The 57,271-nt window shown below is 63.1% G+C and carries 49 protein-coding genes (1 of these 49 running past the window's edge); 17 read left to right on the top strand and 32 right to left on the bottom strand.

Annotated features, from left to right (window positions below; all coding sequences use genetic code 11):
• The 3 genes in view from J7I86_RS06685 to J7I86_RS06675 are tightly spaced (at most 59 nt apart) and all read left to right on the top strand, a layout consistent with a single transcriptional unit that may run on beyond the window.
• Positions 1-881: the 3' portion of a 1,4-dihydroxy-2-naphthoyl-CoA synthase gene (locus J7I86_RS06685; protein WP_214817869.1), read on the top strand. Its footprint begins 82 nt before the window's first position; the window shows 881 of its 963 coding nt (coding positions 83-963); its start codon lies off the left edge, out of view; it ends in the stop codon at positions 879-881.
• Positions 882-888: 7 nt separating this feature from the next.
• Positions 889-2,028, top strand: coding sequence for an AMP-binding protein (locus tag J7I86_RS06680; protein ID WP_214817865.1), 1,140 nt, complete (start codon positions 889-891; stop codon positions 2,026-2,028).
• Between the two features lie 59 nt (positions 2,029-2,087).
• Positions 2,088-2,969: a 1,4-dihydroxy-2-naphthoate polyprenyltransferase gene (locus J7I86_RS06675; protein WP_214817856.1), complete on the top strand. Its 882-nt coding sequence runs from the start codon at positions 2,088-2,090 to the stop codon at positions 2,967-2,969.
• 72 nt (positions 2,970-3,041) lie between these two features.
• Here the strand turns inward: J7I86_RS06675 and J7I86_RS06670 are convergent, their stop codons facing one another.
• Positions 3,042-3,353 carry a DUF4229 domain-containing protein gene (locus J7I86_RS06670; protein ID WP_214817843.1) on the bottom strand — a complete coding sequence of 104 codons (312 nt, stop codon included), beginning with the start codon at positions 3,351-3,353 and terminating at the stop codon, positions 3,042-3,044.
• Between the two features lie 87 nt (positions 3,354-3,440).
• Here J7I86_RS06670 and J7I86_RS06665 point away from each other — a divergent pair, with 87 nt between their 5' ends.
• Together J7I86_RS06665 and J7I86_RS06660 are read left to right on the top strand one after the other, a co-directional pair.
• Positions 3,441-3,881 carry a PLD nuclease N-terminal domain-containing protein gene (locus tag J7I86_RS06665; protein WP_214817839.1) on the top strand — a complete coding sequence of 147 codons (441 nt, stop codon included), beginning with the start codon at positions 3,441-3,443 and terminating at the stop codon, positions 3,879-3,881.
• 6 nt (positions 3,882-3,887) lie between these two features.
• Positions 3,888-4,505 carry a hypothetical protein gene (locus J7I86_RS06660; RefSeq protein WP_214817836.1) on the top strand — a complete coding sequence of 206 codons (618 nt, stop codon included), beginning with the start codon at positions 3,888-3,890 and terminating at the stop codon, positions 4,503-4,505.
• Here the strand turns inward: J7I86_RS06660 and J7I86_RS06655 are convergent.
• From J7I86_RS06655 to J7I86_RS06610, 10 genes are all read right to left on the bottom strand, one after another.
• Positions 4,486-5,961: a dynamin family protein gene (locus tag J7I86_RS06655; protein WP_214817833.1), complete on the bottom strand. Its 1,476-nt coding sequence runs from the start codon at positions 5,959-5,961 to the stop codon at positions 4,486-4,488. The genes J7I86_RS06660 and J7I86_RS06655 overlap by 20 nt on opposite strands.
• Entirely contained in the window at positions 5,958-7,871 is a 1,914-nt protein-coding gene (locus J7I86_RS06650) for a dynamin family protein (protein WP_286179443.1), read from the bottom strand. Before J7I86_RS06650 ends, J7I86_RS06655 begins: the two co-directional genes overlap by 4 nt.
• A 166-nt stretch (positions 7,872-8,037) precedes the next feature.
• Positions 8,038-9,450: an IniB N-terminal domain-containing protein gene (locus J7I86_RS06645; protein ID WP_214817806.1), complete on the bottom strand. Its 1,413-nt coding sequence runs from the start codon at positions 9,448-9,450 to the stop codon at positions 8,038-8,040.
• A 175-nt stretch (positions 9,451-9,625) separates the two neighbouring features.
• Entirely contained in the window at positions 9,626-11,776 is a 2,151-nt protein-coding gene (locus tag J7I86_RS06640; protein WP_214817803.1) for a LuxR C-terminal-related transcriptional regulator, read from the bottom strand.
• A 3-nt stretch (positions 11,777-11,779) separates the two neighbouring features.
• A complete protein-coding gene (locus J7I86_RS06635; RefSeq protein WP_214817800.1) occupies positions 11,780-13,861 on the bottom strand; it encodes an Hsp70 family protein in 2,082 nt (693 codons plus the stop codon).
• 207 nt (positions 13,862-14,068) lie between these two features.
• The gene (gene ccsB / locus J7I86_RS06630; protein WP_214819581.1) at positions 14,069-15,136 is read right to left on the bottom strand and encodes a c-type cytochrome biogenesis protein CcsB; all 1,068 of its coding nucleotides are present in this window, start codon (positions 15,134-15,136) and stop codon (positions 14,069-14,071) included.
• Positions 15,136-16,848 carry a cytochrome c biogenesis protein ResB gene (locus tag J7I86_RS06625; protein WP_214817797.1) on the bottom strand — a complete coding sequence of 571 codons (1,713 nt, stop codon included), beginning with the start codon at positions 16,846-16,848 and terminating at the stop codon, positions 15,136-15,138. Before J7I86_RS06625 ends, ccsB begins: the two co-directional genes overlap by 1 nt.
• Entirely contained in the window at positions 16,848-17,603 is a 756-nt protein-coding gene (locus tag J7I86_RS06620) for a cytochrome c biogenesis CcdA family protein (RefSeq protein WP_141281222.1), read from the bottom strand. Before J7I86_RS06620 ends, J7I86_RS06625 begins: the two co-directional genes overlap by 1 nt.
• 5 nt (positions 17,604-17,608) lie before the next feature.
• Positions 17,609-18,214 carry a TlpA disulfide reductase family protein gene (locus J7I86_RS06615; RefSeq protein WP_214817794.1) on the bottom strand — a complete coding sequence of 202 codons (606 nt, stop codon included), beginning with the start codon at positions 18,212-18,214 and terminating at the stop codon, positions 17,609-17,611.
• A gap of 4 nt (positions 18,215-18,218) precedes the next feature.
• Complete coding sequence (locus tag J7I86_RS06610) at positions 18,219-18,884, bottom strand: histidine phosphatase family protein (protein ID WP_214817791.1); 666 nt, start codon at positions 18,882-18,884, stop codon at positions 18,219-18,221.
• Between the two features lie 207 nt (positions 18,885-19,091).
• Here J7I86_RS06610 and J7I86_RS06605 point away from each other — a divergent pair, with 207 nt between their 5' ends.
• The 3 genes from J7I86_RS06605 (at position 19,092) to J7I86_RS06595 (ending at position 21,656) form a co-directional block, all read left to right on the top strand.
• The gene (locus tag J7I86_RS06605; protein ID WP_105690418.1) at positions 19,092-19,643 is read left to right on the top strand and encodes a YceI family protein; all 552 of its coding nucleotides are present in this window, start codon (positions 19,092-19,094) and stop codon (positions 19,641-19,643) included.
• A gap of 257 nt (positions 19,644-19,900) precedes the next feature.
• Positions 19,901-20,623: a hypothetical protein gene (locus J7I86_RS06600; protein WP_214817788.1), complete on the top strand. Its 723-nt coding sequence runs from the start codon at positions 19,901-19,903 to the stop codon at positions 20,621-20,623.
• A 262-nt stretch (positions 20,624-20,885) separates the two neighbouring features.
• Entirely contained in the window at positions 20,886-21,656 is a 771-nt protein-coding gene (locus tag J7I86_RS06595; protein WP_214817779.1) for a hypothetical protein, read from the top strand.
• Positions 21,657-21,695: 39 nt separating this feature from the next.
• Here the strand turns inward: J7I86_RS06595 and J7I86_RS06590 are convergent, their stop codons facing one another.
• Together J7I86_RS06590 and J7I86_RS06585 are read right to left on the bottom strand one after the other, a co-directional pair.
• On the bottom strand, positions 21,696-22,403 hold the full coding sequence (locus J7I86_RS06590; RefSeq protein ID WP_159736347.1) for a redox-sensing transcriptional repressor Rex: 708 nt from the start codon (positions 22,401-22,403) through the stop codon (positions 21,696-21,698).
• A 77-nt stretch (positions 22,404-22,480) separates the two neighbouring features.
• Complete coding sequence (locus J7I86_RS06585) at positions 22,481-22,735, bottom strand: glutaredoxin family protein (RefSeq protein WP_214817777.1); 255 nt, start codon at positions 22,733-22,735, stop codon at positions 22,481-22,483.
• A gap of 134 nt (positions 22,736-22,869) precedes the next feature.
• On the opposite strand from J7I86_RS06585, the gene J7I86_RS06580 reads away from it, so the two are divergent.
• Positions 22,870-23,733, top strand: a complete 864-nt coding sequence (locus J7I86_RS06580) for an HAD family phosphatase (protein ID WP_214817775.1) — start codon at positions 22,870-22,872, stop codon at positions 23,731-23,733.
• Positions 23,734-24,238: 505 nt separating this feature from the next.
• Positions 24,239-24,817 carry a DUF559 domain-containing protein gene (locus J7I86_RS23070; RefSeq protein WP_309476678.1) on the top strand — a complete coding sequence of 193 codons (579 nt, stop codon included), beginning with the start codon at positions 24,239-24,241 and terminating at the stop codon, positions 24,815-24,817.
• A 197-nt stretch (positions 24,818-25,014) separates the two neighbouring features.
• Here the strand turns inward: J7I86_RS23070 and J7I86_RS06570 are convergent, their stop codons facing one another.
• From J7I86_RS06570 to J7I86_RS06555, 4 genes are all read right to left on the bottom strand, one after another.
• Entirely contained in the window at positions 25,015-25,113 is a 99-nt protein-coding gene (locus J7I86_RS06570; protein ID WP_003792170.1) for a 30S ribosomal protein bS22, read from the bottom strand.
• 164 nt (positions 25,114-25,277) lie between these two features.
• Positions 25,278-25,490 (bottom strand): helix-turn-helix domain-containing protein, encoded by a 213-nt coding sequence (locus J7I86_RS06565; RefSeq protein ID WP_214817770.1) that lies wholly within the window; start codon positions 25,488-25,490, stop codon positions 25,278-25,280.
• A 171-nt stretch (positions 25,491-25,661) separates the two neighbouring features.
• On the bottom strand, positions 25,662-26,804 hold the full coding sequence (locus J7I86_RS06560) for a 3-deoxy-7-phosphoheptulonate synthase (RefSeq protein WP_286179442.1): 1,143 nt from the start codon (positions 26,802-26,804) through the stop codon (positions 25,662-25,664).
• 220 nt (positions 26,805-27,024) lie between these two features.
• Positions 27,025-28,044, bottom strand: coding sequence for an acetylxylan esterase (locus J7I86_RS06555; RefSeq protein ID WP_214817767.1), 1,020 nt, complete (start codon positions 28,042-28,044; stop codon positions 27,025-27,027).
• 267 nt (positions 28,045-28,311) lie between these two features.
• Here J7I86_RS06555 and J7I86_RS06550 point away from each other — a divergent pair, with 267 nt between their 5' ends.
• Positions 28,312-30,411 carry a DUF6807 family protein gene (locus J7I86_RS06550; RefSeq protein WP_214817765.1) on the top strand — a complete coding sequence of 700 codons (2,100 nt, stop codon included), beginning with the start codon at positions 28,312-28,314 and terminating at the stop codon, positions 30,409-30,411.
• Between the two features lie 76 nt (positions 30,412-30,487).
• On the opposite strand, the gene J7I86_RS06545 is transcribed toward J7I86_RS06550, so the two are convergent.
• The 5 genes from J7I86_RS06545 to J7I86_RS06525 are packed head-to-tail and all read right to left on the bottom strand — an operon-like array spanning position 30,488 to position 35,677.
• A complete protein-coding gene (locus J7I86_RS06545) occupies positions 30,488-31,768 on the bottom strand; it encodes an MFS transporter (protein ID WP_214817755.1) in 1,281 nt (426 codons plus the stop codon).
• A gap of 37 nt (positions 31,769-31,805) precedes the next feature.
• Positions 31,806-32,447 carry a Poxvirus protein I5 gene (locus J7I86_RS06540; protein WP_214819578.1) on the bottom strand — a complete coding sequence of 214 codons (642 nt, stop codon included), beginning with the start codon at positions 32,445-32,447 and terminating at the stop codon, positions 31,806-31,808.
• A gap of 20 nt (positions 32,448-32,467) precedes the next feature.
• Positions 32,468-33,394: a carbohydrate ABC transporter permease gene (locus tag J7I86_RS06535; protein WP_214817753.1), complete on the bottom strand. Its 927-nt coding sequence runs from the start codon at positions 33,392-33,394 to the stop codon at positions 32,468-32,470.
• Positions 33,391-34,344 (bottom strand): carbohydrate ABC transporter permease, encoded by a 954-nt coding sequence (locus J7I86_RS06530; RefSeq protein ID WP_214817751.1) that lies wholly within the window; start codon positions 34,342-34,344, stop codon positions 33,391-33,393. The genes J7I86_RS06535 and J7I86_RS06530 overlap by 4 nt, the downstream gene beginning before the upstream one ends.
• 46 nt (positions 34,345-34,390) lie before the next feature.
• On the bottom strand, positions 34,391-35,677 hold the full coding sequence (locus J7I86_RS06525; protein ID WP_214817748.1) for an ABC transporter substrate-binding protein: 1,287 nt from the start codon (positions 35,675-35,677) through the stop codon (positions 34,391-34,393).
• 197 nt (positions 35,678-35,874) lie between these two features.
• Here J7I86_RS06525 and J7I86_RS06520 point away from each other — a divergent pair, with 197 nt between their 5' ends.
• On the top strand, positions 35,875-37,899 hold the full coding sequence (locus J7I86_RS06520) for a beta-galactosidase (RefSeq protein WP_214817745.1): 2,025 nt from the start codon (positions 35,875-35,877) through the stop codon (positions 37,897-37,899).
• 72 nt (positions 37,900-37,971) lie between these two features.
• Here J7I86_RS06520 and J7I86_RS06515 read toward each other — a convergent pair whose 3' ends face one another.
• From J7I86_RS06515 to J7I86_RS06505, 3 genes are all read right to left on the bottom strand, one after another.
• A complete protein-coding gene (locus J7I86_RS06515; RefSeq protein WP_214817742.1) occupies positions 37,972-39,342 on the bottom strand; it encodes an ABC transporter substrate-binding protein in 1,371 nt (456 codons plus the stop codon).
• A 113-nt stretch (positions 39,343-39,455) separates the two neighbouring features.
• Positions 39,456-40,388, bottom strand: coding sequence for a carbohydrate ABC transporter permease (locus J7I86_RS06510; protein WP_214817740.1), 933 nt, complete (start codon positions 40,386-40,388; stop codon positions 39,456-39,458).
• Positions 40,381-41,325, bottom strand: a complete 945-nt coding sequence (locus J7I86_RS06505) for a carbohydrate ABC transporter permease (RefSeq protein WP_214817738.1) — start codon at positions 41,323-41,325, stop codon at positions 40,381-40,383. Before J7I86_RS06505 ends, J7I86_RS06510 begins: the two co-directional genes overlap by 8 nt.
• A gap of 371 nt (positions 41,326-41,696) precedes the next feature.
• Here J7I86_RS06505 and J7I86_RS06500 point away from each other — a divergent pair, with 371 nt between their 5' ends.
• The 3 genes from J7I86_RS06500 to J7I86_RS06490 are packed head-to-tail and all read left to right on the top strand — an operon-like array spanning position 41,697 to position 46,203.
• The gene (locus J7I86_RS06500; protein WP_286179440.1) at positions 41,697-43,016 is read left to right on the top strand and encodes an acetylesterase; all 1,320 of its coding nucleotides are present in this window, start codon (positions 41,697-41,699) and stop codon (positions 43,014-43,016) included.
• Positions 43,013-45,097: a DUF6807 family protein gene (locus J7I86_RS06495; protein WP_214817736.1), complete on the top strand. Its 2,085-nt coding sequence runs from the start codon at positions 43,013-43,015 to the stop codon at positions 45,095-45,097. Before J7I86_RS06500 ends, J7I86_RS06495 begins: the two co-directional genes overlap by 4 nt.
• On the top strand, positions 45,094-46,203 hold the full coding sequence (locus J7I86_RS06490; protein ID WP_214817725.1) for a Xaa-Pro peptidase family protein: 1,110 nt from the start codon (positions 45,094-45,096) through the stop codon (positions 46,201-46,203). The genes J7I86_RS06495 and J7I86_RS06490 overlap by 4 nt, the downstream gene beginning before the upstream one ends.
• A 95-nt stretch (positions 46,204-46,298) precedes the next feature.
• Here the strand turns inward: J7I86_RS06490 and J7I86_RS06485 are convergent, their stop codons facing one another.
• The 5 genes from J7I86_RS06485 to J7I86_RS06465 are packed head-to-tail and all read right to left on the bottom strand — an operon-like array spanning position 46,299 to position 52,252.
• Positions 46,299-47,750 (bottom strand): aldehyde dehydrogenase (NADP(+)), encoded by a 1,452-nt coding sequence (locus tag J7I86_RS06485; protein WP_214817723.1) that lies wholly within the window; start codon positions 47,748-47,750, stop codon positions 46,299-46,301.
• Positions 47,731-48,909 carry a mandelate racemase/muconate lactonizing enzyme family protein gene (locus J7I86_RS06480; protein ID WP_214817721.1) on the bottom strand — a complete coding sequence of 393 codons (1,179 nt, stop codon included), beginning with the start codon at positions 48,907-48,909 and terminating at the stop codon, positions 47,731-47,733. The genes J7I86_RS06485 and J7I86_RS06480 overlap by 20 nt, the downstream gene beginning before the upstream one ends.
• A complete protein-coding gene (locus J7I86_RS06475; RefSeq protein ID WP_214817718.1) occupies positions 48,909-49,814 on the bottom strand; it encodes a 5-dehydro-4-deoxyglucarate dehydratase in 906 nt (301 codons plus the stop codon). Before J7I86_RS06475 ends, J7I86_RS06480 begins: the two co-directional genes overlap by 1 nt.
• Positions 49,811-50,809 carry an NAD(P)-dependent oxidoreductase gene (locus tag J7I86_RS06470; protein ID WP_214817715.1) on the bottom strand — a complete coding sequence of 333 codons (999 nt, stop codon included), beginning with the start codon at positions 50,807-50,809 and terminating at the stop codon, positions 49,811-49,813. The genes J7I86_RS06475 and J7I86_RS06470 overlap by 4 nt, the downstream gene beginning before the upstream one ends.
• A 30-nt stretch (positions 50,810-50,839) precedes the next feature.
• On the bottom strand, positions 50,840-52,252 hold the full coding sequence (locus J7I86_RS06465; RefSeq protein ID WP_214817711.1) for a Gfo/Idh/MocA family protein: 1,413 nt from the start codon (positions 52,250-52,252) through the stop codon (positions 50,840-50,842).
• Between the two features lie 181 nt (positions 52,253-52,433).
• Between J7I86_RS06465 and J7I86_RS06460 the strand changes: the two genes are divergently transcribed.
• Positions 52,434-53,462: a LacI family DNA-binding transcriptional regulator gene (locus tag J7I86_RS06460; RefSeq protein ID WP_214817708.1), complete on the top strand. Its 1,029-nt coding sequence runs from the start codon at positions 52,434-52,436 to the stop codon at positions 53,460-53,462.
• A 68-nt stretch (positions 53,463-53,530) separates the two neighbouring features.
• Here J7I86_RS06460 and J7I86_RS06455 read toward each other — a convergent pair whose 3' ends face one another.
• Positions 53,531-54,229 carry a FadR/GntR family transcriptional regulator gene (locus tag J7I86_RS06455; protein ID WP_214817707.1) on the bottom strand — a complete coding sequence of 233 codons (699 nt, stop codon included), beginning with the start codon at positions 54,227-54,229 and terminating at the stop codon, positions 53,531-53,533.
• A 90-nt stretch (positions 54,230-54,319) separates the two neighbouring features.
• Here J7I86_RS06455 and J7I86_RS06450 point away from each other — a divergent pair, with 90 nt between their 5' ends.
• Positions 54,320-55,651, top strand: coding sequence for an alpha-hydroxy acid oxidase (locus J7I86_RS06450; RefSeq protein WP_286179439.1), 1,332 nt, complete (start codon positions 54,320-54,322; stop codon positions 55,649-55,651).
• A gap of 75 nt (positions 55,652-55,726) precedes the next feature.
• Here the strand turns inward: J7I86_RS06450 and gdhA are convergent, their stop codons facing one another.
• The gene (gene gdhA, locus J7I86_RS06445; protein WP_214817704.1) at positions 55,727-57,064 is read right to left on the bottom strand and encodes an NADP-specific glutamate dehydrogenase; all 1,338 of its coding nucleotides are present in this window, start codon (positions 57,062-57,064) and stop codon (positions 55,727-55,729) included.
• Between the last annotated feature and the right edge of the window lie 207 nt (positions 57,065-57,271).

The following is a 57,271-nucleotide window of genomic DNA, read 5'->3' as shown; positions in this document are numbered from 1 at the left end:
AGGACATGACCTACCACCGGCAGGTTGAGCGTTCAACGGACGGCTCAATCAAGGACCTCCCCACGGTCCGCATCGCCTTCAACCGCCCCGAGGTGCGTAACGCGTTCCGCCCGGGCACCGTGGACGAGCTCTACCGCGCCATGGACCACGCACGCATGACACCCGATGTGGCCACCGTCCTGCTCACGGGTAACGGGCCTTCGGAAAAAGACGGCGGACACTCGTTCTGCTCGGGCGGAGACCAGCGGATCCGCGGGCGTGACGGCTACCGCTACCAGGTGGAAGGTGCTGCGGGTGATTCCGCTGAATTTATCGACCCCGCCCGCGCCGGCCGGCTCCACATCCTGGAAGTCCAGCGGCTCATGCGGACCATGCCCAAGGTGGTCATCGCCGTCGTCAACGGTTGGGCGGCCGGCGGCGGCCACTCGCTGCACGTAGTCAGCGACCTCACCATCGCCTCCCGCGAGCACGGCAAGTTCAAGCAGACGGACGCAACGGTAGGAAGTTTCGACGCCGGGTATGGCTCTGCGCTGTTGGCCCGCCAAATCGGTCAGAAAGCCGCGCGGGAAATCTTCTTCCTGGCGCGCGAATATTCCGCCGAGGACATGGTCCGTTTGGGTGCGGTGAACGAAGCCGTTGACCACGCCCGGCTGGAAGAAGTTGCCCTGGAGTACGCCGCGGACATCGCGCGCCAGTCACCGCAGGCCATCCGGATGCTCAAGTTCGCTTTCAACCTGGCCGACGACGGCCTCGCCGGGCAGCAAGTCTTCGCAGGCGAAGCAACCCGCCTCGCGTACATGACGGACGAGGCCGTGGAGGGCAAAGAAGCGTTCCTCCAGAAACGCGACCCCGACTGGTCCAACTTCCCGTACTACTTCTAGGACCACTGTGAACATTGATCCCGTATTGAAAGCCCTGATGGCTGCCCTCCATGGCGAGGGCCCCGCCGTCGAAATCGTCCTCGATGACGACGGCGAGCCGCAGGCGGTTCCGGTGGAGACCGGCGTGGAAGAGGCAGCCGTGGTGGTGCGCACCTCCGGTTCCACGGGCACCCCCAAGGCAACCATCCTCACCGTTGACGCTCTCGCAGCCTCCTCGGTGTCCACAGCCATGGCCTTGCGTGGTGAAGGCCAGTGGCTGCTGGCACTCCCGCTGCAGTTTGTGGCCGGCGTGCAGGTGCTGGTCCGCTCGCTCTATGCGGGCACGCGTCCTTGGGCGATGGACCAGTCGAACGGCTTCACTCCCGAGGCCTTCACCGCTGCCGCCGAGGAACTGACGGACAAGATCCGGTTCACCTCCTTGGTGCCCACGCAGCTCCAGCGGCTGTTGGACTCCCCCGCTCCGGAAACCCTCGCCGTGCTGCGACGCTTCGACGCGATCCTGCTGGGCGGCGCGCCCGCTTCCACTGAGCTCCTTGCCACCGCCCACGCCGAAGGACTCAAGGTTGTGACCACCTACGGCTCAGCCGAGACCTGCGGCGGGTGCGTTTACGACGGCGAGCCGTTGGACGGCGTCGAGGTCCGGATTGGTGAGGGCGAGCTTGAAGGCCGCATCCTTCTGGGCGGCGACACGGTCGCGGCGGGTTATTTGGACGCTGCCCGGGCTTCAAAGGCAGCGTTCTTCGAAGAAGACGGGGTCCGCTGGTACGTCACGGGAGATCTTGGGGAATTGTCCGACGACGGCAAACTCACCGTTCTGGGCCGCGCGGACGACGTAATCATCACCGGTGGAGTCAAGGCCTCCGCCGCGTACATCCAAGGCAAGCTGGAAGAGCTCGACGGCGTCACCGCGGCTTTCGTAACAGGCGTCCCGTCGCGCGAATGGGGCCAGGCCGTGGCGGCATATGTTGCCGTGACTGATCCTTCGCCGGAGGGTGTCAAGGGTTTCACCGCCCGCCGCGAGGAAGCACTGGGTGTCCTGGCGCCCAAGACAGTGCTGGCTGACAAGGAATTGCCGATGCTCCCGAACGGAAAACCTGACCGCATGGCAATGATTGACCTTCTTTCCAATCTGCATCAGGGACAATAGACAAGTTCTCCTCCCGAGCCTGACTAAAGATCAACCGCGAAATACACGAGGTACTGCACGTGGCGACAGCTGCACAATGGATTCAAGGAGCCCGGCTCCGCACACTGCCCGCGGCAATCGCGCCGGTCCTCATCGGTTCGGCAGCGGCCTACGAGCTCCACGCTTTCCGTCTGCCGAACGCGATCCTGGCAGCACTTGTGGCGCTCCTGCTTCAAGTCGGCGTGAACTACGCCAACGACTACTCCGACGGCATCCGCGGCACGGACGAGGACCGCGTAGGCCCCCTTCGCTTGGTTGGTTCCGGCGCCGCGAAACCCGAGCAAGTGAAATGGGCGGCGTTTGCGCTGTTCGGGGCGGCGATGATTTGCGGCCTGATCCTGGTGATCATTACCCAGACGTGGTGGCTGATCCTGGTGGGCATCGGCTGCGTCCTGGCGGCTTGGGGATACACCGGCGGCAAGAACCCCTACGGGTACCTGGGCTTGGGCGACGTCTTTGTCTTCGTGTTTTTCGGGCTCGTGGCGACGCTCGGAACCACCTACACCCAGGCCGGGCAGGTCAGCCTCGCCGCGGTGATCGGTGCAATCGGAACCGGGCTCATCGCCTGCGCATTGCTGATGGCCAACAACGTCCGGGATATCCCCACGGATACGGCCGCCGGGAAACGGACCCTTGCAGTGCGGCTTGGTGACCGTCATGCACGCGAAAGCTACGTGCTGATGCTGGCCGTTGCCATACTGCTGGTGATCGTCCTGGCACCCACCAAGCCGTGGATGCTGATTGTCCTGCTCCTGATTCCGGCCTGCCTCATGCCTGCCTGGCTCATGGTGAATGGCAAGAAGCGCAAGAGCCTCATCCCGGTACTCAAGCAGACCGGCCTGATCAACCTCGGCTACAGCCTGCTGTTCTCGCTGGGACTGATCCTGAGCCGGGGCTTCTGAGCTTTTCATACGAGTTTTTGTACAGCTAACGCCCCCAAGAAGCTCTCTTGGGGGCGTTAGCTGTATAAGGACTTAGACAGTGCCCGGCCGTTTGTCGTTGTTCACGGCGATGTCCGGGTTTTTCTCTACCAAGCCGTCTTCAGCCTCGGCGTCTTCAACCTCGCCTGCGGTGCGGATCGGCTTGGCCCGCCCGGAGAAACGTTCACGCATGGCCGCAGTGGCGGCGTCGCGCTGTTTCTGGAAGAAGAGGTAGCTGATGGCGAAGGAGATCAGCCCGGCGAAGACCACGGCCAACACCCATCCAACCCCCAGATAGGCGAAAAGCACGAACAACGGCACGAACAGAACCAGACGGATGAGGGAATACTTCAGGAAAGCCACCATCCAAGTTTAGCCGCCCTGATGGTTGCACTCTGATCACAGCCGAAAGAGGGCGCCCAGTGATTGGCTTCCGGCGACTAGACTTGGTGCATGCTCCGGGTTGTAGGCGTCGTTATTGTTCTAGTCATCTTCGTCTATGCCCTGGTGGACGTCATACGGACGGACCGCCACCAAACGCGCGGCATTTCAAAGACCGCATGGATCATTGTGATGATCGTCCTGCCGCTGCTGGGTGCCGTCCTCTGGTTCATCTTCGGCCGGCCTTACAACAAACCCACGGCCAAACCCGTCCGCCACCAGCCCACGGCCCCCGACGACGACCCCGAATTCCTCCGCAATCTGGAAACCCGCCGCCGTGATCAGGCTGAAGACGAGCGCCTGAAGAAGCTCAAGGCGGACCTGGAAGCCAAGGAACGCGGTCTTAACGAAAAGCCCGCCGACAGCAGCGGCGACGCCAAAAGCAACGGATTCAAACCCGGCGATGCCAAGCGCACCGAGCCGGATCCCCATGACACGGACGAGTTGAAGTAGGGAAACATGGCCCAGCAAGCTGATGGTTCACGGCAGACACCTTCCTCCTCGCCATCAGTCAGCGGGCCCGCGTCACCCCCCGCACCACCACCACGCCCCGGAGTCTCCCTCTCCACGCCGCCGCCCATCGCAGCGGTAGTCAAGCCTCCGGCACCCGCGCGAGTCTCCCGTTCCCTGTGGGTGGCCAGCTTCGTCGCCGGGATCGCCGTTGTGGCAACAGGCTTTCTGGGCCGCGACTCACACTTCGAACGCCTGAAGGGCGTCATTGGAGGCATGGTTCCCGACGGCGACGCCAACGCAGTGGAGGGGGCCACCGCCGTCGTGTTCCTGGGAAGCCTCACCATGCTTGCCCTGGTGGTGGCCATGGAAGCGATCCTGCTGGCCGTCTTGTTCAAACGCCGCGTCTGGGCTCGCTGGGCGCTTGCCCCTCTGGTCATCCTGCACGCGGTGGTCACCGTTATCACCGCCGACTTCGTGGTGGCGCCCGGAGCCGACGGCACCCTGACAACGGCGCTGTTGGCGGCCCAATTCATCCTTGCCGCGGCGGCCCTGATCCTGCTGTTCCTCCCAACCACCACCAATTGGTTGCTCAGCGAACGGGCAGCTAGCGGACGGCGGGAATAGCCGCCAGCATCCCTTCGCAACTGCGGAGGACTATGCGGCATGCGTCCAGTGCAGCCGGCTCAGTGAGCGGGTTCTCCGCGATCACACGCCAACGATTCAGGTGGCTCCGTGCCGTTTCACTGATCTGTTCCAGGGTTGCCGCCGGATCCAAGCCCAGCCGCAGTGGAGGGGTACTCCCTCGGCCGCCTACCAAACGCTCTGCCTCAGCAGACAGCTCCGGGGTCAGGCCCAGGCCTTCCGTCCGAAGCGTCGCGAGGAGTTTCAACTCCCGGAACTCGTGCGCACCGGCCTTAAGCCGTTCCAGATTCGCTTCGAGCAGCAGCGCTACGTCCCTCGGCGAACCGCGCAGCAAGGCTTCCAAGCCCACGACGGCGGCACGAGCCTTGAGTGCGTCCGCTCGCGTTTGGAACAAAGAGGCGATGTTGTCGAGCAACTGGCCAAGGCCGCTACGCCGTGCCAACTCATGGGCCAGTTCCGTGGGGTTGCTGATGCCACCCCGGATCAGGGCAACACCAAGGCGGATGCCAAACAGGCCGAACTTTTGCACCAGGGACGCTTTGGCGTCCTGTCCAAGCCCTGCGGGCCCGGTGGCGCGTACGAAGAGGTCCGCTGACAGCATCAGTCTCTCCCGCTGATTCCTGTCCATCCGGGCCAGCACTTTCATGGCTTCGAAGTCTGTTTGGCGCATGGTCCGCGAGCTTTGCGCCAGCAGGCCGGCCACGGGGACAACTCCCAGGGCAAGTGGCCTGAGGTTCTGGTCCCTGCTGTACCTGTCGGCGATCACGGCTGCGGAAATGAGGGAATCGATTCTTCCTGCACCGATCTCGTCGGCACGGGACAAGACCGCCAAGGCGTTCACGGTCCCGGATTGGCCCGCGGCAGTGTCTTTGAAGGATTCGAGGAACCTGACATCGGAGGCGTGGAGATGCCGCATGAGATAGATGACGGCATCGGCCGCCATGGGGGCGTCTTCGGGGAGGAGGAACTCCGTGGACCGTTCTGATACGTCCTGGGACAACGAGGCAATCCCCGGGGTGTCGATCAGGGTCAAATCCCGCAGGCTCGCAGCCGGCCAATCCACAACGAGGCGTTCCACGTCCTCTGCCCGGACATCGCCCAGGTTGAAGACCAGACGGCCATCCTTACGGGTAACCGGTAACGCTTGCGGCTCACCCAGGATGGGATGGAGCGTGATCCTGGGGGTGTGACCGTAGCGGTACCAGGTGACGATCCGAGTGCATTCCCCGGCGTCGGTGGGTGCTATCTCTTCCCCGATGATTGCGTTGAGAAGAGTGGATTTGCCGGCCTTGACCATACCGGCCACTGCTATCCGAAGAGGCCCCTCCAGCCTGCCCTCGAGCTCATTTACCACCTCGAGCGCCGCTGCGTCGTGCTGGAAGATCTCCTTCGCTTGCCGGAGCAGATCCGAGGCTCCCGCGATGCCCGGGTCCATCATCCTGCCGGGACCGCCGACGTTTCTGTTGTGGCCTGAGGGGCGGGGGTGGCCTGAGGGGTGGCTTGGGGCGCGGTGCTGGCCCGTGCGCCCGCGGGCGGATCCTGAGGCAGCTGCTGCGCGGCCTTGGCCAGGGCATCCACTGCCTTGAGCTGGTTCCGTATCTCTTTGATTCTCATGTCCCGTTCCACGGCGTACGTGGCTGCCGCTTTCTGGGCGGCCGCCACGGATTCCGTCAAGGAACGGTGGTGTTCCTCGGCGATCTCCGTGAAGTGATCCCGTGTGGCGCGCTGGACCAGGCGCAGCCTGTCCTTGAGCTGCTTGCCCACTTGGAACACAACATCGTCCACGTGCTTCCGGACCAGGATCTTGGCTTCTGATTGCCGTTGCTTGAGCCGCGCCTCTTTGTCTTCCCTATAGGCTTTCCGGCCCAGCATCAGGCCGGCCCCCACTGATAGCGGGTTAATGAGGGCCATCCCAAAGAGGCCTGTCAGGAGGCCGAACATCAGCACACCCCCGTAGGAGCCGCGCATCCCGATCAGCATCTTCTGTAGCGGTCCAAGCCTGCCGTCCTTCATTTCCTGAATGTCGGCTACGGGGTCCAGTACGCCGCCGGTGTTTGCCACTTTCAAGGCGGGAAGGGCCACCTCATCTTCTGAGAAGTGCTCCGCCACCTGGGTGGCCAACCATTGAGCACGTTCGCTGGTCCACACAAAGGTATCCGAAACCGCAGCTGCCGTGCTCTGTTCCAGCCACTGCGTGAACTGTTCCCACGCGGGTCCCGGATCACCTTGGTCGATGGCTGTTTCAGCCTCACGTTGGATTCTGCGCAGCCGGTCCCTCAGGTCATACTCCATGTCGGCGATCAGGTCCCCGATGCCGTCATTAAGGGTTATCTGCCACCGTGCGGAGCGTTTGCGCAGCGAGTCTGCGTCCTCCTTCGCCGCATTCAGGCCGGCGATCATCTGCGGGGTTCCTGCAGGATTCTCCAGGGCTTCAAGTTCCGACTGCAGGGCGAGCCTAAGGTTTTCGGTGACGGACAAAAGGTCATTGCTGACGGATCTGCGTTGCATTCTGGCTGCCCCGCCCACAATGTTGTTCCGCAGATGGCCGATAAGCGCTGGAAACCCTGATTCGGTATTCAGCTCGGGGTCCTGCAGCCGGGCCGCATGGAGCCGCAATTCCGAGGACACCGGAAACAGTGGGATATCAGGGCCGACGCCAGCCAAGTGCCTCTGATCCAGCTCTGCGATCTGGTGCCAACTGGGATAAAGGTCAGTTTTGGACAGCACGCACATGACGTTCGGACTGATACGCATCGCCTGACGCAGGAACCGCATCTCCGGCTCGGTGTACTCCTGGGAAGCGTCGGAGACGAACACCATGGCGTGCGCCGATGGCAGGGCAGTCAGCGTAGTCAGCGTGTGTGTTGAGCCCAGGCCACCAACGCCAGGGGAATCCACGATCGTCAGTCCCCCTGCCAGCAGTTTCCGGGGCAGTGAAACTTCGGCCGCCACGATGTTCTTTGTGTTGCCAGGATTGCCTTTTTCGGAGACGTACTCTGCGAGTTGATCCAGTTGCACCGGTTGCCGTTCCAACCCGCTTTCGCCTCCGCCGGTCTCCCCTTCGAGCGCCGGCGCGCTGCTGTGCTGGCCGGGAACCAGGACAACGGCCGACGCCGGATCCCCCTGCCGTACAACCGTAGGGACCGAGGTGGCGATGTCGTCATCCACCGGGCAGACAGGTGCGTTCACCAAGGCGTTGATGAGCTGGCTCTTCCCCTGTTTGAATTCACCCACAACTATCACGCGAACACTTGGATCACCCAAGCGGTTGAGGGTGTTTTCCAGTCGGCGCCGGAGGTCGTTCCGGTCCCCCACAAGCGCCATGCCCTGCTCCACCAATGTGCTCATGTGTCCTGTTTCCGCCACCGTCTGTCCTTTGCTCTAATTGCCTCAGCCGACTGATCCCGTGAGGCCACGAAGTGCCCGACAGACGTTGTGGCGTCTGCCGGGCACTGCTGGGGGTGTTCGTCAACGTCGTGTCTTTGATCGTTACGACGTTCGGATCTCTTTGGTGTTAGTCGATTTCCACATCGTTCTTGGCAACCACGATCGAGTCGTCGATGTCGTTGTATTCCACATCCACGTCGAGCTCGTTGTCGGCGATGACAGTGTTGTCCTCCACGTTGGTGTACTCGAGGTCCAACTCGTTGTCCTGGATGACCGTCGAATCGTAGTTGACCTGCACGTCCTCCACATCGAGGTTGGTGGAGTTGTCTACCTCCAGCTCGTTGTCCTGGACCACGATGGAATCGTTGATGAGCTGAACGTCTTCGACATCCACATCCGTGGAGTTGTCATTGAAGGAGTCGGCGACGTTGACGGAGTTATCCGAATTGTCCGAGTTGTCGTTGAACGAATCCCTGAACTCAGCATCGACGTCAACATCAACATCCGTGGAGTTGTCCTGGGAACTGTCGTTGAACGAATCGCTGATGCTGGTGTTGTTGGTGGTGGTGTGCGTCGAGCTGTCCTCATTGAAGGAGTCCTCGATGTCCACATCAACGTCCACATCCGTGTTGTAGGAATCCTTGGTCACGGAGTGATCGTCGTTGAAGGAATCCTTGACCTCGATGTCCGTGTTGCCAATTTCAATGTCGCCGTCGCCGGATTCGGTGATGTTCACCGAGTGGTTTTGGTTGTTGTTGGTGGTTGTAGTCGTGGTCGTATTGCCCACATTGCTGACATCGTCGCCCGCAGCAACCGCGCCGTCACCGGAGGCAACTACAGCATCTTGGTTGAAGAGTTGCGTGACATCGCCGTCCGCCCAGATGTTCTGGTTGACCGACTGATCGGTGATCGTATCGCGGTCGTCGATGTTGGTGGTGTACGAGTAGTTGTTCACCACGTGGACAAGCTGCTGAACGGCGTGTGCATGGTCGTCCCAATCGCCGCCATCGTGGCCGCCGCCGCCGCCGCCGTTGCCGCCGCCATCGTGATCATCATCGTGACCGCCCCAACCGCCGCCGCCGCCGTTGCCGCCACCGTCGTGATCATCATCGTGACCTCCCCAACCGCCGCCGCCGGCACCGCCCTGGCCACCGCCGTCGTGATCATCATCGTGACCGCCCCAACCGCCACCGCCGGCACCGCCCTGGCCACCGCCGTCGTGATCATTGTCGTCATCATCGTGGTTCGGCCGTCCGCCATCGCCATGGGGGCGGCCGCCGCCTTGGCCGCCACCGTCCCAGCCACCGGTGGATGCGTGGTTGCCGCCGGTGTTGTATTCGCGATCGAACGACGAACGGGCGTTGATGGGTGCATAGTCGAGGACTACGGGGCGAACGGCGTCGACGTCGGCCGAGGAGACGTCGCGGAGACCCGCCGCGGCGAGCGCTGCTTCGGGATCCCGTACGAACTCTTCAGCGGCATCGGGATCGTTGAACAGGCTCATCAGGAACTGCACGAGCTGTTGTGCGAGTGTAGGCATTGGAGTGCTCCCTCAAATTCTGTGATGGATTTTAGTTCGCCCGGCGCCTTTGCCGGGCTTGCATTCAACGTATTGCCGGCGGTGGTGACCGGGCATCGGGGGTGGTCCCCCTACCGCTTCATTCACCGTTAGGGGATGGTGGGGTTGCGGGTTAGGGGGTGGAGGGGGTGGCCACTTACGGAGGCGGGTACCCCTCCCCTAACGCGAGCCGCAGGCGGACCAGAAGTTCTGAGCGGTTTTCCGCCCCAAGGCGTCGTCGCATGCGTGCCACGTGGTGCTCCGCTGTGCGGGGTGAGATGTAGATGGCCTCACCGATTTCCCGGTAGGTTTTGCCCTCCAGGATGAGCCGGCCCACTTCGCGTTCCCGGGCACTGAGCCCTGAGGAGTCAGGGGCGCCTAGTCCAACGCCGTCGTCCATGACGGGTTGAGCGGTAATTCGGGCATCCTCCTGCCGCTGCGACGCACCAGTAGAAGGCGCCGCGCCTTGGGGGTGAATATCCCTGGCACACGCCAGCAGTTTCACCATGTCGCGTCGCTCATCCGCGTGCGCTGCGGCATGGCCCGCCAAGCGGGCGCCTTCCCAAGGCATCCCGACGGCGGCCAACCCGCGGGCCGCTGTTTCGACGTCGAACGCTTCAAAACGGCCTGCCAGAACCGAGACCCAAGCCCTACCTCCGGTGGCGAGCACAGATGCCAGATGGCTGTTTTCAGAAGCGCGCACTAAGGCAGCGGCGTGCGGTGCAAGCCCGGCAGGGTCTTCGCTCAGCAAGGCCGCCTGCACGGCAGCCCAATGCAATGGCACCGACCACAAGGGCGGGTTGCCCAGCCTCCCCAGCAAATCCCAGGCGTTTTCCAGATAATGGCTAACCCTCCTTGATTCCCGCAGACGGGCAGCGGTGATCATGAGTTCGCCCCATGGCAGAAGGCTGTAAAGATCCACGGACACGTGCATCATCGCTTCGCGGGCCCTTTCCCAAGCCAGCACGAGCTCGTGTACGTCACTGCCTCGCCGGGCAAGGCCCACTTCCAATGCGGCCAGCACGAACTCGTCCCGGGGTGCCAAGGACCAGTGGTTGGCTTTGACGGCCTCGTTGATGGCCAGGCGGGCGTCGTCGGCGTTGTCCTGCTGCATGGAGGACCAGGCCCGCAACAGGAACAGCCGCGGCCGGGCTGCGTCGCCTCCTTGGCCGGCTGCCAGCGCTGCTTTGAGTACAGTGTCCGATACCTCCGGCTCCCCGCTGTGGAGGGCGCATAAGGCAGCCAGGGCGCCGGGTGTTTCCGGTAGGGGGATGGATGTGCCTGCAGCGTTCATCATGTCCGAGGCCCTGATGAGTTCAGGCAGCGCCAGTTCCGGCGCGGGTCCCAAGGTTCGGTGGAGCCCTTCCTGGGTTAGTGACAAAGCCACCGCCAGGAGGGTCGGCGAACGGACAGGCGCAGCAACTGCCAGAAGCTCCTCGGCGGCCGCTGAGTTTCCCGTACCGATCATGGCTACTGCAGCAAGAGGGGCTGAACTGCCGATCCTGTCCGGGCCGAGCCAGCTGTAAGTATCGGCGCTCCTGGACAGCATTCCACGCTGCGCCCAGACGGCCGCGGCTACGTCCGCTCCCAAGCGAAGGTCCGGCGCCTCGGGATCGGCGAGGAGTCGATCCGCTGTTCTTCCTGCGGCGTCCAAGTCACCGGTTGCTGCTGAAGCCTGGGCGCGTCTCGCGGCCTTGGAAGCCTCGTCTCCCCCGGCCAAAAGTGCTTCGGCATACAGCTCTGCGGCCAACTGTGGGTCAGCGTCCAAGGCACTATCTGCGGAACGTTCCAGCTCAGACACAACTCGGTGATCCTTGAACCCGGTCCGCGCGAGGTCACGGGCTAGTTCCCCTAACGGCTGGCCGCCCTGGATGGTCTTGTCCACCAGTTCCCTTTGCAGGGAACGAATTCGGGCAGTGGGGGTTTCCTTCAGCAGGGCGTACCGCGCAGTCCCCACCACGGTCCCGTCATCAGACAGCAGCCCGGCATCCTTGGCCTCGGCAACGAGTGAGTCCAGCCCTTGGTGGTTGCGGCGGCCTGCGTAGTCCACCAAGTCGTCCGGTAAGGGCGATGGGATGGAGAACCCTACTGACAAGGCCAGAAGCAGCTCACGAACGGCCGCAGGTCCGCCGGACAGCCTATGCCCGTTGGGCAGCATAGTCCCATCGGACAGCGCAGTTCCGTATGTCGGCTCGGGTGCCAAATCTGCATCCAAGGTATCGGTTGTTTCATTGAGGGGGTGATCGTCTGCCGCGGGCCCATGGTGTCCGGGCTTATGGTGCCCGGGCTTATGGTCGTGTCCCGTCATTGGTTAAACCGCCGAGAGCAGCGCTGGATCCAAAGCAGGGCTGGTTTCCGTTGGTATTGGCGCTGGTTCAGGGGCGGCCGGTGGCGTGGTGTCCTGCGGCAGTGTTGGTTCCGGCGACGGCGGTGTGTCTTGGACGACCGTCGGCTCGGGCTCCGGCGATGGCGGCGGGGTGACCGGGTCCGCTGGCGGGGTGACCGGGTCCGCTGGCGGGGTGACCGGATCGGCAGGCGGGGTGACCGGGTCCGCGGGCGGGGTGACCGGGTCCGCGGGTGTAGTTGCCGGAGGAGTCGAGGGCGTGGTGGTTGGCGGAGGAGTCGTCGGTCCGCTCGCGGCACCTCCAGTCGGCTCAGGTTCAGGGGTTGTTGGCGGAGGAGTAGCTGGAGGCGTCGTCTGGGTGCCCGGAGCGGCAGGAGTTCCCGTTCCGGGCGTAGATGGTGTGGTGGTGCCGCCTGTTCCGCCGGCAGCCGTACCTGAGGTGGGGCCTCCGGCCGCGCCGGCGCCTGTACCCGCAGTGGTCCCCGAGCCGGTGCCCGCGCTCCCTGTCCCCGCGTTCGTTGTACCCTGTTTGGTCGGCGCCCGTCCGTTGGACCCAGCCCTGGCGGCTTTAGCGCTCGCCTCTAGCCCCGCCGCCGGTCCACCAACCACCGGAACGGCACCGGCGGCGCCGCCAGCAGCGCCACCACCCTGTGCCCCGGAGGCTTGCGCACCGCCGTCGCGCATGACGTCCGCTGCCTGGTTGCCGAAGATGGTGGACAGCAGTCCGGTGCCTTCGGGGCTCTGAGCCGCTGTGGCGGTCGCGATGGTCAGCACGGTTGCTGCTGCCGCGGCCGCTGTTGCCATCCGGACGCGGGGCCGTTGTGCATGCTTACCTGGCTTGGCGGAGACGCCTTTGGGGTGGACAAAAGCAGGAGCCCGGCTCGGGACGTGTGGCCGCCCCAGGGCAGCGGCAGCGGCTGATTCCACAGATCCGGAAGCTGCGGCTGCCGCGGCATCCACTGCGTCCGCCCCCTGAGAGCGCAGCCCAGCTACAGCGGCACCAAGGCAGATGGAGGACTTGGGATCGGCGTCGACGGCGATCGGACGGTCCAGTTCCACGGAAATCAGCTCTGCCACAAGAGGAATGCGCGATGATCCGCCAATCAGCAGCACTGCGCTGAGGTCCCGGGCTTCGAGGTTGACGCTTCGCAGGCTGCGTTCGAGGGCGTCCACGGTGTCCCTGACAGGGGCCTCGATCATCGCCTCGAATTCGGATCGGACCAACCGAACCGACAGCTGGGTGCCGGGCAGGGACACAGCCACGCTGGCTTCGCTGTCCAGGGACAGGGCCTCCTTGGCTTCCCGGCATTCACGCCTCAACCGGGACAGCGCTGCCAGGGTTTCGGGAGAGCTCGGGTCCATGGGCGGGACGTCACCAAGGTGTCCCATCACGTGGCGCAGGACGGCGGCGTCGAAATCGGCGCCGCCAAGGGTTTCAATGCCGTCGGGACGGCCTAGTAGCTCAAAGTTGCCGGCGCCCGCTTTGCGGAGGACAGCGGTGTCGAAAGTACCACCGCCGAGGTCATACACCGCTATGATGCTGCCATCCTCCACGCGCGTTTGGGAGGCATAATGCAGGGCTGCCGCTTCCGGCTCACTGATCAGGGTAATGTCCTGCAGGCCCTCCATGTTGAGCGCTGCGAGGACCAGCGAGGTGCGGTGCTGACCCCAGGCCGCGGGGTGCGTCATGATGATCGACGACGGCGAGCTGCCCTCACGCTCTTCGGCCTTGTCCACCACCCACCGGGCCATGGTGGCATACACATCCTCGGGTGCCAGCCAACTCGCACCCACAGAGAGGGGAACGGAGTCACCTATCCGACGTTTGAATTCCCGCACCATGCGCTGGGGATCGTCCAGCCCGCGACGTTCGGCCGCTTCACCTACCAAAACCCGGCTGTCATCGGCATAAAACAACACGGAGGGCACAGCGCTGCCATGCAATCCCAGCGAAAGAATCTCAGGGGCCGGGGCAGGGCCTTGGTGGGCTTTGACAAGGGCTGCGGCGGTAAAACTTGTTCCGACGTCAATGGCGAGAACATAGCTCATGGATACCTCAAAAGGTCACGGCGCGTCGCTAGCGGGCTGCATCACAAGCGGGTTCTGAACAAGTTAGCACCTGCCCCGGACGGGCAACAGGCTTAGTCGCAACACCAACTTGTCATAATTGCTACACCGATTTGTCATTTCCCAAGACCACCCTCCGCATGAGGAGTAAAGCCCCTGCTCAGGGGGTCAAGACGGCGGTGCCGCGGCTTAGAGCCCCGAGTAAGAATGCAGACCGTTGAAAACCGTATTGACGAGTGTGAAGTTGATAATGACGCAGGCATAGCCAACGATCGACAACCATGCTGCACGCGTTCCGGTCCAACCACGTGTGGCACGAGCGTGCAGGTAGCCCGCGTAGACCACCCAGATAACGAAGGTCCAGACTTCCTTGGGGTCCCAGCCCCAAAAGCGACCCCAAGCCTTTTCTGCCCAGATCGCCCCGAACATGAGGGTGAACGTCCAGCCAATGAAGGCGATCGCGTTGATCCGGTATGAGAGATTCTCAAGGCTCAGCGCGTTCGGAACCAGGCGCATGAAGCCCAGGTTGTCCTTGCGCCCGGCAGCAAGGTTCTTCTGGCGGTAGGACTGCAACAGCTGCAGCACGGACATGGCAAACGTCAGCGTAAACAGTGCAGAGGAGAGCACTGCGATGGAGACGTGAATAATCAGCCAGTAGCTCTGCAGCGCCGGAACCAAGTGGCCCACCGGAGTCCAGAAAGCAGCAGAAGCGGCCACGAGCATGATGATAGCCAGCCCGATCACGAACGTGCCAAGGAAGCGCAGGTCGCGGCGGATGAGGACCACCAGGAAGACAGCAACGGCTACGAAGGCACCAGTGGTGAGGAACTCGTACATGTTGCCCCACGGAACGCGGCCTGCACCGAACGCGCGGGTGACAACGCCCGCCGCATGATTGAGGACACCCAGAACCGTCAGCGCCACGGCCACACGGGCAGGGGCACGGCGTTCGCCCCCGTACTTCATGTCGCCGGCGGCGGTCCCGCCCTCAACGGTGAGGCCCGACGTCGGACGCTCTGCGCGGCCGGCCGGCCCACCGGCGTCGGCGCCTCCCAAACCAGCCGCGACGCGGCCTGCAGCAACCGTCACCTTGTGGTCGGCGGTGCTGGCCGCGGCCTTCTGGTCCACGGCGCGAAGCACTTTGCTGCTCTTGGCCAGATCCCAGGCAAAGGCGATGAACGCCACGGTGTACGTGCCGGCGGCCAACAGCATGAACAGCTCGCTGTACTGGCCCAGGGTTTCGTTGATGACGGGCATTACTGGTCCTTCGAGGTTGAGGAAGATCCTGCTGTTGTTGTAGCGGTGTCCGGCGTCTCCGGGATGTTCCATTCCCGGGCAAAGATTTCGCGGAGGGCTGCTGCTTCGCCGGCGAGGCGGTGGTCTTCACCGCGAGCCAGCAGGCCGTACTCCACCATGGTGCGGCCGTCGGAGTGGGTTCCGGTGCGGATCCAAACGCGGCGGCGGTTGATGTACAGCGACATGACCAGACCGGCGACTGCGAGGAATCCGAAGATCAGCGCGTACAGCTGGCCGGGGTTGTGGTGGATGTCCACGCCTATGTACTTCTTGACGCCGTCGAACGTGATGCTGCCCTTACCGTCGGGCAGATCCACGGTGGCCCCGGGTGTTAAGGTGATGCCGCCTGCCGCGAGGTCGCGGGCGTTGAGCGGCTTCAGGTCCTTGACGTCCAGTTCGAACACGTTCTGGGGCACGCCCTTGTCCAAGCCGAGGTCTCCGTAGAAGGAATTCAGGCTCAGCTGAGGGTTGAAGAGTTCCGGGGAAGCGCTGAAGGAAGTGCCGTTCTCGGAAGCGAACGCTGTGGGCAGGAAGAAGCCAACAAAGCCGAGCTGTTCCGGCTTGGCGTCCGGGACCTTGATGACCACGGAGGAGTAATAGTTGTCGCCCTGGACCTTGGCCGTAACGGGTCCTTGGAAGGAAACGTTGCCTTCGCCATCCTTGACGGTGACCATGGGCGCGTAGCCGTTTCCGGTGAGGTAAAGGCTGGTTCCGCCGAGGGAAACGGGGTCGTTGACCTTCAAGGTTTCCTTCTTGCCAGGAGCATCCGGGGATTCCTTGGTGGTCACCTCAGCGGTGTAATCGATGGGCTGTCCGGCCTTGCCTGGAGACTCCCCGCGATCGAACGTGGCCTGGAACTTATCCAACTGCATGGAGTAAGGCTGGAGCGAACTGCTCTGGAAGTTGGTGCCCGGCGTGAACTGGTCATAGCCCACCAGGGTGTTGACGAACGTGTCACCCTCCACCAGGATCCGCTGACCGCTGTACCCGTACAAGCCACCAATGGCCACGGACACCAGAACCCCAATCAGGGAGGTGTGGAACACCAGGTTGCCCACTTCTTTCAGGAAGCCGCGCTCGGCACCCAAGGACGGCAGGGCGCCGTCGACGTCCCTGACCTCCACGCGGTAGCCGCGTTTCTTGAGCAGCCCGGCGGCATCGTTGATGGCCTTCGACGCCGGGATCCCGGCGTCGGCGGGCAGTGCCATGGTTCCGTACTCCGGCAGGCGCGAAAGGCGCTTGGGGGTGCGCGGCGGCTGTGACTTCATGGCCTTGTAGTGGGCGATGGCGCGCGGAGTGACACAGCCGATCAAGGAGATGAAGAGCAGGATATAGATGGCCGAGAACCAGGCCGACGAGTAAACGTCAAACATCTGGAGGGCATCCAGGAATGGGCCGGTTGTGGGGTTGTTCTTGATCCAGTCGGTAACCGTGACCGGGTTGGCCGGCCGCTGCGGGAACAGGGAACCGGGCACCGCGCCAACGGCAAGCAGGAGCAACAGGAACAGAGCCGTGCGCATGCTGGTCAGCTGGGTCCAGGACCACCGGAGCATGCCCTTGAAACCAAGCGCGGGCAGGGCTGCCTCGGACTTGGCCTGCTGGAGTTTTCCTTCCGCTGTGTCAGTGCTTTCAGCGGCTGGTGACTTCTTCTTGGCTTTCACGGACTCGCTCATCAAATTGGCAACTTCACATCGTTTTGGAACCAGTACTGCAACTCGGTAACCCAGGTTCCCCACACGCCGGTGGCCATCAGGATGCCGAGCAAAATCAGGATGCCCCCGCCGATCCGCTGGATGGCCAGCCGATGCTTGCGGAAGAAGGACATGACTCCCATGCCCCGGCGCACAGCCAGCGCAATCAGGAGAAACGGAATGCCAAGGCCAAGGCTGTAAACGAACGCCAGGAGAGCTCCCTTGGCCGCCGACGAACCGCCGGACAAGCTCAGCAACTGTACCGCGGAGTACGTCGGACCAATACAGGGCGCCCAACCCAATCCGAACGTCAGTCCCAGGAGCGGCGCGCCCCACAAGCCTGCCGGCGGTTTGGCGTGGATCTTCGCGTCACGCTGCAGCCAGCCAAAACCGCCCATGAACACCACTCCCATGATGATCACCAGGACGCCCAGAAGTTGTGTGATCCAAGCGTTTTGTGGACCCGTCAGCAGCGTTCCAAGCTGCCCGAAGGCACCGCCAAGGAGAACAAAAATCACCGAGAAACCCAGGACAAACAGCCCTATTCCGGCCAGCATGCGGCCACGCCGCTGCTTTTGGAGGTCGACGCCGGTCAGTCCCGTGACGTAACCGAGGTAACCAGGGACCAGCGGCAGCACGCACGGTGAAAGGAATGAGACCAGCCCGGCCAGCAATGCCACCGGCACAGCCAGCAGCAGTGATCCGTTGAGGATCGTCTCGGCGAAAGGACTGTTCATGGGTGCTACTCGGCCACTGCGGAGGTGATGAGGGCCTTCAGGGTGCTCTTCTCGATCTCGCCAAGCACGCGGGAGGCAACCTTGCCTTCCTTGTCCAGGACCAAGGTGGTGGGAACTGCACCCGGAGGGACAATGCCGGACACGGACAGCAGCACTGCGCCGTCCTTGTCATCGAAGCTCGGGTAGGTGATGTTGAAGGTCTTGTCAAAGGCCTCAGCGGTGGCTTTTTCGTCGCGCAGGTTGACGCCGAAGAACTGGACTCCCTGGTCCTTGAAGTCCTGGTGCAGGGCTTCAAGCTGGGGCGCTTCGATGCGGCACGGAGCGCAGGCGGCAAACCAGAAGTTGAGCACCGTGACCTTGCCCTGCAGGTCCTCCGGCTTGACTGTACCGCCGTTGAACAGAGTGCCCTTGAGCGCCACGGGAGCGGCACGGTCTGCCTTGGCGAACTCCGTCACCGATCCGTCACCGGCCACGTAGTTCTTGTTATCGCCCGCCTTGGCTTGCTTGGCGAGGGAGTCTTCCTGGGCGCACGCGGACAGGCCCATGGTCAGTCCTGCCAAGAGGATTCCACCGGCGGTCAGTACGCCGCGACGTGAAACATTGTTGTCCATGCTTCTATGCCCCCGGGGTGCTCGCCGCGCCGGGGAGCAGCACGGCAGCAGGCTCGGTGTATTCGACGCGTACGATCTTGCCGTCGTCGTCGAGGGTAAGGGATGTCAGGGAGGTGAGGGTGCACTCGCGCTTGCGGGGATCGTGCGCCAGTCGGCGGCCCTCGGCGGTCAACCGCGTTGACCAGATGGGGAGCTGGTGGCTGACCAGGATGGCCTCGGCACCGTCGCCACCGAGTTCGATTGCTTTCACGCGCGCATCCTCCACCGCCGCCAGCACACGGGCAGCCTGCTCCGCGTAAGGCTCGCCCCAGGAAGGCCGCAGAGGATTGCGGAAGTAGATCCAGTGTTTGGGCTTCAGGAACTCGCTCTTAATGGGGTGAAGTCCCTCAAAGTGGTTCTCGGCCTCGATGATGCGTGGCTCTGTAGTGATCTCCAGATTCAGCGCCTCGGACGTGGGCATGGCCGTCTCCTGGGCGCGGGTCAGCGGCGAGGCTACCAAATGCACGATTTTGGCACCTTGGCTGACGCGGGCCGTGAAGTGGTCCGCCAGCATCCGGGCCATCTCCCGGCCCCGTTCGGAGAGGTGGAATTCCGGCAGCCGGCCATAGAGGACAGCGTCGGGATTATGGACCTCGCCATGGCGAAGCAGGTGGACAGTTGCTTGGGGCATGTTTACCAGTTTCTCAAAGAAGCGGGGCGATCCGAAATCTTCTACCGCTAGTAGAACTCAAAGTTTTCCTGAAATGTTCCGTGGAGTTGGAATAAAAGATGCATATGCATGTTTATACTGGGTACGAAGCTCGGTTGACGCTTCAAGCAATGAACTCGACCAGGCAAGCAAGCAGTACCCACCACTCGATATAGGAGCAACACCATGATGACTCTCCCCGCTTCCGTCACCACCGGCACCTGGACCCTCGACGCTTCGCACAGCGAAATCGGCTTCACCGTCCGCCACGCAGGCATCAGCAAGGTCCGCGGCCAGTTCAAGGACGCCTCGGCCACTTTGGAAGTTGGCGAAACCCTGACCGATTCCAAGGTCACCGCCACCATCCAGACCGCCAGCTTTGACTCCGGCGACGTCAACCGCGATGGCCACGTCAAAGGCGAAGACTTCTTCGACGTAGAGAAGTTCCCCGAAATCACCTTCGTGTCCCGTCACGTCAAGGCCAACGGAAACAGCTTCGACCTCGTGGGCGATCTCACAATCAAGGGCGTGACCAAGGAAGTTTCCATCGAGACCGAGTTCAATGGCGTGGCCGTGGATCCCTTCGGCAACACCCGCGCCGGCGTTTCCGGTGAAACCACCATCAGCCGCAAGGACTTCGGCCTCACCTGGAACGCCGTCCTCGAAGCCGGTGGCGTCCTGGTCAGCGACAAGGTAGTCATCAACCTCGAGCTCGCGTTCATCGCACCGGCCGCTGCGTAGTCCTTCTAACTACCGGCCCGGGTCCGCCGGTCCCGCCCTTGTTCTCCATCCCCACCGCACAACGCGAAGGGTGACGAACAAGAGGCTGTTCCGGGGCCAAGCACGCCAAACGGCGCCCTGCACAGTTCACGCTGTGGGGGCGCCGTTTCGCATATGGAGAAGTCACCCCGCAATTGTTCGGTGAAAAGCCTGTATTTAGCTGCGCGTTAGCTCCGAATTTCCTATGCATCCTTCAACCTGCGGTCTAAAGTGATGCCATGAGTACCCCAGACGAAACACCACAGCCACAGCAGCCCGGCGCCCAGCCTCCGCAGCCCGGCAATGTTCCTCCTGCGGGTCCCCAAGCTCCGCAGCCCGGCAACGTTCCTCCCTCGGGCTACCAACCGCCCCAGGGTTACCAGCCTCCGCAGGGCTACCAGCCGCCGTCGCAACCGGGCCAATACTCACAGCCCGGACCCTCCCAGCCAACACCCGGCCAGCCTGGATTCCACTTCGAAATGCCCACCGACGGCCCACGAAGTTTTAACGACGTCATGCCCCAAGGCGGATTCTCGGGAATGTTCAAAACCCAAGGCCTGCCCACTGAATTGAAGGTCTCCTACTTCATCTGGGTGATCTCCGGACTCCTCGGGTTGCTGTTTGGGCTCATCGCCTTCTTCGCCGTGATCGCCGCTTTCGCGTTCGCACCAGGATTCGCTGCCATCGCACTGATCCTCCTCCTGCTCACCCTGGCCGTCGCCGCCGCGCAAGTGGTCCTGGCCATGAAGATGAAGGAAGGCAAAGAGTGGGCTCGCCTCGCCCTGACCATCCTTGCCGGCATTTCCCTCCTGCTGGCCATCTTCGGAGCAGCGAGTGGTGGCGGCTCCGGAATGGGCTTGGGTGGCAACTGGTTCGGCTTCCTGGTCAGCGCTGTAGCCGTGGTGATGATGTGGCTGCCTAATTCGCAGCTCTGGTTCAAGGCAGTCAAGGGTCACGCCTGACACCTAGCCGACTACCGTCGTCGTGCATTACCGGCGAAAAATGCGTGCTGAAGGCCGCGGTTGAAACCTCCGGGTTCCCGCGGCCTTCATCATGAAGGCGTAAGCCCACATGATGATTTTTCCTGCCAGTGTGAAATACCTGCGTGTGATCGTCTTCAGCGTCGGACCCGGGAGGTACGGTGGAAGCAGAACCACGCTGGGGGCAGGGTCGATTTGCTGATCCCGGCGGCCGCACCAGCAGTCGAACAAGCAAAGGAATGCCATGAGCAACCCTCCGTACCCGCCGTCAAACCCGGGCGATACCAACCAGCCCGAGACCAACGGCTCCCAGCCTTCTGCACCGCAACCCCCGGCACCCCAGTATGGTCAGCCCGCCGCGCCGCAGTACGGTCAGCAGTCCCCCGCCGCACCGCAGTACGGCCAGCAGTCACCTGCAGGACAGCCCGCTGCGCCGCAGTACGGCCAGCAGTCCCCCGCCGCACCGCAGTACGGCCAGCAGTCTTCCCCGTACGGCCAGCCCCCCACAGCTCCGCAATACGGCCAGGACACCAGCTGGCCGGGCCAGCAGCCCGGACCCACCACCATCCCGCAGATGGTCAATATTGGTTTCTGGCTGATTGTTGGTGCCGCGGCTGTCTGGCTCATCTCCATCATCATTTCCATCGCAGCCATCGGCGATCCCGCAACGCGGGCTATGTTTGAGGACCAGATGGCAGCCGGCGGTGCAGGTGATGTGAGGTTCGAGGACGTTCAGGGCGTCTTTGTAGGCATCATGGTGGCCGTCGGAATCATCGGGGCCGGGCTCTATGCCTTAGTTGCCCTCAATGTCCGCAAGGGCCGCAACTGGGCACGAATCCTTGGAACAGTACTGGCCGCAATCTCCATCTTCATGCTGGTGCCGTTGAGTCTCGCGACGCTTGCCGCCCTGCTGGGAATTGCCGGTATAGTCCTGCTGTACCTGCCGGCGTCGGCACCGTATTTCCGTAAGGCGCAGCCGTTCGGCAACTCTTACCAGAACCCCTACGGCCGCTAAACAGGCTTACACACAACGCGGGCGCGGACCCGGCGAAGGCTAAACAGCCTGGCCCGGTGTCTGCGCCCGTTGTGCGTGGTAGGCAAGAATCTGGAGCTCGGTTGCCATGTCCACCTTGCGAAGGTTGACGTGCGGTGGGACCTGCAGCAGTACAGGGGCGAAGCTGAGGATGCTTCGGATTCCGGCGGCAATGACGCGGTCGCACACAGCCTGGGCCACCGTGGCGGGCAGCGCCAGCACCACCATGTTGGTGTGGGTTCGTTCCAGGACCCGTTCAAGTTCGGCGGAGTCGCTGACCCGCAACCAGCCCACCTCGTTGCCAATCACCATGGGGTCGGCGTCGAAAATGGCTACTACGTCGAAGCCCCGTGACTCGAAGCCGCCGTACCGGGCAAGGGCTTTGCCGAGGTTACCGGCACCCACAATTGCGACCTTCCAGTCGTGGGTCAGACCGAGGGCCGCCGCGATGTGCCGGCTCAGGTACTGGACTTCATAGCCGACGCCGCGGGTTCCGTAAGAGCCGACGTAAGAGACGTCTTTGCGGAGCGTGGATGAGCTGACGCCCGAGGCTTCCGCCAAGGCTTCAGAGGAAACCCGTTCAACGCCTTCGGCCAGCAGGGAGTTGAGCGCGCGCAAATAGAGAGTCATCCGGGCCACAGCCGCGGGCGGGATCTGCTTGGCGGCAGGCTCGTTGTCTCCGGTTGTTGCTTCCGGGGACGGTTCCAGCGCAGTCACGGTATTCTCCATTGCGTCGCTTTGTTGTTCCACTCTATGACCCCCGGCCGGACTCAACAAAAGCCGTTACTTGCGGGTAATTCCACCCCTTAGCCCTCCAGGACTTTCTTCAAGGTCCGGGCAAGCCGCTCCTCGTCGATCTTCCAAAAATCGCGCTGGACACCGTCCACCAGCACCACTGGAATCTCCTCAGCGAAGCGCTCCTGCAGTTGGGGGTCGCCGTCAATCCTCTGCTCGGTCCATTGCACGCCGAGACTTTTTGTGACGCGCTCGACGGCGGCGCGCGCCTCCGTGCAGAGGTGGCAGTCAGCTTTAGTGAGGAGAACGACGTCGGGAATTGCCATGTCTCAAAGGTACCGGCCCCACGCTCTCTCACGTCCCACCCCCTTCCCACCATCGCGCTCTCACATCCCACCCCCTTCGGTGGCTCCCCCGTGCGTCCTCAACGCTGGCCGCGGCGATTGACTAGACTCAAGGCATGCCCGAGGAGAAGAACGCCGCCGTGGTCGCAGATGCCTTGGTGCAGCAGGACACCGTACAAAGGGACGCGGCCAATGCGGACATCGCCCGGAAGTACGCTGGCGAGGCCGCCTTCTTCGACGTCGACAACACGTTGATGAAGGGTGCAAGCCTCTTCCATGTGGCCCGCAAAATGTATGAGCGCAAGGCGTTCACTCTTTCCCAGGCCGCCGGATTCGCTTGGAAGCAGTTCAAGTTCGTCATGCGTGGCGAGAACATGGATGATGTCCATTCGGTGCGCGACTCCGCGCTGACACTCGCTGCGGGCATCACCGTGGACGACATCAAGGCCTTGGGGGAAGAGGTCTATGACGAAATGATCGAGTCACGGATCTGGCCGGGAACCAAGGCGCTAGCAGAACAACACCTCCGGGTTGGCCGGAAGGTGTGGCTCGTGACGGCCACGCCCATCGAGGTAGCCACAGTCATTTCCACCCGGCTCGGCCTTACGGGCGCTTTGGGCACCGTGGGCGAGGTGGAGGAAGGCATGTACACGGGAAAGCTTGTTGGCGACATCCTGCACGGACCCGCCAAGGCAATCGCGGTCCAACTCGTGGCGGATCGAGAAGGGCTGGATTTGGACCATTGCTGGGCCTATAGCGACTCCGCCAACGACATCCCCTTGCTCACCATGGTGGGGCACCCTGTGGTCATCAACCCGGATGGAAAGCTCCGGCGGCATGCCCGTGAGAACAACTGGCCCGTTTACGACTTCCGTTCCGGACGCCGCGCGGCAACACTTGGCCTGAAAGCTGCGACCGTCGGCGGAGCCGTCTACGGCCTTTGGCGCGGATTCTCAAAGTTCCGCGGCCCTCGCGTCTAAACCCAGCGCTTTCTCACATCCCTCGCGTCTAAACCCAGCGCTCTCTCACATCCCTCGGGGCGATCACCCAGCCTGTGGATAACTTCTGATGCCGCGAACGTTTCTGGGCAAGAATGCCGGTATGCAGAATTCCGCCCCACTTCCGCCCCGACTGACGACTGCACCCTTCACCCTCGACGAAGCCGAGGCTGCAGGCCTAAAGCAGTCGCACCTTTGGAATCGCGTCAAGATCGACGGAGTTAGCCGAGGCGTCTACCGACCTTCCGACTGGGATTTCGAGCTGTCGGCGGCCGCAAAATCGCTCTCAGCTGTAACTCCGGGTGCCTGGATCTCGCACGTAACGGCCGCGAGGCTCCATGGCCTATGCCTTCCACCCTGGTTGTCAGATTCGAACGAATTGCACCTCAGCAAGCCCAGGCATCTCCCGTCTGTTCGGCGCAAAGGAGTGATCGGACACACGGTAATAGCCTCCGATGACGACATTGAACACGTCCAAGGCATGAGGATGAGCACTCGATCGCGGACCTGGTTGGATCTCGCACGACGCCTGCCGGTCCCCGACCTCGTTTGCATGGGTGACGAACTCATTCGAATTCCCCGGCCGGAGTTTGAAGAACGCGAGACACCCTTCTCTACTCTCGAGGCTCTTCGCAAGCTGGTAAATAGACACAAGAATTTTCAGGGCGTTGTTCGGGCACGAGAAGCACTGGATCTCATGCGACTGGGCGCCGATTCGGCGCCTGAGACCCTGCTCCGCTTGGCTATGCTGGACGCCGGCATCCCCGAACCCGAACTACAGGTTAAACTCCGGCAGAACGACCCGTTCTCCCCGTCCGCGGACCTGGGCTTCCGTGACCGGCGAGTAGCGATTCAGTACGACGGCGGTCATCACCTCGAGCAGGATCAAATATTTAGCGATCGGCGTCGCGACAAAGCATTTGAAGCAGCAGGTTGGACGGTTCTCACATTCGGAAAGGACGACTTAGCGGACAAATTCTCGTCAGCCACGCAGAAGATTAAGAGCGCCCTGCGATCAGCATGGCGGGATCCCTCCGTCAGCTCGGGCTTTTCACGAGGGATGTGAGAGAGGAACGGGTCCAAACCCGAGGGATGTGAGAGAGGATCGGATTCCAACCCGAGGGATGTGAGAGAGGAACGCGTTCAAACCCGAGGGATGTGAGAGAGGAACGGGTCCAACCCGAGGGATGTGAGAGAGCGTGGGGATGCAAAAATGCCCGCCACCTCGAGAGGCAACGGGCATTCACGCTTGATAAAGTATCTCTACTTCTTATTGCGGCGCTGGTGGCGAGTCTTGCGAAGCAGCTTGCGGTGCTTCTTCTTGGCCATACGCTTGCGGCGCTTCTTAATAACTGAACCCACGAAAGTTCCTTACAAACTAGAAGTTCCTGTCTGTTGGAACCGATCCGCGGAAGCAGACAGTACAACTGACAGATTCTTACATTGACGTAAAACGTTCCTTAACAGAGTACCGCTTCAAAGGGGCACCCCATGACCATGGTCCGGAGGACGGACCATGGCAGGTCTCAGGCGGTCTCGGATTGTCCGTCAACCACAGCACCTTTGAGGTACTGGGCAACAGCCTCTTCAGGGACCCGGAAGGAACGGCCGAACCTCACGGCGGGCATTTCCCCTGAGTGGACCAGGCGATACACGGTCATTTTGGAAACACGCATGACGTCGGCCACTTCGGCCACCGTCATGAAACGCGCATTCGAGAAGTTAGTCTCCGCAGACATTTCCCATATTCCTTTGCTCTCAGACAGTAGGACACCCCAGTGGAACGGTGTGCCGATGCTGAGCCATCAAACAACCATGTGCTAGATACTCTAGAGGCTGATGGGGCCAATGTGAAAGGGCCTGCTACGCGCCCTCGCCCGCGCTACCCGCCCTCGCCCGCGCTATCCGCCCTAGCCCGCCACCACGGCCCGACGCTTCCGCGCCGACGCCGCGAGCTGTTCCAACACCGAGGCCGTGACGTCCCACTCCATGCAGGCGTCAGTGACGCTCTGGCCGTAGACGAGCTCCTGCTCCCCGGAAAGCTGCTTGGTTACATCCAGGTTCTGCGCGCCTCCCACGAGGAAGCTCTCCAGCATGACACCGGCAATAGGCGAGGTCTCCCCCGCTTCGAGCTGCGCGCCGATTTCCAAGGCAACCTCAGCCTGCCGGTGGTGGCTTTTGCCGCTGTTGGCGTGGCTGGCGTCCACGATCAAACGCGGGTTCAGCCCCTTGGAGGCTAGCTTGGCGGAAGCAGCTGCAACGTCATCGGCAGAGTAGTTGGGTCCCTTGCGTCCGCCGCGCAGGATCACGTGGGTATCCGGGTTGCCTGAGGTGGCCACGAGTGCCGCGCGGCCGTCGTCGTCGATTCCCAGGAAGGCTTGCTCCGCGGCGGAGGCGCCGCAAGCGTCGATGGCCACCTGGAGATCGCCGTCGGTGCCGTTCTTGAAGCCGATGGGCATGGACAGCCCGGACGCGAGCTGGCGGTGGATCTGGCTTTCCGTGGTGCGGGCGCCAATGGCACCCCAGGAAACGAGGTCGGCCATGTACTGCGGGCTGATGGGCTCCAGGAATTCGGTGGCAGTGGGCAGACCCAAGGCGGTGACCTGCTTCAGGAAGCCACGGGCGGCACGGAGGCCGGCGGCGATGTCGTGGCTGCCGTCCAGGTGGGGATCGTTGATGAGGCCCTTCCAGCCAACGGTGGTGCGGGGCTTCTCGAAGTAGGTCCGCATGACGATCAGCAGGTCTTCCTTGTGCTTCGCGGCCTGGCTGACCAACCGGCGCGCGTATTCAAGACCGGCTTTGGGATCGTGGATGGAGCACGGCCCAACGATCACCAGGAGGCGGTCATCCACGCCGTCCATGATGGCGCGGACCTGGTCACGGCCACGGTCGACGACGGCGGCTGAGCGGCCGTCCAGCGGCAACTCCGCGATGAGGTCCTGCGGAGCCGGAAGTGGCTCGAAGCGGGCCACCCGCAGGTTGGAGGTGGCGGGTCGAGTCGCGTCAGAAGGAGAGTCGAGCGATTCGGTGGGTTCTGCGGCGATGCTGGTCATTTCTGGGTCCTGTTCCGGGATGCGGAGCGGGCCCCTTTTCAGAACCCGCCGGATATGGCGAAGGGCAGAGAATAATCTCTGCCCTGTTGGCTCTGAAGGAAAGTTGGATGCGTGTCAGTTAGACGCGGGCCCCTCCAGAGCCAACGAAAAATACGCATACCAACGCTTAGTCATAGCCACACCATAACCAGGGTTCTTCACCGCGGGCAAATCTCGTCTATCAACATGACAGTAGTTTGCGCAGGAACTGCAACTGCTTGATCCAGTGGTGTTCCTGCCCGCCTTCGTGGTTGTTGAAGCGGTAGACCTCAATGTCCTTCTCAGGCGCCCCAGTTTGGGCGCGGGAGCCGGTGCCGTAATTGTTGAACCCCGCGAACACTGTTGAGGGAGGGCAGATATCGTCCATTTGCGCTGCGGAGAACAGTGCAGGAACGGTGGCGGCACGGCCCAAGTGGACGCCGTCAAAGTAGTTCAGGACTGCCAGCATGGGCTCATATTTCTCGCGGTGCCGGCCCAGGAATCCGGCGATCTCCGGGTACGGACCACGCGGGGTGATGTCGATCGCGCGGGGAAAGTCCTGCAGGAAGGGGACATCGGGCAGCGCGGCAATAACGCCGTCGAGCCTTCCAGCGGTCAGCCCGGCAGCAGCAACAGTGATGCCGCCGCCCTGGCTGACGCCTGTCAGCACCACTTGTGAGGGGTCGACGGCGGGATGGCTCTGTGCCGCTTCCACCGCACGGAAGGCGTCCACGTAGACCCGGCGGAAGTAGTAGTTGTCCTGGTGATCGGCGCCCCGGGTCATGAGGCCCGCATAGTTGATGCCACCGGCCGACGGGTGCGGATCCGGAGTGTCTCCGGAGACCCCGCCGTAGCCTTGCCCGCGCGTATCCATGATGAAGTGCGCGTAACCGGCTTGAGCCCAACGGGTGTTCTGGTTGACCAGGCCACGCCCGCCGGAGTATCCGATGTACTCCACCACCACGGGAAGCTGCTCCCCCGGGTGGAGCTGGGCGGGTAGATGCAGCCAGCCCTTGATACGGTCTCCCCCGAAGCCGGAGAACGTGACATCGAAGGTGTTGATCACGCTGAGGTAGTTGTCCACGGGTTCAAACACGGCATTGAGTGGGAGCCCGCGGGCCTCTGCAATGGTGCGATCCCAGAACTCTTCAAAGTCTGCTGGTGCTACGGCTGTGGAGGAGTAGTTGCGGAGTTGGTCAAGGGGAAGGTCAAAGAGGGGCATGGTCCATTCCGGTTCAGGTGGGTCTGAGTGGCTGGTTCGGGTGAGCCGCTAATACCAGGGTCAACCAGAGGACATCCTATGTCATAGGAAACCTGAAGCGGGCTCATCTTGAATCGTTACATTTCGGCTAGGGTCAGGCTAAACTAAACACAGTCGATCGCGGGAAAGCGCTTGCTGAGGTGTAGCCTAAACCCGCTCGAACACTTTTGTGAATACCTGGACGACGGCGTCATGCGCCATCGTTGCCGCGCCAGCTTTAGGAGAGCCATGGACACCGCTTCCACCGAGTCCGCCAGCAGTCCAACACGCCTCGCGGCTGCGGGCGAACTCAGCACCGGGCCCGCCAGGATCGCCCTGGTGGGGGTTCACGGCTTCGGCACGCATCACCTCCGCAACCTCGAACGGCTCATGGACAAAGGCCTTGTTGACCTTGTAGCAGTGGCTGACCCGAATCCGCCGGCCCTCGGAGCCCTGCCGGAAAGCACAGCCGTCCACGCAAACCTTGACGAGCTTCTGGCCGGCGACCACAAACCGGACGTCATCATCGTGGCAACTCCCATTCAGACACATGCCCCCTTGGCCTTGGCCGTGCTGGCTTCCGAGGCGGACCTCTACCTGGAGAAGCCTCCCGTAGCCTCGATGAGCGACTTCCTTCTCCTCCAGGAAGCGGCGGCGGAGGCCGGCCGGAGTGTCCAGATCGGGTTCCAGAGTCTCGGTTCCCATGCCCTGGCAGCGCTGGAAAGGCTGGCCGCCGGGGAGCCTTCCGAGGACTTGCCTGGCATCGGCACTTTGAAGGGGATCTCCGCCACGGGCCGCTGGGTCCGGGACCGCGCCTATTACAAGCGGTCGCGCTGGGCAGGTAAACGCAGCCTCGATGGCGCGGATGTGGTGGATGGCGTGGCCACCAACCCGCTGGCCCACGCGATCGCCACGGCACTCCGCATCGCGGGAGCACGGACAGCAGGGGATCTGGCCTCGGTAGAAACCGACCTCTACCGCGCCAACGACATCGAAGCGGACGACACCTCCGTGATCCGCCTGCGCACCACGAACGGCCTGCCCATCACGTGCGCCCTCACGCTCTGCGCCACCGAATCCGTGGAACCCTACGTCATGCTGCACGGCACTGAAGGCACGGCAGTTTTCCACTACACGGAGGATCGCGTGACGGTTCGCACCGAGGCCGGCGAAACCACCCACTCCTTCGGGCGCGAAGACCTTACCGAGAACCTCCTCCAGCACCTGTCCGAAGGCACTTCACTGCTCAGCCCGCTCGATCACAGCGGCGCATTCATGCGTGTTCTGGAAGCCATCCGAACAGCAGAGGCACCTGCCCTGATTCCCACGGAATGCGTGAATTGGGTGGGTACGGGCGATCAAGCACATGCAGTGATCCCCAACATCGAGGACATCCTGGAACGCGCCACCCGCGCCCACGCCACCTTCTCCGAGCTGGGGCTTCCCTGGGCACGGCCCATCACCGCTGGCGCCGAGGCGCTCTTCTCCCCCGAAGCCGCTGCCCTCAACGCCGGCAACGCCGAGCCCGGCAAGGCCGAGCCCGGCAAGGCCACCGCGGTCCTCCGCTCCGGAAGCAACCTCGAGCCGGACCTCTCCCCGCGCCCCTACCTGCACCCGGTGACCACAGCAGCCGGAATAGTGGTCACGGACCATCTGCCCTCGGACCATGTGTGGCACTTGGGAGCAGGATTCGAACTGCAGGACGTCAACGGAAGCAATTTCTGGGGCGGCCGCAGCTACCGCAAATCAGCGGGCAAGTACGTGGATTTGAAGGATCACGGGAGGATCCAGACCACAGATGCCTCCCGCGAAGGAGATCTCACCACGCTCCAACTTGATTGGCTCGGGGCCGACGGCGGCCTCCTCCTCAAAGAGCAACGCACCCTGGCCCGCACTGTCTTGGATGAGCGCACCTGGCGACTCGTCATCCAAACCCGGCTCACCGCCGTCGTGGATGTTTCCTTGGGTAGCCCTGGTTCACATGGTGCCGCGGGCAGCGGCTATGGCGGCTTCTTTTGGCGCCTGCCTGTCAATGCTTCCCCGCGCGTCTTCTCCTCCACAGCCGAGGGCGAGCCTTCCGTGCACGGCTCGGTGACGCCGTGGCTCGCTTGGACGGGAGAGTTCGACGGCGGCCCTGCCACTCTGGTGTTCGGCGCACCTTTGGAGTCGGCGGACCCCTGGTTCGTGCGGTGCAGCGACTACCCCGCAGTGGCTTCTGCACTGGCCTGGAATACAGCAGTTGAGCTGGCAGCAGGCGAATCCCTTACCCGGACCAATACGGTGTGGATCAGCGACGGAACCCTGGATGCAGCGGAGATCCAGGCTCTGGTGGGCAGCGTCGGGACGTAGTTTCCCGCGCTTGTTCGTCCTCCTCACCCTTCAACGGTGAGGAGGACGAACAAGGGCCGGATCTGTGGGAAGGCGGCTAGGCGCGAGCGGAGCGGCGGGCCGAGTAGCGCCAGAGCAGGAAACCAATCACGGCCGCCGAGACCATGCCCAACGCTCCCGTGACCACCAGTCCGGTGCGGACCCCAAAGTCTTCCGTAAGCCACCCGGCCAGCAAGCCGCCCAAAGCGTGGCCGCCCAGCAGCAGCGGGAAATACAGTGCGAGGACCCTGCCACGCACACTGGCGCCGGCCTCCAGCTGCACCGCGGTTGCTGCGCTGGTGAGGAACACCAGGGTCATGAAGCCCACCACAATGAGCATCACCACGAACCATTCCTGCGTGGGCATCAAGGCAGCGAGAGCCTGCGTCAGGCCGAACAGACCAGCACTGGCCACGATCCCCTTCCGCCCAAATCGCTTGATCCGGGTGGCCACCAGCGCACCTGCCAGTGCCCCCAATGCACTGACAGTATTGAAGAGCCCAAAGCCTGCGGGACCGCTGTGCCACACTCCGTCCGCGAACGCCGCAAGGACTACTGGTCCGTTCATGCCAAAGGCTCCCAGCAAGCCCGCAAGCAGCATGGTCAGCAGCAGGGGCGGACGAGCGATGACGAACCGGAAGCCGGCGAGTACCTGGCCTTTCCGGGCGGTGGGATCGTGCGCTGCGGGAGAATGATGCAGTTCACCCGGCCTGATGGAGGCAATCATCACCAGGACTGCTACGCCAATCAGCGCGTTGGCAGCGAAGGCAGCTGCCGGACCTGAATGGGCGATGACCACGCCTGCCAGCGCCGGGCCGGCCATGGCTCCCAACTGCCCTATGGCACTGTTGAGACCGATTGCGGCGGGCAGTCCGGCATCGCCCACTACCTCGTTGACGAACACCTGCCGAGCCGGTCCATCGATCGCGCTGGTGATTCCCAGGGCAATGCAGGAGGCATAAACCACCCAGACGTCCGTGCCGCCCATCGCGTTCCAAACGGCCAGAGCCGCGGCCAGCAACGCGGCGACGGACTGGCAGACCAGGAGAATGCGGCGTTTGGGGAACAGGTCCACCAGCACTCCGCTGAGGGGACCCACCACCAGCATGGGGAGGAATTGAAGGGCAACGGCGACGCCAACTGCGGCCGGGCTGCCCGTGAGCTGCAGCACCAGCCAGTCTTGGGCGAGCCGCTGCATCCACACCCCGCCACTTCCTACGAGGGAGAGGGTGACGAAGATCCGGTAGTTGTGGTGCCTTAGGGGGTAATGCCAGCTTTCCGCAGCGCGGGCACGCGGGGTGGTGGATTTGGGGCGCAGTGGGAACGGGCGCGGAGACACGGAGTGTTCTGCTCGATTCAGCGGGTTGGGTCAGATTTCAACGATTGGACCGGATTTTGATGGCGGCGGCGGCCAGGACCAAGGTTCCGGGAACGATCACGAACAAGGCCTGCAGCATCCAAACGAAGACGACGGCCATGAAGACCGCGGCGAGCAAGAGAAGCGTACCGGTCCAGTCGCGCAGGGCGTCGGCCTTGGCCTGCGAGTAGGCTTGCGCCCACCGCTGCGGGCCGGGAACGTCGGCGGGTTCCTGACCGGCCTCACCGCTCCAGTTCACTCCGCCGCTCCAGTTGGCGGCGATCCGCAGGAACAGCACGGCCCCCGCTGCGGCCAGGATCAACGTGGCGGGCAGGATCATCGCCCGGCCGGGCAGTTGCCCCACCAGTGCGAGCAACAGGTTCAGGACAATCACGACGGCGGCTACCGCCGTCGTGATTCCCAGCTTCCAACTGCCGGGAAGGGCGCGTCGGAAATTAGCCCACAGGCTGCGGAGGGAATCATCCCTGCCGCTGAGGTGCCTTTCCAGGTGGGCGACGCCGGCCGCATAGGCAGCCGGCGCCGTCATCAAAGGGATGGAAAGGAGGAGCACGATGACTCCCGCCAGGATGGTCTCGGCGAAGAGGGCAAAGCGGTTGACCGGAATCCCGGGGGTCGGCGACGACTTGCCTGTGGCGTTCATGGTGCTCATTTTCTTTGTCCTTAGCCCTTGAGGCCCTGGGTTGAAACGCCTTCGACGATGTAACGCTGGAAGACCAGGAAGAAGACCAGCACGGGAAGGAGCGCCAGGACGGACATGGCGATCATTGCACCGTAGTCCGAGCTCTGGGTCTGGTCTACGAAGAGCCGCAACGCCAACGGGAGCGGATATTTCTCCGGGGTGTTGAGGTAGAGCAACGGGCCCAGAAAATCGTTCCAACTCCAGATGAAGGAGAAAATGGAGGTGGAGATCAGGGCCGGCTTCATCAGCGGAAGCATGATGGACCCGAAGATCCTCACGTGCCCTGCGCCGTCGATCCGGGCCGCTTCGTCAAGTTCAGCCGGAAGGCCTCGCATGAACTGGACCATCAGGAACACGAAGAACGCGTCCGCGGCGAGGAACTTGCCGATCAGCAGCGGCACGTAGGTGTCCACCAAGCCAAGCTGCTGGAACACGATGTACTGCGGGATGATCACCACGTGGAAAGGCAGGAGCAGGGTGGCGATCATCATGCCGAAGAACAGTCCGCGGCCAGGGAAGTTGATCCGGGCGAAGGCGTAAGCGGAGATGGATGCCGAGAGAACGGTTCCCACCACCGCGCCGACGGCCAGGATCAGCGAGTTGGTAAAGAACGTCAGCGTGGAGACGCCACCGATTCCATCCATCGCCGTGACGAAGTTGTCGAAGCTGAAGTTGTTCGACCACAACGCGTTGTTGGCGCCGCCGATCTCGGAGTTCGGCTTGAAGGATGCCGAAATCATCCAGATGGCCGGGTAGAGGACCATAGCCACCAGCGCCAGGGCAACAACGTGGAAGATGGTGCTCTTGATGCGCTTGACTGCGGTGGACTCGGACTTCGGGTTGTACACCGGTGCCGGCGCATTGGGCTTTGTAGGTTGAGGCTGCGTGGGTGTTGCCATGGTTGTCATTTCGAATCACCGCTGTAGTGGACCCAGGACTTGGAGGTCTTGAAGAAGATCAGCGTGATGATGCCGACCACGACTACCAGGAGCCAGGCCATTGCCGAGGCGTAGCCCATGCGGAAGTCGCTGAAACCGCGCAAGTACAGGTAGAGGGTGTAGAAGAGGGTGGATCCGGCAGGGCCGCCTTCACCGTTGGAGATGATGTAGGCCGAAGCGAAGATCTGGAATGCGTGGATGGTTTCCATCAGCAGGTTGAAGAAGATCACCGGCGAAAGCATGGGCCAGGTGATGTTCAGGAACTTGCGGACCGGGCCGGCACCGTCCATCGACGCCGCTTCGTAGAGGTCCGCTGGGATCTGCTTGAGCCCGGCCAGGAAGATCACCATGGGGGCGCCGAACTGCCAGACGGTCAACAGGATCATCATGGGCATGGTCATGGACGGGTTGCCCACCCAGCCGCCAAGGTTGATCCCGAAGAAGGACAGGCCCTGGTCCACCGGGCCGGAGTCACCGAACATCGCCTTCCAGACGATGGCGATGGACACGGACGCACCGATCAGGGACGGTGCGTAGAAGGCCGAGCGGTAGAAACCCTGGCCCTTGCGTTTGCTGTTGAGCAACATGGCAATGGCCAAAGCGGCGGCAAGTTTCAGTGGAGTACCGAAAATGACGTAGTTCAGGGTCACTCCCACCGACTGCAGGAACCGTTCGTCCTGCAAGAGGGTGGTGTAGTTGTCCAAGCCGATCCATTTGGGAGCTTCGAACAGGTTGTAGTTGGTGAAGGAAAGGTACAGCGAGGAAATCATCGGGCCCACGGTGAGGGCGATGAATCCCAGCAGCCAGGGCAACAGGAACGTGTAGCCGGCGCGGGCATCCGCACCCCGCCGCCGCGACTTACGCGGCTGGGGGGAAGCGGACGACGACGAGCGCCTGCTCAAGGTTGGGCTTTGTGTCACGAGATCAGTCCGTCAGTAGGGAAAGCCGGAATCAGGCGCATCCTGATCAGGCGTTCTGCTTGATGAGGTCTTCGGCTTCCTTGAACCATGCATCTGCTGCGCCGTCCAGGGTCAACTTGCCGTAGTTAAGTTCGGAACTAACCCGCTTGAACGAGGCTTCAAGCGTGCCGAAACCGACGATGGGCGGCTCGGGGGCGTCCTTGAGGTACTTCTCGATTGACTTCTCGTAATCCACCACGAGCTTGTCAGTACCTTCGAAGGTGGTGCCGTCGCGCTGGGTCTTCGACGCCGGGACACCGCGGGAGGTCTTGAAGATCTGGCCCACCTCGGGATCGTTGACCATGAAGTCGATGAAGCGGGCAGCGGCGTCCTTGTACTTGGTCTTGGCGCTGGCAACCATGAGCATGGAGGGCTTGAGGAAGAGGCCCAGGTTGTCCGGATCGTCAGAGGGAACCGGCACCAACTTGAGTTCCTTGGCTCCGCTGTCGCCCAGGTAACCAGCCATGAAGTTGTCCCAGGTGACTTCGCTGGCAGTGACGTTGGATCCCATGGCGGACTTGGGGGCGAGCTGGGTGACCCGCTCTTCGGGAACGAGCGCGGGGGTGCCGCGAAGCTCGGCGGTGGTGTTCCACCACTTCTTGAGGTCGTCCTTGGTGAAGCCAAGCTTGCCGTCATCGGTGAAGGCCTGGATGTTGTTCTGGCGCAGCCAGATGTTGTACATCCACCACACACCGGTGTAGTCGGTGCCGCCGTACAACGCGCCGTTACCCTTCTGTCCTACCTCCAACATGAAGGCGTTGAACTCCTTGTAGGTCCACTGTCCATCAGGCTCGGCAACACCCATGCTCTGAAGTTTGGCGGGATCGTAGTACACCGCGAAGGCATTGGTGCTGGTGGGGATGCCATAGGTCTTGCCGCGAATCTGCCCCGAGGGAAGAAGGGACTTGTCGAAGGCGTCCGTGTTGATTTTCACGGTGCTCAGGTCAAGGAGCTGGTTCCGCTGGCCGTAGTCGCGCAGGTAGGAGAGGTCCCATTGCATAACGTCCGGCAAGCCGCCGCCCGCAGCTTCGGTGGCGCGCTTCTGCCAGTATCCGGCGAAGTCGGTGAAGTTGCCGTTGACCTTGACGTCCGGGTTCTTGGACTCGAACAGGGCAATCGCCTTGCGGGTACGTTCTGCCCGGTCATCGTTGCCCCACCAGGTGTAGTTGATGGTGACGGGGTTCTCCGCAGAGCCCGTCTGTCCTGCAGATGAGGATTGGCCACAAGCGGACAGGAACGCGGCAGATGCGGTGCCGAGAGCCACCGTGGTGAGGAATTTCCTTCTATCGAACATAAGAGCCTCCTTGCTCAGTTGGTGCAAGCTTCCGAGTTCTCTACAACGTGGCAGTGACCTCGCTTACACTCCTTCTGAATCGATACAATATCCCTAATGAAGGATCTGGGCAAGCGTTTTCCAAAGATGTTGTTTTCACCGATACGCTGCACCTATACCCTCAGTACCAGCACGGCCAACCTGACGAAGGAGTCCTCTTGACCTCCCCCGAAATCCCAAACCGACCATCCGTCTGGAACAAAATCGACGGTCTCGCCTACGGCGGCGACTACAACCCGGAGCAGTGGCCGGAAGAGATCCGGCATGAGGACATCGAGCTCATGAAGGAAGCCGGGGTCAACTTTCTGAGCGTGGGCATCTTCTCGTGGGGACTCCTGGAACCCACCGAGGGTAACTACGATTTCGGCTGGCTGGACGATGTCATGGACAACCTCCACGGAGCCGGCATCAAGGTGGCTCTGGCAACAGCGACTGCTTCTCCTCCGGCCTGGCTGGCCCGCAAATACCCCGAGATACTACCCGTCACCGCGGAAGGAGTCAGGCTGGAGCGGGGCTCGCGACGCCACTACACGCCGTCGTCATCTGCCTACCGCAGGTACGCCACCGCCATGACGCGCGTGATCGCCGAACGCTACAAAAACCACCCGGGCTTGGCGCTGTGGCACGTGGACAATGAACTCGGCTGCCACGTTGGTGAGTTCCACGGCGAGGAAGACGCCGCCGCTTTCCGGGCATGGCTGGAACGACGATACGGTTCCATCGAGTCCCTCAACGCGGCGTGGGGAACGGCGTTTTGGTCCCAGCACTACGCTTCCTTCGAGGAAGTCATTCCGCCAGGCGCTGCACCCACCACACTCAACCCCGGGCAGCAGCTGGACTTCGCGCGCTTCAATTCCTGGGCGTTCATTGACTACTACCGCGAACTGCTGGCCGTGATCCGGGAAGTCACCCCGGACGTCCCGGCAACCACCAACTTCATGGTTTCCAGCGCTACCAAGGCCTTGGATTACTTCGACTGGTCCAAGGACATGGACGTGATCGCCAACGATCACTACCTCGTGGCCGCTGACCCGGAGCGGGAAATCGAACTCGCGTTCAGCGCGGACCTGACCCGCGGCGTTGCGGGCGGCGAGCCCTGGATCCTCATGGAACACTCGACGTCGGCGGTCAACTGGCAGCCGCACAACCAGCCCAAGATGCCCGGCGAAATGCTCCGAAATTCACTGACGCACGTGGCCCGCGGTGCTGACGCCGTCATGTTCTTCCAGTGGCGGCAAAGCAAGGCCGGCTCGGAAAAGTTCCACTCGGCCATGGTTCCCCACGGCGGCCGCGACACGCAGGTGTGGCGGAACGTTGTGGACCTCGGCGACGCGTTGTCCAAACTGGAACCCGTCAAGGGTTCGCGCGTCGAATCGCGCGTTGCGATCGTTTTCGATTACGAAGCCTGGTGGGCTTCTGAACTGGACTCGCACCCGAACAATTCGCTGAAATACCTGGACACCATGCGGGCGTTCCACCGCTCGTTGTACCTGCGGGGCATCACCGCGGACTTCGTCCACCCGTCCGCAGACTTGTCCGGATATGACCTCATCCTGGTGTGCACTTTGTACGCCGTCACCGACGCAGCGGCCGCCTCCATTGCTGCCGCAGCGGAGGCCGGCGCCACGGTGCTCATCAGCTACTTCAGTGGCATCGTTGACGAACAGGATCACGTCCGGCTGGGCGGCTACCCGGGCGCTTTCCGCGAACTGTTGGGGGTCCGGAGCGAGGAATTTCACCCGCTCTTCCCAGGCACCTCGGTCACGTTGAGCAACGGAACAGTCGGATCTGTATGGAGCGAACACGTGCGCGCTGCCGGGGAGACGGAAGTACTGGCAACCTTCACCGATTACCCGCTCGGCGATGTCCCGGCCCTGACGCGGCGCGGCGTGGGCGCCGGTACAGCCTGGTACCTCGCAACTCTTCCCGACGCCGAGGGCATCGACGCACTCACCGTCCGGCTGCTGGCCGAAGCAGGGGTGACGTCCGTGACCGAAGTGACTTCCGGCGTCGAACTCGTCCGGCGTCGCCGCGCCGACGGCAGCAGCTTCCTGTTCGCCATCAACCACAGCCGGGAAGACGTCACGGTGAAGGCCGACGGCGCCGAACTGCTCAGCGGCGAACGTTTCACCGGGGTTGTACCCGCCGGAGCCGTGGCCGTCATCGCGGAAGACTTCGGATAGGGCACGCACAAAACCGCGCCCCGGGCGGATCACGAATGATTCGCCCGGGGCGCGGTTCCTTATTGGAAAAAGCTAGCTGATCGCGGACTTCATTTCGTCCACGGCCTTCTTTCCGGCTTCCTCTGTTGAGAGCCTGTCGAACAGGACTTCGGAGGTGTAGCGCTTCACAATTTCCTGGATAGCACCGGCACCCTTAGGCGGTGCGGCCGGTGCGTCGCCAAGCTCTTCCTTGATGCCGGCGATGAAGTCCACCACCTTCACATCCGCCTTCGCGAGCTTGGGAGCGATAGCGTCGCGAACTTCGGAGTTGGGGTAAACGCCGCGGTCTGCCAGAAGTGCTTCGCCGGCCTTGACGTTGTTGGTCAGGAAGTCGATGAACTTGGCCGTCTCTTCAGGGTGCTTGGTGCGCGAAGACGCGGACCAGAACTGGGAGGCCTTGTACCAAAGCTCCGCGTCATCGGCCTTGCCCGTCTTGGACGGGAAGCGCAGGATCTGCAGTTCGCCGCCGGCAGCCTTTTCAAGGGCCGGAAGCTGGTTGGACCACCAGAAGGCCAAACCATTCTTGCCGGTTGCCAGGCCACTCTGGTCAAGTGGAGCTGCCTCAGCCTCAACAACCTCTGATGCGGACGGGACTGCCTTCTTTTCGCTGAGTTGCTTCAGGAAAGCCCACCATTCGGCGATGTCCGAGGGCTCGAAGCCAAGCTTGCCGTCAGAGGTATAGAGGGACTTGCCGTTCTGGCGCAACCACACACCCAGCGAGGCCTCGTCAGTGCCGTAGGCAGCCGCACCGTAGGTTCCCTTGGGCGACTTGGCGGTGACCTCGGCGGAGACGCGCTCGAAGTCTTCCCACGTCCAGGTCTTGTCGTCGGGGATGGCGACGCCGGCGGCCTGGAAGACCGCGGGGTTGGCCAGAATGGTAGCTGCGTTAATACCTGCAGCGATGCCGGTCAGGCCCTTCTCGCCCTTGCCCGCATCCAAGGCAGCGGCATCCAGCTTGGAGGTGTCAATGTCGTACTTGGAGAGATCAAGCAGCGCGCCGCGGGTGGAGTACTCGGTAATGTACTTCTCGTCCATCTGGATGATGTCCGGAGCATCATTGGCGGCAACCTGGGTGGCCAGCTTGTCCCAGTAGCCGCTCCAGTCGCCGTACTCGGGCTTGATCTTGATGTTGGGGTTCTCGGCTTCGAAGGCCGCAATAGCCTCTTGCGTTACCTGGGCGCGCTTGTCGCCGCCCCACCATGCGAAGCGAAGCTCCACTTTTCCATCGGCACTCTTCGTTTCGGACCCTCCGCCACCACCGCAGGCAGTGAGGGCGAGGACTGCGGCAGCTGTGGCCGCTACGAGGGCGGAGGCGCGAAGCTTGCGCTTGGCCTTCGGCGCTGAGGTGCGGGTCTGTGAGGCAGCTGCGGAGGCGGCTGCTTCACCCTTTGAATTTACCGGCACTGATGTCTCCGATCTTCTTTGATCCTGATGCAAACTGAGAAAGCGTTTTCCCGCTGCGATTATGATACAAGTCACAATCTTGTATTACAAGACACCGACTTGTTCTAGTTGTTTTATTTGATGCCCGTGGTGGCGATGCCCTTGATGAGGAACCGCTGGCCGAAGAGGAAGACCAGGAACACCGGCAGCAGGGAAACGATGGACATCGCAAAGAGCGATCCCCAGCTGGTTGCCGACTGTGAGTCAACAAAGGCGCGAAGGGCTACCGGAACAGTGAACATATCCGGGTCCGTGAGGTAGATGAGGGCGCCGAAGAAGTCGTTCCAGGTCCAGATGAACGTGAAGATGGTGGTGGTGGCCAAGGCCGGGACCATCAGGGGCAGGATCACGCGGAGGAAGATCCTGGGGTGACCGGCGCCGTCAATGCGTGCAGCCTCGTCGAGATCCTTGGGAATCCCGCGGATGAACTGGACCATGAGGAACACAAAGAACGCGTCCGTTGCCAAGAGTTTGGGCACGATCAGCGGCCAGAACGTGTTCACCCAGCCGATCTGCGAGAACAGGATGTACTGCGGCACAATCACCACGTGGAACGGCAGCATGATGGTCAGCAGCATGATTCCAAAGAAGATCTTCTTGCCACTGAACTGCAGCCGTGCGAAAGCGTAGGCGGCCATGGAGCAGGAGATCAGGTTTCCCAGAATCGAGCCAAGAACCACAATGGCCGAGTTGATCATGTAGTGCCCGAACGGGTGCGTCAGGGCGGACCAGCCATCGGTGTAGTTGCTCATCTCCAGGGACTCCAGCCACAGGCCGGGTTCGCGGAAGATGAGGTCGTTGGGGCGCAGGGACGAGACCACCATCCACAGCAGCGGATAGATCATCACCGCGCCCACAATGATCAGGATGGCATGCTTCACCAGGCCCTTGATGCGGGCGCTGCGGCTGAAGGCCAGGCTACCTGGGGATTCGCGGCGTCGCGGGCTCTTTCCGTCCTTGCGTGGGGAAGAACCGGACGCGGCGGGGAGGGTCTGGAGTTTAGTCATCGTAGAACACCCAATACTTTGAAGCGATGAAGTTGATGGCGGTGAAGACACCGATGATGACCAGCAGGAACCAGGCCATCGCTGAGGCGTAGCCCATATCAAACTGGCCGAAGCCTTTTTGGTAGAGGTACAGGGTGAAGAACATGGTGGAGTCGGACGGGCCGCCGTTGCCGCCGGAGACGATGAACGCCTGCGTGAACGACTGGAAGGATCCGATGATCTGAAGCACCAGGTTGAAGAAGATGATGGGGCTCAACATCGGCAGGGTGATCCGCCAAAACTGCTGCAACGTGGTTGCGCCATCTACCTTGGCTGCCTCGTAGTACATCACCGGGATTTGGCGAAGGCCGGCCAGGAAGATGATCATGGGGCTGCCGAAGGTCCAGACGTGCAGCAGGATGATGGAGCCAAGAGCTGTGTTGGGATCGGAGATCCAACCGGGTCCCTCGATGCCGACCATCGCCAAGACCTGGTTCACCAAGCCGGTGGTGCCGAAGATCTGCTTCCACAGGATGGCAACTGCCACCGATCCGCCCAGCAGGGACGGCAAGTAGAAGATGGAGCGGTAGAACGGAAGGCCGCGCAGGCCCTTGTCCAGGACCAAGGCGATCAGCAGGGCCACACCCAACTGGAGCGGCACACCCACCAGCACGTACGTGAACGTGACGCGAAGGGAATTGTGGAGGCGGGCATCGCCGAACATCCGGATGAAGTTATCCAGCCCCACCCATTCCGGCGGCTGCAGGAGGTTGTAGTCCGTGAAGGACAGGTACAAGGACATCAGCATGGGTCCCACAGTGATGGCTACCAAGCCGATCAGCCACGGGAGGAGGAAGATGTAGGCCGCTTTGTTGTCGCGGCCGTTCGCCTTCTTCTCCTCTTTGGTCATGGGACCCTTGCGCCGGGTCATCGTGGAGAGTTCGCCTATAGCGCTCATTGCCTCCCCCTCGCCGGAGCGCGAACGCCTTGCGGCGTCCCCGTGCGTAGTACAGCGGCCATGTGGTCTCCTTTGGTCATCGTGGCCATCCACGGAGTTCGAGTCTGGTTGGTGCTTGCCGTCCGGACGCCGCCGATCTACTGGCGCTACCCGTGAATTGCCAGGATTGGGGTCCGGACGTTCAGCGGCTCCGTATCAAAGTAAACGTTTTCTTGACCCTTGTACAGCCTTTTGCTAATTTTTGAGAAAGCGTTTTCTTGCAAAGCTGCCTGAACTCGTTTTCCACGCTGACGAAGCCCGGCGTGCACTGCAGCACACCTTCCGCATTCGATAAGGCAGGACACTATTGTTCCCCACCGACTCCGCCTGCCATGACCACCGCTGACATGGCTGCATCCCCCACCCGACCCAGCGCGCTGGCTAATTATGAGGATTGGCCGGCCTACGTTGCCCGGCACCGGCTCACCGCTGACCCCACCGTTGACTCAGTGGAAGCCAGGCAACTCGCCGACACACTTGGCGTGCCCGCCGTAACACCGGACCTTCAGTACTCTGTACTGGCCGAAACGGAGCACGACGGCGTTATCACCTCGCGCTTGGAGTGGAAGTTGGGTTTCGGCCCGGCTACGTCCGCCTGGTTCGTGCGACCGGCCGGTGCCTCCGGTCCGCTTCCCGGGCTGCTCGCCCTCCACTGCCATGGCGGGATCAAGGCCTACGGTGCTGAGCGGCTTGTACGGTTCGCTCACGAAACGGACCATCACGACGGAGGCGCCCCCCTTGGCGGCAGGCCCGGCGGTCTGGGGCCCAGCGATCCAGAGCCTGGCGGTGTAGGGCCCGGCGGAGTGGAACCCGGCAATGCCGCAGATTCTCCTGCAAGGAGCTTGCCGCCCTTGGATGTCAGGGCAAAGCTCTACGGCGGCCGGGCACTCGCCACGTGGTTGGCTCAGCAGGGCTTCGCCGTCCTCGCTCACGACACCTTCATGTGGGGCAGCCGCCGCTTCGGACTCGATCCCCTTCCTTGGCGGACTGCCAACGCCGTCAACGGCCAGCAGGCACAGCGGCGGGAGGCCGGCGTCGAACTTTCCGCGGCGGAACGTTACGACGCTGCGGCGGCCGCCCATGAGGAAACCGTGGCGAAAGCGGCAACGCTCATGGGCACTACCGTTGCCGGGACCGTTGCGCATGACGACCTCGCGGCCTTGGGCGTCCTCGCGTCGCTGCCTGGCGTGGACGTGGATCGGCTCGGTTGTCTGGGCTTCTCCGGCGGCGGCGGACGGGCAATGGTGCTTGGAGCCTTGAGCCCGTTGATCCGCAGCTACGTGGTCGCGTGCATGATGACCACGTTCGAGTCACTCCTGCCCGCGTACCTGGACGCACACTCCTGGTTGCTGCACTCCCCCGGCCTGGCGAGGTTGGGCGACTGGCCGGACCTCGCCGTCCGTTCCACAGCCGAAAGAATGCTGTTCCAGTACGCCCTGGAAGACCCCCTTTTCCCGGAACAGGGAATGCGCGATGCCCACCAGCATCTGCAAAGGGACCTCCGGGCCCGCTACACGGGCAGCTTTTGGCAGGAACCCCACGTCTTCACCCGGGCCATGCAGGACGAAGCCGCCGCGTTCCTCACCTCGGCGTTACACCCCCGCAAACCCGCCAGTACCCACGCACCTGATCCCGCTAGGACAGCCTCATGACACAACCCTTGACCGCCACCACAACGGAGGGCATCGCCCGGCTCCCCCGCATCGCACTGGTGGGCGTGCACGGCTTCGGCGAACGACACCTGGACAACCTTGGCCGGCTCAGTGCCAACGGTGCGCTGAAGCTGGTGGCCGTCGCCGATCCACTACCCCCGGCAGACGGAACGCTTGGCCCGGACGTGAACGTCTTCTCTTCCCTTGACGAGCTCCTGGCTGCAGGAACCACCCCGGACGTAGTCATCGTCTCCACACCCATCCAAACCCACGCTCCGCTTGCTCTCGCTGCCCTCAATGCAGGTGCCCACGTGTACCTGGAAAAACCACCGGTGGCCTCCATGGCGCAGTTTGAGGACGTCATGGCAGCGGCCGCGAGCGCCGGCCGTCTGGTGCAGGTGGGTTTCCAGAGCCTGGGTTCAGCGGCCCTGCCCGCGATCGAAGCCATGGTGGCTTCCGGCGAGATCGGCGACGTCCGCGGCATTAGCGCCACGGGGATGTGGCTGCGGTGCAAGGCGTATTTCCAGCGGTCACGGTGGGCCGGCAAGCGAAGCCTCAACGGGACGGACGTAGTGGACGGAGTGGCCACCAACGCCTTGGCTCACGCTGTGGCTACCGGTCTGCGGCTGGCCGGGGCGCGGACCGTGGCCGACGTTGAATCCGTGGACGCGGACCTTTACCGTGCCAACAACACCGAGAGCGACGACACCTCCGTGGTGCGGGTCCGCACGACGGAAGGTACCGTACTGACGTGCGCCCTGACGCTGTGCGCACCCGTGCAGTCCGCGCCATCGGTCACCATTTACGGGACCCTCGGGCAACTCACACTCTTCTACACGGAGGACCGCTTGGAGATCACCTCTCCTCAGGGCACTCGGACGGAGACGTTCGGGCGGACCGACCTGTTGGAGAACCTGCTGGCTGCCCGCACGGAGGAGGATCTCCTTAGCCCACTGTCCGGGTCGGGTGCCTACGTTTCTGTCCTGGAGGCTATCCGTACGGCAGACTCACCCCGACAGATCCACCCGGACTCCGTCACCTGGGAGGGCGAAGGCGATGCCGCCCACCCCGTGGTCCATGGCATCGAATCGCTGATCCGGCGGGCAGCCTTGGGGCAGGCCACGTTCGCTGAGCTGGGAGCGCCCTGGACTGTATCCGGCGAGACCGCCCCGGATACTAACGGCACTCTGGATATTGACGGAAGTCTGCACATTAACGGAACACCGGTCGCTACGCTGCAGGACGGTTCCCGGATCCGGCCTACGTCGTCGCCGCGGCCTTACCTGCACCCCGTGCGAACCCTTGCGGGAACAGTAGTCACCGACCACATCCCGGAGGACCACGTGTGGCATTTGGGAGCGGGCGTCGCCCTCCAGGATGTTGACGGCGTCAACTTCTGGGGCGGCCGGACCTACACCCGGGACGCCGGGGCATACGTGTGGCGCAAGGATCATGGTCGGATCGTCACGGAGTCCGCAGAGCATAGTGAGGGACACCGGCGCGAACAGCTGAGCTGGCTCGGGCCGGACGGCGCACCGGTACTCCGCGAACAGCGCGAGTGGCGCTGGTCCGCCGTCGGGACTTCAGCGTGGAAGCTGACGCTGGACTTCACGTTGGAATCAGCCACAGGACGCCCGGTACTGCTGGGCAGCCCCGGCTCCAATGGGCGGCCGCAGGGCGGTTATGGCGGCTTCTTCTGGCGGCTCCCGAAGGTTGGCGACGCTACTATTTGGACGCCGGACGCGCGGGGCGAGGACGCCGTGCACGGCACCACGGCGCCATGGCTGGCGTGGTCCGGAACGTTCGACGCCGGAACAGCCAACCCTGCCCATGTCACCGGCGACCCCGGGCTGGGGCACCCGGCAACTCTGGTATTCCTGGCCTCACCGCAGGCACCTGACCCGTGGTTCGTAAGGCACTCGGGATACCCCGGCGTCGGGCTGTCCTTGGCCTGGGACGCCCCGGTGACCACCGAACCGGGTCACCCTGTCCACAGGACCGTGACGGTCGTCGTCACGGACGGCTTTCTGGCCACACAAGACATTGAACAACTCATCACAACTTTGGGGGAACCGGCATGACCACACCTACTCAATTCACGCCAGCTCCGGCCACAGTCACTGCGCCCGGCAACGTCGCCGACCGCGCAGTGAAGCGCCAGCGGGTCCTGGACATCATGGACGCTGCCGGTCGCGACTCGCTCTTGCTGACATCCAACACGGCCCTCACCTGGTACTTGGACGGCAGCCGGGTGCACATCAGCCTGGCCGGCGACCCCATCGCGGCCCTCTTGGTGGACCGCTCCGGCGACCACCTGGTGACGTTCAACAACGAGGCCGAACGGATCGCAGCTGAGGAGCTCCCGCACGGTGTCAGCCTGGACACGGTTCCATGGAATGGCCAGTTGCATGCCTTCACGGCCGGGCTGGCCCTCGACGGCAACCCGGTGGTGGAGGCGGCTGTCACCGCGGAACTGCGTGCGGCCCGCCAGCAACTCCTGCCAGGCGAGAAGGCCCGCTACGCCCAACTTTCCGCCGACGCAGCCGCCGCCATGACCGACGTGCTCACTGCCGCGACGCCGGAGACCACGGAATTCCAGATCGTCTCGAAACTCGCCGCACGGATTGTTTCGGTAGGCGCCGAGCCACTCGTCCTGCTCTGCAACGGAACCTCCCGCAGCGACTTCCGCCATCCCCTCGCCACACACACCCCTATCGGACGCCGCGCCATGGCTGTGGTCTGTGCTCGGCGGAACGGCTTGGTTGCCAACGTCACCCGTTGGGTAGCGTTCGACGCCGGCACTCCCCAGGAGCTCGACGCCGAGGCCCGCATCGCCGCAGTTGAGGCCGACATCTTCCGGGCCACGATTCCCGGAGCGAAGCTCAACGAGGTCTTCGCCGAAATCAAGCGGGCCTACGCCCGGCACGGCTTCGGCGAGGACCAGTGGACGCTTCACCACCAAGGCGGGCCAGCCGGTTACGCAGGCCGCGATCCCCGGGTCACCGCAGAGGTCACGGATACGGTGGTGCTCAACCAGCCCTTCACGTGGAACCCGTCCGGCCCCGGCGTGAAGATCGAGGACACTGTGCTGCTGACGGATTCCGGCCTGCGGGTCCTCACCACTGACGACCGTTGGCCGACCACCCAGGTGGACGGCCGCCGTCGTCCGCTGACCCTGCGTCCGTAGCGCCCACACCGAATCCAAACCACGCGAAAGGGGCGGGGCCACCGTGATGGTGACCCCGCCCCCTTTCGTGCGCGGCTACCCAACGCGCGGGTGGCTTAGCCCAGTGTCAGGACGCCGTCCACGCGCCGGGGGATGCCCAGCGGGTTGGCGTCATGCAGCGCCGGGTGCAGCACAGTCTCCGGGGCGTCCTGGTAAGCCACCGGGCGCTGGAATCGGCGTACCGCGGTGGCACCCACGGAGGTGAACAGGGACGTCGTGGCCGGGTACGGGCCACCGTGCTGCTGGGCCCAGTTCACGGCAACTCCTGTGGGCCAGCCGTCGAAGAGCACCCTGCCTGCAAGGCCGCTGAGCTGCTCCACGAGCTCGGAAACGTCCTCACCCGGCTGTGCGTGCACCGTGCCCGTCAGGCTGCCCGGAACCTTCGCCAGGGCCGCGGAGAGTTCGTTCTGGTTAGCGTATTCGATGAGCAAGGTGGTGGGGCCGAAGCACTCCTCCAACAATTCCTCGGGGCGTTCCAGCACGTTGGCAGCACTGGTGGAGAAGACCACGGGCGCGGCGCCATCAGCCAAGCTGTCCTGCTGCACCGTGCCACTGACGACGGCGACGCCCGGCTGGTCTGCCACGTTCCGGAGCCCGTCCGGGTAGGCCGCGGCGATGCGTTCGGTGAGCATGGCAGCGGTGGGCTTGTCCTTGCTGGCCTCAGCCAGGTGTGATGCGAAGTCCGTGCCAGCCGGGATGAACACGAGACCTGGCTTGGTGCAGAACTGGCCGGCACCCATAGTGAAGGAGCCTGCCAGTCCCGCGGCGAGCTGCTGGCCACGCTCGGCCAAGGCATCCGCCGTGATGACCACGGGGTTCAGGCTGCCGAGCTCTCCGTAGAACGGGATGGGTTCGGGGCGGGAGGCCGCGAGATCGAACAAAGCGCGTCCGCCCGGAATGGAGCCGGTGAAGCCGACGGCCTTGATGGCAGGATTCTGAACCAGTGCGGTACCGGCCTCACGCCCGCTGACCAAGGCGAAGATCCCTTCCGGGGCTCCGGCTTTGGCCAGCGCTTCGGTGACGATCTCGGCGGTGCGCTCAGAGAGCCGGATATGTCCCGAGTGAGCTTTGACTACTACCGGGCAACCCACCGCCAACGCGGACGCGGTATCGCCACCGGCTACGGAGAAAGCGAATGGGAAGTTCGACGCCGAGAACACCGCTACCGGGCCAATAGGACGCAGGATGCGGCGCAGGTCGGGCTTGGGCGGGGTGGTCGTCGGGTCAGCGTGGTCAATGACGGCCTCCAGGTACGAGCCCTCGGTGATCACGTTGGCGAAAAGCCGCAGCTGGCCACTGGTCCGTGCCACCTCACCCGTGAGCCGGACAGTGCCCAGGCTCGTCTCGGAATCGGCGATCGCCACCAGTTCAGTGACGTTGGCGTCCAAGGCATCGGCGACGGCGTTCAGCCAGGCCGCGCGCTCGGCGTCAGACGCTACTGAGGTCGCCTTGGCTGCTTCCGTGGCTGCTGCGGTGATGGCTGTCAGGTCAAGAGTTGCTGTACTCAATGCGGTTTCCTTTACTCTCGGGAACGGCGCTTTCAGGGGCGGCGCCCTCAGATGCGGTCCGGGTGGGCAGTTGTGCCGGATTTCCGCTGAATTCGAAGCCCAGACCCGGGCGGTCTGTGCTGCTCAGCCGGCTTCTGCCAGTACTGATGCTGATCTTCACCGGGGAGGGTCCGGCCAGGATGCCTAGTTGCTCGAAGGAAGCATCTTCCACGTCCTCCACGCTCACGGCCTCGGCAAGGGTGAGAGCCAGCTGCCCGGAGAGTTCAGGGAGGAGGTGCGGTGCCACCCTGATGCTGTTGGCGCGGGCCAACTCCACGATCCTGCGGAACGGGGTAATGCCACCCACACGGACAATGTTGGGCTGGATGATGTCCACGGCTTCGGCTTCGATGAAGTCGCGGAACCGGTAGATGGTGTGGACGTTCTCCCCAAGGGCGATGGGCACAGGCGAGTGCTTGCGTAGGCGCCGGTAGGCCCGGAGGTCATCGGCGCGGAGGGGTTCTTCCAACCATTCCAGTCCGTACTCCCCCAAAACATCAAGGGCACGGAAGGTATGGGCGAGGTCCCAGCGCTGGTTGGCGTCAATCATGAGCAAGCGATCAGGGCCAATGACTTGCCGGACAGCGGCAACGCGTTCGGCATCTTCCCGGAGCTCCGGTTTGCCCACCTTGATCTTCACGGCATTATGCCCGGCCGCAACCCACCGCCGGGCCTGCTCCACGAGCTGATCCAGGCTGTAATGCAGGTTTACGCCGGAACCATAGACCTCCACGGACTCGTGGCGCTGGCCAAGAAGTCCTGTGACGGACGTGCCCGCCTGCCTCGCCTTCAGGTCCCACAGGGCCAGGTCCACCCCCGCCATGGCAATGGTGGTGAGGCCTCCCCCGCCAGCCTCGTGCAGCCGCTTCCAGAGCTGATCCCACACGATGTCCGGATTGGCTTCCAAACCCAGGATGAACGGCGCGATGTCATGCTCCAGGAGAGCCTTCACTGCTTGGGGACCAATGGTGGGTGTCCACGAGAAACCGTGGCCCGTGCCGCCGTCGTCGGTGGTTAGTTCGGTGACAATGACGTGGTTCTCTGGCGCCTCAGCACCCCAGCTGCGCAGCAGCGGCACCGTGATCAGCCGGGTGGTGAGGCCCGTAATGCGGGCCGGCATCAGCTTCCGGCCAACTCGTGGCCCTTGGCCAGGATGGACTTGAGCTCCAGCAGTTGTTCCTCGGACGGGTCCACCAGGGGCGGACGAACCGGGCCAACGGGCAAGCCAGCGAGGCGCAGCCCGGCCTTGATGAGGGAGACACCGAAGCCCGGCGTCTGGTCGCGGAGCCGGACCAGCGGAGCGTAGAACCCTTCAAGCAGGGCGTGACGGCGCTGTTCATCACCTGAGACGTACGCGTCGTAGTACGCCTTGGCGATCTCCGGGGCCATGGCGAACGCAGCAGAGGAATACAGGGGAATGCCGAGCCCACGGTACGCGCCCTGGGTCAGTTCGGCCGTCAGCAGGCCATTGAAGAGCGCGAAGTCGGTGCGACCGCTGGCGTTGATCGCGGAGACGATCTCCTGGGCCAGACCGACGTCGCCGATTCCGTCCTTGAAGCCAACAACCTTCGGGTTTGCGGTGAGGCGGGTAATCGCCTCGGCGGTGAACTTTGCGGTGCCGCGGTGATACACGATGACCGGCAGGCTGCTCGCGGCGGCAATTGCCTCGACGTAAGCCACCACACCGTCGGTGGGACCGGTCACCAGATACGGCGGGAGCACCAGAAGGGCATCCGCGCCGGCTTCCTCAGCCGCCTTCGCCGCCGCGATCGCATGGCCCAAAGGTCCGCCGGCACCGGAGACCACAGGCACGGCTCCCGCAACAGCCTCGACGGCGGCAGTCACCACGGTTCGGACCTCATCCAGTGAGAGCGCATGGAATTCGCCGGTGCCGCATGCGGGGAACACACCGCCCGGGCCGAACGGAAGCCGGGAAGTGATGTGCTCCTTCAGCAACGTCACATCTACGGTGCCGTCTTCGGCGAAGGGGGTGACGGGGAAAAACAGTACGCCGTCGAAGTTCATGGTGTCTCCTTGGTTGCTCCCGCCGGGACCAGGCCGACGTGGATCTCTTCATTGAGTGCTGCTTGTTCGCTTGATGCTGTGTCTTCGCCCTCGAATGGCGGCGTAAGTTCAGTGCGCCAGGTGCGCTTCGGCTCCCAGCCGAGGAGCTCACAGGCCTTGTCGATGGAAAATGCCGGGCTGGTGCCGGTGAGGTGTTTGGTGAGGGGTGCGCTGGCGGGCAGGAACCGCGGGAACAGTTCAGCCAGCGGTGCAGTAGCCAAAGCATCCTTCGCGCCGACGAAGAACACCTCGCCGTTGGGGATGGAATCCATCTTCTCCAGCAACACATCCAGGAAGTCAGCAACATCCCGCGCGTCCACGTAGTTGAACAGAGCGGGCGCGGAGAGAGCCGGATCCTGCAGCCGCTCACGGACCGTATGCCCCTGCTGCGTCAGCGCACCTTCCCACTCCTCCGGGGAGATCACGTAGCACGGACGGAACGCCGCGTACCGGACTTTGGTGCCCTGCGCGGAAGCGAACATCTGCACGGTCTGCTCTGCAATCAGCTTGGACAACGCGTACGCGTTCCACGGCTTGGGCGGCGTCTGCTCGTCCAGAGGGAACGACGGCGGCAGCCACCCGGCCGGTGAGCCATAGCCCAGGGCGGTGGGGCTGGACGCCGTCACGATCTTCGGAACACCGGCGTCGGTGGCCGCGCTGACCACCGCATAGGCGAGCCGGGTGTTCGTGCTGAAAATGACATCCTCGGGTGCGCTGAAAGGTACGGCAATAGCAGCGAGGTGGATGACGGCGTCGGGCGCTGTTTCCCGGATGAGCCGCTCCGCTTCCCGCGGCGCCAGAAGATCAGCGGTGTGCTGCTCCGCCCCCGCCGGCAGCTGTTCCGCCGGAATGGCATCACGGTCAACAGAGATCACTTTGTGCCCCCCCTCGGCGAGGCCGGCCACTACGCTGCGGCCGAGCCGACCGGTACCGCCGGTGACAAAAATCCTGCTCATGGTCTTTTCCTTGCTCGGGTAGTGGGACGGTCACGCCTGGCCGCGGCTGAGATCGACGCCGAGGCCAAGCTCACTGATGCGGACGGGAAGATCGGTATCCAAGGACTTGTTTCCCGCGATGCCCACCGAGACCGAACGAAGGCCGTCGATATAGCCGGACGGACGGCCCAGCGGATCAACACCCGGGCCGTTGAAAAGGTCCGAAAGGAGCAGGTTGTCGCCGCCGCCATGGCCGCCTTCACCGTTGACGATCGGAACTTCGTAGGCGGCTTCCCAGTGGCGCTGAACCACCAGGCGCTCGCCGTTGCGGCGTACGGCGTCCTCTTCCTCGATGGGAGTAGCGCTCGGGTCCACCACGGTCTTCTTATCGGTGCTTGTTTCGACGGCGGCACGTTCCACTACTTCAAGCTCGGCCCGGCCCTCGGTGCCGTTGACGGTGACGCGGTAGCCTTCCCACGGGCTGTGGGCGTTCAGGGAGTAGCTCAGGGTGGAGCCGCCCTGGTAGTCCACTACAAGCGCGAGGTTGTCTTCAATGGTGATGCCCTCGGTGAAGACGTCCTGGTCCCGGATGTAGCCATCGAACTTCTCGTTATCCAAGTACAGAGCCTTCAGGCGCTCGTCCTCGCGCATGTCCAGACGGAACGGATCGTGCTCAAGGCCGTCCACGGTGCCGCGTTCCGGACGGGCTCCCAGGCCTCGCTCGGCAGCGTTCTTGTCGCCATAGAAGCGCAATCCACCGGACGCGAAAACACGCTCCGGGACATCGTTGATCCACCAGTTGACGAGGTCGAAGTGGTGGGAAGCCTTGTGGATGAGCAGGCCACCGGAGTTCTTCTTTTCACGGTGCCAACGGCGGAAGTAGTCAGCGCCGTGCACAGTATCCAGTACCCAGCTGAAGTCCACTGACGTTACCTTGCCGATCACGCCGTTCTGGATGATTTCCTTGAGCGCAGTGTTACGCGGCGAGTAGCGGTAGTTGAACGTCACCACCACATTTTTGCCGGTCTTCGCCACGGCTTCGGTGATGCGGCGGCAGCCCTCCACATCAATGGTCAGTGGCTTTTCAACCACGACGTCGGCACCCGCCTCCAGCGCTTCAACGATGTAGTCCGCGTGGGTGTAGTCGGGCGTCGTGACGATGAGGCGCTCGATACCGTTGGACTGGATGAAGCCGGCCAGCTCGCCAGGTGCGAAAGAAGCCACCGGCCCTGTTCCGCCGAGTTCCTTGATCAGGTCCTGGTAGAAGTCCACACGGCCCTGATTGACGTCGGAGAGCGCAATGAGTTCAGCAACGTCCGCGTGCTGCCCGTAAATGGCCCGGATGTACATTTCCGAGCGGCCACCGGTTCCGATCAGTGCTATACGGGTCCGCTGGGGGTCTTGGGGCTGGATGGTCGTTTCGGCAGATTCGGTCTGGGTCTCGGCTGAGTCGACGTTGACCATGGGGGATGCCCCTTTCAGAAAGGCAGGAGTGAACCGCTTGACGGCCCGGCTTCGTATGGGAAGAATTATGAGAAAGCGTTTTCTCAGAGCGTTATAAGCTTTGTATCAAGACTCTGGTGGTCACGTCAACCACTGCTCCAACGACGGAGCATGCGGGAGGCGAGCAATGGGAAGGGGCCACATGGCACGCAGGAACACCAACAGGCGCGTTGGCATTGCCGATGTCGCAGAGAAGGCGGGCGTCTCGCACGCCACCGTGTCACGCGTCATGAACGGCAATGCCGCTGTGGACCCCGGCATTGCGGCACGGGTTCGAGCCGCCGCTGTCGAGTTGAAGTACCAGCCCAATCCGGTGGGGCGCAGCCTCGCACTCGGCAAGACAGACACCATCGGGATCGTGGTTCCGGACCTCGCCAACCCCACCTTCCAGGCCATCCTCCGCGGACTCAGCATCGCTGCGGCCCAGGACGGGTACCGCGTCCTCATCGCTGATTCCTCGGAAGTTACCAGCGAGGAAGCCATCCTCGCGGGGGAGGCCAGGCGGCGCTGCGATGGTGTGGTGCTCTGCGCTCCCCGCATGAGCGACGCCGAGTTGGAAGAGCTAGCCCCCACCCTGCACCCGCTGGTGCTGATCAACCGCACCACCGTTGCCACCAACACTCCGAGCCTGAGCGTGGACTACGGACAGGGCATCCAGGAACTGGCACAGCACCTGGTGACACTGGGTCACCGCCGCCTGGTGTTCCTCTCCGGCCCCGAGCACAGTGCGTCCAACCGCCAGCGACTGGTGGGGCTGGACCAATTCCGCAAGGAACACCCGGAAATCGAGCTGCAGATGCTCCACGGGGGCTCCAACTTCGACTCCGGCCACGAATCCACCGAGGCCATCATTTCCAGTGGTGCCACCGGAATTTTGGCCTTCAACGACCTCGTGGCCATGGGGCTGCTCAGCGGACTGCACGAGCGTGGCATCCGCGTCCCGGAGGATATCTCCGTGACCGGCTTTGACGACATCCCGTTCGCCAAATACACCACTCCCCCGTTGACCACGGCAGCGGTGCCCATCAACGAGCTTGGAAGCCTGGCCTGGCGGAGGATGCGGGAGCAGATTCAGCAAGCTGGCGAAGCCGCCACCCAAGCGCAGGACGAATTCTCACCCAGGGTTGAGATCCGCAAGAGCACCGCGGCACCTGCCCTTACGCCCGCCTAGGCGCAACGCGGGGTCACTTATGGCCCCTTCAGAGGGTTTTAGGGGGCCATAAGTGACCCCGCGTTGCTTTAGTTTGGCGAGTGATCCGAGCCCACTCCGGCCTCTTTGTAGAAGCCCTGAATGTGCGCGGCAACAAGCTCAGCTGCCTTGCCGCCGTCGTTATTATTCACAGCGGTGAGAATGGCACGATGTTCAGCGCGAAGCCTGGCACAGGTTGTATCCCAGTCGGGGAGATTTCCCGTGAGCTCACCCGCATAGTTCTCGATCGCGCCCCGGAGCGATGCCATCATGGCACTCACCACCGAGTTCCCCGCCGCCTGGGCCAAGGCCACATGAAAACGGGCGTCGAGGGCCAGGAAGGTGTCGATGTCCGGCGCTGCATCCATCTGATCCAGCAGCTCCGCGGCTTCCTCCAACGCCGGGACGCCAACATGAGCGCGTTCGGCAGCCCAGGATTCCAGCAGCACGCGGGTCTCAACGATGTCCGCCACGGGCAGATGGCGCGTAGCCACGTGCAAACGAAGGGTGGAACCAAGGGCAGAGCCGGGTTCGGCGATCACCACTGTGCCGGCGTCCTTCCCCGAGCCCACCCCGGCTCGGACCACCCCCATGGCCTCGAGGATCCTGACAGCCTCCCGCACGGAGGTTCGGGAAACCTTCAGCTGCTCGGCCATGGCACGCTCCCCCGGTAGCCGGCCGCCCAAGGCGAGGTCTCCGTCGGACAACTGCTTCTCGATCCATTGCAGGACCAACTCGTGGGTGCGCATAACGGAATACTAGTTGATGTGGTCCAACCACATGGATTACAGTGTGGTTAGACCACAGTGGCAGGACCACAGAATTCAAGGGAGAACCGCATGACCGACACCCTCGATCCCAAGATCACCGCCGAGCCCGCCAATGCCGGCAGCGATCAGAACGTATCCCGCCCGCAGCAGCCGACGCCCGCCGTCGTGCTTCCGCCGGCACTGAAGCGCCGCGTTCCCAAGGTTTCGGACCTGGCCCCGCTCATGCAGTTCAAAAAGCCGGAATTCAGCAAAACTGCACGACTCAAGCGCGCCAGCACCATCTGGGAACTGCGGGACATGGCCAAGCGCCGCACCCCGCAGGCACCCTTCGACTACACGGACGGCGCTGCCGAAGAGGAGATCACGCTGCGCCGCGCGCGCCAGGCGTTCCAGGACATCGAGTTCCGCCCGGGCATCCTGCGCGACGTCTCCGCGATCGATCTCCGCACGGACATTCTGGGCAAGGAATCACGCCTCCCGTTCGGTATTGCACCCACGGGTTTCACACGCATGATGCAGTCCGAGGGCGAATACGCCGGTTCGCAGGCCGCTGAAGCCGCAGGCATTCCCTACACCCTCTCCACCATGGGCACTGCGTCGATCGAAGACGTGGCCACCGCCGCTCCGAACGGCCGCAACTGGTTCCAGCTGTACCTCTGGACGGACCGCGCCCGCTCCCTCGAACTGATCGAACGGGCCGCCAAGGCCGGCAACGACACCCTGATGGTCACCGTGGACACGGCAGTAGCCGGCGCCCGCCTCCGGGATGTCCGTAACGGCATGACCATCCCGCCGGCACTGACCATCAAGACCGTCCTGGACGCCTCATACCGTCCGGCCTGGTGGTTCAACTTCCTCACCCACGAGCCCCTGACGTTCGCCTCACTCTCGCGCTACACCGGTACCGTGGCAGATCTCATCAACTCAATGTTCGACCCCACCCTGACCTACGAGGACCTGGACTGGCTCCGCGAAACCTGGAAGGGCAAGCTGGTGGTCAAGGGCATCCAGACCGTGGAAGACGCCCGCAAGGTAGTGGACCACGGCGCCGATGGCATCATCCTGTCCAACCACGGCGGCCGCCAGCTGGACCGCGCACCCATCCCGTTCCACCTGCTGCCCGAGGTCACCTCGGCCTTGCAGGCGGACAACAGCAAGGCAGCGGTCATGCTGGACACGGGCATCATGAGCGGCGCGGACATCGTGGCCGCACTTGCCTTGGGCGCAGACTTCGCTCTGATCGGCCGCGCCTACCTCTACGGCCTCATGGCCGGTGGGCGCGAAGGCGTGGACCGCACCATCCAGATCCTGGAGAAAGACATGACCCGTACCATGGCACTGCTGGGCGTCAGCAAGGTGGCGGATCTGAACCCGGACCACGTGCGGCTGCTCCAGCGCTGACCCATGTAAGTAGCAGATCAAGCCGTTCCGGACGCTCAAACGGCTTGATCTGCGACGTAGTTGGGTGAGGAGGGGCTAGATCAGGCCCTGCGCCAGCATGGCGTCGGCAACCTTGACGAAACCACCAATGTTGGCACCCACCACGTAGTTTCCGGGCGCACCGTATTCGTCGGCAGTTTCGGCGCAGCGGTCATGAATGCCCACCATGATCTCCGTGAGGCGCTGCTCCGTGTGCTCGAAGGACCACGAGTCTCGGCTGGCGTTCTGCTGCATTTCCAGCGCAGAGGTAGCAACACCACCGGCGTTGGCTGCCTTGCCCGGCCCAAAGAGGATCCCTGCCTCCTGGAAGACCGAAACAGCTGAGCGGGTGGAAGGCATATTGGCACCCTCAGCGACCGCGATCAGGCCGTTGCTGACCAATTTGGCCGCAGCATCGCCGTCGAGCTCGTTCTGCGTGGCGCAAGGCAGGGCCACCGTGCCGTTGACGTCCCACACCGAACCGCCGGAAACATGGCTGGCTCCCGGCCGGCGCGCGGCGTACTCAGTGAGACGCCCGCGCTCCACTTCCTTGATCTGGCTCAGAAGGGCGACGTCGATCCCGGCCTCGTCCACAATGTAACCGGCAGAGTCCGAGCAAGCCACAACATTGGCCCCGAGGGCCTGGGCTTTGGCGATCGCATGGATAGCCACGTTGCCCGAGCCTGAGACCACAACGCGCTGCCCGTCGAAGGACTGTCCACGGGTCTTGAGCATTTCCTGGGCGAAGATCACCGTGCCGTAACCGGTGGCCTCGGGACGAACCAGTGAACCGCCCCACGAGATGCCCTTGCCCGTAAGGACTCCGGATTCATAGCGGTTGGTGATGCGCTTGTACTGGCCAAAGAGATAGCCGATCTCGCGGCCGCCCACTCCAATATCGCCGGCAGGGACATCGGTGTACTCGCCGATGTGGCGGTACAACTCGGTCATGAAGGACTGGCAGAAGCGCATGATTTCAGCATTGGAACGCCCGCGGGGATCGAAGTCCGAGCCGCCCTTGCCGCCACCAATGGGCATGCCGGTGAGCGCGTTCTTGAAGATCTGCTCGAAGCCGAGGAACTTCACGATTCCCAGATACACCGAGGGGTGGAAGCGGAGCCCGCCCTTGTACGGGCCAAGGGCGGAGTTGAACTCCACCCGGAAGCCGCGGTTTACGTGGACGCGGCCGGCGTCATCGGTCCAAGGTACGCGGAAGATGATCTGGCGCTCGGGTTCGCACAGGCGTTCGAGGACTGCGCCTTCGAGGAATTCAGGATGACGATCGTGTACAGGGCCGAGGCTTTCGAAGACCTCGGTAACGGCTTGGTGGAATTCCTTCTCCCCCGGGTTCCGCGCCAACACAGTGTCGCGGACAGCTTCGAGCCTTGAATCCATGCGTCTTCCTATCCTCAGTGCGCCGGCCAGCGGCGAGACGATCAGTCCCGCTCATGGTTGCACCGAGGGATATGGGATCTCCATCCAGGGCCAATGTGACCCGCCACGCGGAGTTAACACAACTGTAGAAAATCGTTGAAAACTCAAGGAAACCAGCGATTAACAAAAACTCACAATGTGATAAGGATCACGTTAAGTTGGGTTCAA

This window comes from Arthrobacter sp. ISL-95 (assembly GCF_018613695.1).
GTDB lineage: Bacteria > Actinomycetota > Actinomycetes > Actinomycetales > Micrococcaceae > Arthrobacter.
The sequence above is the reverse complement of the archived record's forward strand: the minus strand, read 5'-3'. Positions and strand labels throughout refer to the sequence as shown.

Excerpts from the sequence above, each read along its gene's own strand:
- J7I86_RS06670 (WP_214817843.1), bottom strand. The coding sequence starts at position 3,353 with ATGGTGGCTTTCCTGAAGTATTCCCTCATCCGTCTGGTTCTGTTCGTG.
- J7I86_RS06665 (WP_214817839.1), top strand. The coding sequence starts at position 3,441 with ATGCTCCGGGTTGTAGGCGTCGTTATTGTTCTAGTCATCTTCGTCTAT.
- J7I86_RS06660 (WP_214817836.1), top strand. The coding sequence starts at position 3,888 with ATGGCCCAGCAAGCTGATGGTTCACGGCAGACACCTTCCTCCTCGCCA.
- J7I86_RS06655 (WP_214817833.1), bottom strand. The coding sequence starts at position 5,961 with ATGATGGACCCGGGCATCGCGGGAGCCTCGGATCTGCTCCGGCAAGCG.
- J7I86_RS06650 (WP_286179443.1), bottom strand. The coding sequence starts at position 7,871 with ATGAGCACATTGGTGGAGCAGGGCATGGCGCTTGTGGGGGACCGGAAC.
- J7I86_RS06645 (WP_214817806.1), bottom strand. The coding sequence starts at position 9,450 with ATGCCTACACTCGCACAACAGCTCGTGCAGTTCCTGATGAGCCTGTTC.
- J7I86_RS06640 (WP_214817803.1), bottom strand. The coding sequence starts at position 11,776 with ATGACGGGACACGACCATAAGCCCGGGCACCATAAGCCCGGACACCAT.
- J7I86_RS06635 (WP_214817800.1), bottom strand. The coding sequence starts at position 13,861 with ATGAGCTATGTTCTCGCCATTGACGTCGGAACAAGTTTTACCGCCGCA.
- ccsB (WP_214819581.1), bottom strand. The coding sequence starts at position 15,136 with ATGCCCGTCATCAACGAAACCCTGGGCCAGTACAGCGAGCTGTTCATG.
- J7I86_RS06625 (WP_214817797.1), bottom strand. The coding sequence starts at position 16,848 with ATGAGCGAGTCCGTGAAAGCCAAGAAGAAGTCACCAGCCGCTGAAAGC.
- J7I86_RS06620 (WP_141281222.1), bottom strand. The coding sequence starts at position 17,603 with ATGAACAGTCCTTTCGCCGAGACGATCCTCAACGGATCACTGCTGCTG.
- J7I86_RS06615 (WP_214817794.1), bottom strand. The coding sequence starts at position 18,214 with ATGGACAACAATGTTTCACGTCGCGGCGTACTGACCGCCGGTGGAATC.
- J7I86_RS06610 (WP_214817791.1), bottom strand. The coding sequence starts at position 18,884 with ATGCCCCAAGCAACTGTCCACCTGCTTCGCCATGGCGAGGTCCATAAT.
- J7I86_RS06605 (WP_105690418.1), top strand. The coding sequence starts at position 19,092 with ATGACTCTCCCCGCTTCCGTCACCACCGGCACCTGGACCCTCGACGCT.
- J7I86_RS06600 (WP_214817788.1), top strand. The coding sequence starts at position 19,901 with ATGAGTACCCCAGACGAAACACCACAGCCACAGCAGCCCGGCGCCCAG.
- J7I86_RS06595 (WP_214817779.1), top strand. The coding sequence starts at position 20,886 with ATGAGCAACCCTCCGTACCCGCCGTCAAACCCGGGCGATACCAACCAG.
- J7I86_RS06590 (WP_159736347.1), bottom strand. The coding sequence starts at position 22,403 with ATGGAGAATACCGTGACTGCGCTGGAACCGTCCCCGGAAGCAACAACC.
- J7I86_RS06585 (WP_214817777.1), bottom strand. The coding sequence starts at position 22,735 with ATGGCAATTCCCGACGTCGTTCTCCTCACTAAAGCTGACTGCCACCTC.
- J7I86_RS06580 (WP_214817775.1), top strand. The coding sequence starts at position 22,870 with ATGCCCGAGGAGAAGAACGCCGCCGTGGTCGCAGATGCCTTGGTGCAG.
- J7I86_RS23070 (WP_309476678.1), top strand. The coding sequence starts at position 24,239 with ATGAGCACTCGATCGCGGACCTGGTTGGATCTCGCACGACGCCTGCCG.
- J7I86_RS06565 (WP_214817770.1), bottom strand. The coding sequence starts at position 25,490 with ATGTCTGCGGAGACTAACTTCTCGAATGCGCGTTTCATGACGGTGGCC.
- J7I86_RS06560 (WP_286179442.1), bottom strand. The coding sequence starts at position 26,804 with ATGACCAGCATCGCCGCAGAACCCACCGAATCGCTCGACTCTCCTTCT.
- J7I86_RS06555 (WP_214817767.1), bottom strand. The coding sequence starts at position 28,044 with ATGCCCCTCTTTGACCTTCCCCTTGACCAACTCCGCAACTACTCCTCC.
- J7I86_RS06550 (WP_214817765.1), top strand. The coding sequence starts at position 28,312 with ATGGACACCGCTTCCACCGAGTCCGCCAGCAGTCCAACACGCCTCGCG.
- J7I86_RS06540 (WP_214819578.1), bottom strand. The coding sequence starts at position 32,447 with ATGAACGCCACAGGCAAGTCGTCGCCGACCCCCGGGATTCCGGTCAAC.
- J7I86_RS06535 (WP_214817753.1), bottom strand. The coding sequence starts at position 33,394 with ATGACAACCATGGCAACACCCACGCAGCCTCAACCTACAAAGCCCAAT.
- J7I86_RS06525 (WP_214817748.1), bottom strand. The coding sequence starts at position 35,677 with ATGTTCGATAGAAGGAAATTCCTCACCACGGTGGCTCTCGGCACCGCA.
- J7I86_RS06510 (WP_214817740.1), bottom strand. The coding sequence starts at position 40,388 with ATGACTAAACTCCAGACCCTCCCCGCCGCGTCCGGTTCTTCCCCACGC.
- J7I86_RS06505 (WP_214817738.1), bottom strand. The coding sequence starts at position 41,325 with ATGAGCGCTATAGGCGAACTCTCCACGATGACCCGGCGCAAGGGTCCC.
- J7I86_RS06500 (WP_286179440.1), top strand. The coding sequence starts at position 41,697 with ATGACCACCGCTGACATGGCTGCATCCCCCACCCGACCCAGCGCGCTG.
- J7I86_RS06495 (WP_214817736.1), top strand. The coding sequence starts at position 43,013 with ATGACACAACCCTTGACCGCCACCACAACGGAGGGCATCGCCCGGCTC.
- J7I86_RS06490 (WP_214817725.1), top strand. The coding sequence starts at position 45,094 with ATGACCACACCTACTCAATTCACGCCAGCTCCGGCCACAGTCACTGCG.
- J7I86_RS06480 (WP_214817721.1), bottom strand. The coding sequence starts at position 48,909 with ATGCCGGCCCGCATTACGGGCCTCACCACCCGGCTGATCACGGTGCCG.
- J7I86_RS06475 (WP_214817718.1), bottom strand. The coding sequence starts at position 49,814 with ATGAACTTCGACGGCGTACTGTTTTTCCCCGTCACCCCCTTCGCCGAA.
- J7I86_RS06470 (WP_214817715.1), bottom strand. The coding sequence starts at position 50,809 with ATGAGCAGGATTTTTGTCACCGGCGGTACCGGTCGGCTCGGCCGCAGC.
- J7I86_RS06465 (WP_214817711.1), bottom strand. The coding sequence starts at position 52,252 with ATGGTCAACGTCGACTCAGCCGAGACCCAGACCGAATCTGCCGAAACG.
- J7I86_RS06460 (WP_214817708.1), top strand. The coding sequence starts at position 52,434 with ATGGCACGCAGGAACACCAACAGGCGCGTTGGCATTGCCGATGTCGCA.
- J7I86_RS06455 (WP_214817707.1), bottom strand. The coding sequence starts at position 54,229 with ATGCGCACCCACGAGTTGGTCCTGCAATGGATCGAGAAGCAGTTGTCC.
- J7I86_RS06450 (WP_286179439.1), top strand. The coding sequence starts at position 54,320 with ATGACCGACACCCTCGATCCCAAGATCACCGCCGAGCCCGCCAATGCC.
- gdhA (WP_214817704.1), bottom strand. The coding sequence starts at position 57,064 with ATGGATTCAAGGCTCGAAGCTGTCCGCGACACTGTGTTGGCGCGGAAC.